The following is a 57671-nucleotide window of genomic DNA, read 5'->3' on the forward strand; positions in this document are numbered from 1 at the left end:
ATTATCGGTATTGGGGTGGAAGCACAGGGTTTCCTCGAGAATTAATTTCATTAAAGTTACAATTAGAAGACTGGCGTACTGTGGTCAGTTATGTCTCCAATCAAAAGAAAATCAATCATCGTCAGATTGTTTTATGGGGAACATCATTAAGTGGCGGCTATGTTCTCAATTTAGCCAATGAAATTAAGAACATTCACGCCATCATGGTTCAAGTCCCCTTTGTAGATGGGGCGGAAACTGCTAAATTATTTCCAATCCAACAATTACCAAAAGCACTCAAGCGCTCAAGTCAGGATTATATGGGGGCAAAAGTTGGTATGTTGCCAAAGAAATTGCCAGTGGTGCATCCCTTTGATTTATGTTTTATTCCGACGCAAGAGAGTTACAATGGCTATATGTCGATTGTAAACCCCGATTATTTTTGGAGTGGTGAAGTTCCTGCACGTGTATTCTTTAATTTAATGCGTTTTAGACCGATTCAAACAGTGCGAAGTATTAACATTCCTGTTTTATTCATTGCAGCTAAAAAAGACAGCTTCATTCCGATTGAATCTAGTCGTGAAACAGCGACCAATATTGCACCTTTTGTGCAATATTATGAATGGGATATGTCTCATTTCGATATTTATCATGGTCAATGGTTGGAAAAAGCGATTTCGACCCAATTAGAATTCTTACATCAACATATTGGAGTGAGCTAGATGATTATTGTATGTCCATCATGTGGCGCTAAAAACCGTGTTCCTGAAGATAAATTAACAGCTCAACCGAGTTGTGGGCAATGTCATCAAAATTTAATTCCACTTGCTCCGATTGAGTTAAATGAACAAAATTTCAGTAATTTTGTGAGCAATAGTGATTTACCGATCTTAATCGATTTGTGGGCAGAATGGTGCGGGCCTTGTAAAATGATGGCGCCACATTTTGCAGAAGTTGCAAAAACTAATCCAAATGTTGTTTTTGCTAAAATTGATACCGAAGCAAACCCTCGTTTAAGTAGTGCATTCAATATTCGTAGTATTCCAACCTTAGTTTTGATGAATAAAACCAATGAAGTTGCTAGAATAAGCGGTGCATTACGTGCTAACCAATTGCAAGAATGGTTAGATCAACAATTGAATGCCCTTAAATAAATTCACGGGCTCGGAGTTATTGTGTCAGATTCTCATGTAAAACCAGAAGGTACACTGTCTTTACAAACCATTGCTATGCCAGCAGATACCAACTGGAGTGGCGATGTTTTTGGTGGTTGGATCGTTTCACAAATGGATTTGGCAGGGGCGATTCATGCAGAGCGTTTTAGTAAAGGACGTTGTGCAACTATTTCAATTAATCAAATGACTTTCTTGGTTCCTGTGAAAGTTGGCGATGTGATTAGCTGTTATACCAAGATATTGAAAGTAGGCAATACTTCAATTCAAATGCAGATTGAAGTATGGGACAGCCACGATAGCTCACGTGCACCAAAGCGCGTAACGGAAGGTGTTTTTACCTTTGTTGCTGTTGATGTTGCTGGTAATAAGCGTCAAATCCCTGAAGATGTAAAGCAGAAGTATTTAGCTTCGCAAAGTGTTTAATTCTGAATTGATACTTGATAAAGAATCCCAACATTGTTTGGGATTTTTTATGTCTATTTTAGATATGGATTAAGTTTTTGTATTCTCAATAGATTTATAGAAATGCTATTCAACTGCTAAAATTTTATTCTATATTTTAAGAAATATAACAGCTTCAAATTGGTGAATGCTTTGAGTAAAACTTGTAGTCATCGATTATGGATAAAAGAATAAAAACCTGTAAGTGTTTTTGAAACAGAGACGACATAATCATGATCATATCGTCACTGAATTTCTATGTGAAGTCAGTTTTGTTTAAACTTACTTCTTTTTCAAATGTGATTTTGCAACCCATGCCCAAAGCATTTCACATTGGATCGGTTCTTGCCCTGATTCATCGGTTACTGTCACCGCAACAATCGTTTCACCTTTTTCTGCTTCCTGCATCATTTTACGTTGTTCATCGGTCAATGTCGCAACAGCAGTTAAGCCACCTTTTGATGGGCGTTTAAATTGAATATTCATGTTCTTAATGAGCACAATGCATGAATCTGGAATATTCATACCTGTGACGAAGCCTGTAGCAGTCTCGGCGACAAGCGCCATTGCACAAGCGTGAGCTTGGCCAATGTGGTTCTGCATATTTTTATTGTTTTCAAGTTTAACTTCTACACGGCTATGCGTAACTTCGACATAACGCAGTTTTGCAGTGCCTACCATAGGTACGACACGACCAAAAGCTTTGCTGAGCAAGGTACTTTGAATCCCTTTTGGAAACTTAGACGTTGCTTTAACGATTTTAGATAAACGATTGGTCTGAGTCATATTTCAACCTATAGCAATGAAGACCTTAGTCCTTGAAGTTATTAAATTGTAAAGGCACACCAAACTGCTGTTCTTTTAGAAAAGCCATAACTTGTTGCAAAGTATCGCGTTTTTTGTCAGTTACACGAATTTTGTCGCCTTGAATAGATGATTGCACTTTGACACCACTTTCTTTAATGGCTTTGTTAATTTTTTTTGCAGTATCAGAGTCAAGACCATCTTTAAGTTTAATGACTTGAATCACGTTTTTACCAGACGCGGTCATTTTTTGTGGATCAAGTGCTTGGATATCTACTTTACGTTTAAAGAAATGATTTTCAAGCATGCTATAAACTTGTTCGCACTGGAAATCACTTTCTGTAGAAATTTTAATTTCTTTATTTTTTTCATTAATTTCGATAGAAACATCCTGACCACGGAAGTCAAATCGAGTTGCAATTTCTTTTTGCGTGTTTTGAACAGCGTGATTTACTTCAAAAATCTCTAATTCTGAAACAATATCGAACGATGGCATAGTTTAGACCTTTACAAATGGAAAGAATATCTGAGATGCTAGGGATGTTTTCTTCATTTGCCAAGTGTTGTTTACATCAAAGGAGTGCACAATGATCCGTAAACAAGAAATTACAACATTTGAGTTCCCAGAAAATGCAATTATCTGGGATGTTCGTGATGCAAAAGCCTATGCCGAAGGCCATGTTAAAGGCGCTGTGAATCAGCCCATTGATAGCTTGGATGCAGTAAGCTTAACTCAAGTGAATTCGGATCAGCCTATTTACATCTTATGTGGTGGTGGCAGTAAAGCACCTCGTGCTGCTGAGAAACTTGAGGGTTTTGATAGCTCCCGTGATTATGTTGTTTTAATGGGTGGTACTCGTGCTGCACGTGATGCAGGAATGCCATTAGAGCAAGAATCATAAAAAAGCGCCGAAAGGCGCTTTTTTATTGAAGAAAATTTTTTCATTCATGATTCAATGAGTGAAAGTGAGCAGATTGCATCACTTGGTAGTTTATTGTTTGGACGGTTTATAATATGGTTTTTTCTGTTTCACTTTCTTTTGAAAGCGTTTTGGACTCAATTTGTTGAGTAAATCTTGTGGAATCGGACAAGCTTCATTTAAAACCAATCCTGTGAGAATTTCACTACACAATGGCGCAAATAAAAAACCTTTAGAGCCTAAACCTGAGAAAGTATAGATTTCTTGCGTATCATCAACTTTTCCAAGCAAAGGAAAGTAATCTAAAGTTTGAGCACGAACTGAAGCTCGTCCTTGCCATTCTTCGACTGGTGCTAAAGATTTTGCATAGTCTGGAAAGACACTGTGGATAAGATCGTAGTTATGCACATGGTCTTCAATCAATATTTCATGGTCATCACGGTTTGGATAAAAAGAAGCGCCTAGAATTAAGTTTTGCTCATCCAATTGCATACAATATCCACCATAACTATAAGCAGATTCAGTATTTAAAGCGTGATCTTGATTACTCACCCAACTGACTTGTCCACGAATGGGTTTTAATACAGGAAAGTTTTCAAAAAACTGTTTACTTTCTTTGGCACAACAAATAATCACATGATCAAAATGCCCAAGCTGGTTGTGTTGAGCATCGATCAGGTCTAAGCATTGATGAGCAAGTTGTTGAATATGTCCAATTCCGGCGTGTTTAAACGTGATTAGAGGATGTTCTAAAATTTGATCCTTCAATTGATTTGGATAAATCGAACCTGCTTGAGTCAGTTGTAAACTTTCAAAAGTTGTTTCTACGTCTAATTCATCAGCTGTTTGTGCTTTGAGTAAACCATGGGGATATTGCTGTGCAAGTATTAGCAACTCGTCTGGATTTTTAAGCGCCAATTGGTTAACGGCAATCGGTCGAAAGGCTTTAAAATTTTGATAATGATTGAGCGCATGTTGCCATGCCAAAGTCATTAAATGTTCAGCACTTTGTTCGATTGGACTCAATTTGGGATTCAATAAAGCCAAAGGATTTCCCGATGCCCCCGCCAATGGCGCTGATTGCTCATAAATCGTGACTTGGTGTCCTCGTTGAGCAAAGTTCCATGCACAGCTCAAACCTGCAATTCCTGCGCCTACAATCGCAATCTGACGTTGCTTAAAAGGGCTTGAACAACGGGTTAATTGGTTTGATTCAGTTTTTTTTTGAATTGAAGTTGTCGTGTGATCTAAATTTTGATTGCAATGATCATTTCCATGGTGTTCAGGAGCATTCCAAATGGCTTTTAACATTTCACGTTTATGTCCAAAACCACGAGGACGCGAAATAGAAATACCATGTTGTTTTAAGCCACGTTTTAAAACGCCCGCAACACTAAAAGAGGCAAAAGTTGTTGCATAATCAGAAAGGCGAACGATGTGATTTAAAACATGTTCTTCCCACATATCAGGATTGCAAGAAGGTGCAAAACCATCTAAAAACCATGCATTGACGGTATGGGTTTTGGGAATGACTGGAAAGATATCGTGTGCATCACCTAACCACAGGTCAATAGAAAACCGTTCATTTGGAAAGCTTAAACGATGACAACCTGCGATGGGTAAAGGATATTGCTCAATCAGTTGGTCTGCTAATGGTTTTAATTCAGTCCAAACATTTAAAGCTCGAATCAGGTCATTTTTACTTAAAGGGAATTTTTCAACACTTGTTGCATGTAAATGGCTGTGGTTATTCGGGCGAACTTGTTGCCAAAGTTGCCAGAGCGCCAAAATATTTAAACCTGTACCAAAACCTGTTTCACCCACACTGAAATATTCAAAATCTTGTAAATTGGCTAAGCGTGTAGATAAATCATTACCATTTAAAAAAACATGGCGTGTTTCAAGTAAGCCATTGTCTTTAGAAAAATAAACATCGCCAAATTGTTTGGAAATAGGAACTTCAATTCCATCAATACTTTGCCAATCTAAATCGGCTGTTTGAATGGCTTTTGACAATGCTATGAATCCTAAATAAAGAAATGAATAGAAAATAGAATATGAAACAAGGAGGAAAACGCCAGCGGATTACCACTGACGACGACGTTTAGTATAAATATAACTGGCGATTAAAAAGCCAAGCAGTACGCCGACAGCAATGGTTGCTGCGCCGTATAAAAACATTTGGGCACTTTGTTCACTTTGTAAAACTTGGACTTGAACGCCTAAATTATCATTTTTTAATTGTAACTCTTGGTTTTGTGATAATGCCTCAAGATTGGCTTTTTCAAGCTGTTGTAAACGAGTTGCTTGATCTTTGACTAAAGCTTTGACTTTGGCTTCTTGAGAGGCTTTTTCTTTGACAATTTGTTCAGCAGTCAACGGCTTATTTTCTTGTACTAAAGCTTGTGACTGAGTATTTGAATTTGCACCTGCAACTGCGGGGATGATACTTGGCTTAGGTGGTGCAACAGGTTGATTCGCCTGAGTGTTAGGCGTTGCAGTCGTTGTTTGTGCTGTGACGGCTGTCGTTTGAGTAGGTTCAGCAGATACGATTGGTGAAAGTACCAATGAACTGAGTAAAGTAAAGCCAAGTAAGCTTTGGACTACAACGCGCATCTTGTTATCCTTTAGGCAGTGCTTTATTGAATGGTTTAACATCAATATGACCATAGATCCCTTCTTTTAAGAAAGGTTCTTCTTGTAACCATTCGTCCAAGGCTTCACGGCTTTCAAAGTCAAGGATCAAAGTACTTCCATAAAAGCCAGCTTGTGGATTTTCACGATCTTTTGGCATTGCACCTGCAACAATGACACGTCCTTCAGCATCAAGTTTTTCTAAACGTGCTAAATGTTGTGGACGAACTGCAAGACGTTTTTCTACTGTACCTTCATTGTCGGTACAAGTAATTAAAAATAAAGGCATTTCACTTCTCTAATCAGCTAAACACATTATTCGTCGGTCGACTTAAAGTGTTTACGCAAAATAATAAACTGGATAATGATAAAGGAAAACATCACGATCATGTCACCAAATGCTGTAAATTCGCCCCAATATTTTCCACCAGCGAATAAAAAAGCAAAGAATACATGTAAGCAGGCCATGACAATAAACATAGCAGCCCAAGCGAAGTTGAGGTTTTTCCAACCTTGTTCTGTTAAATCAAGGACAGGGCCAAATAATCGTTGAATAAGGGGCTTTTTATCTTTCCCAAAATAAGGTGAAAGTAGGAAAGCACCAGCAAAGGCTAAGTTTAAAATCGCAGCTTTAAGTCGAATGTAGAAGTCATCACTCAACATCAAAGTGATTCCACCAAAAATCACGGTCATAAATAAAACAAACCATTGTTGTTTATCTAAACGAAACTTTTGGAAGACAAATAAAGCACCGTAAACAACTAACATTGAAATAATCAGTCCAGTTGTTGCGACTAAAATATTATTGTTGTTGACGCCACCTGCCGATCCGATCAATTGTAATAGTGGATGATCAGTATTTTTAGGATCGACCGTTTTATACAAATAAAAGAAAATTATGAGGGGCACAAAGTCTAAGAGTGCTTTCATGTTAAAATATCTAGTCTGTTCAAGTGAATGGGATAGTATAAAAGATGCAAGGCGTAGATTTACATACTCACAGTAATATTTCTGATGGAACTATGACTCCCGAGTTATTGGTGCAGGCTGCGCTTGAAAAAGGCATCCATACGCTTGCATTGACAGACCACGATAGCATGGATGGCTTAATACAAGCTGAACAAGTTGCAAAAAATCAACCAATTCAAATTATTTCTGGCGTAGAAATTTCCAGCCAATGGTCTAGACCTTCAGTCAAGAAGAGTTATGGCGTGCATGTTGTGGCGTTAAATATGCAAAATCATGAACCTTTACAAAAGCTGTTGGCTGAGCAAAAGAAAATCCGAGCTGAACGTGCGAAACAGATTTGTGACTTACTTATTCCCTTAATTCATCAGGATATTTATGCAGATGTTGTGGCAAAAGTAGAGGGAGAACCTGATCGCATTACCCGTACTCATATTGCTAAAACATTAGTAGAAAAAGGGATCGTACAACGCCCACAACAAGCTTTTGATAAATATATCAAAGAGGGTAAAAAAGCCTACGTGAAATTTGATGGTTTAGGCTTGGCAGAAACCATACAAGTGATTCATGACAGTCAAGGTTTTGCAGTATTGGCGCATCCAACACGTTATGACTTATCTGCAACTAATATTCGCTATCTGATTGAATTATTTGCACAACATGGTGGTGATGCGATTGAACTGCCAGCTGCGATTGAGCCTGCATCTACACGCCAGATGGTTGATCGGATGATTGAACAATATGGTTTAAAAGTGTCTGTGGGCAGTGATTTTCATGGGGACAATATGCCTTGGATTAAACTAGGTAATATTCCACGGGTAAAAGAAGGGCAAGTGGGCATTTGGGAGAGTTTTGTTATTTAGCCAATACATGCATTCAATCTTTCCTTTTATATTTCCCTAATCCTCTTTCGAATGGATAGAGGAGGGTAGAAAACTTACTTATTCTCATCAAAGTAGATTGTGATCCTGCGCCTGAATCGGCGGAGGCGTTGGTTTTCCTAAAGTACCCAATAGCTCAATTTCGATCATGCGGACCATTGAATCTAAAGGTAAATCATTGCTTTGTGTACCAAATGGTTCTTCAATCTCGGTACTTAAAGCATCAAGTCCAAGGAATGTATAAGCCAAAATACCCACCAATAATGGTGTAGCCAAACCGAGTAAAGAACCTAAGCTAAATGGCAGCATAAAACAAAAAAAGTACACAGTACGATTCAGCAAAACTGAATAAGCAAAGGGCAAAGGTGTTGTTGCGATTCGATCACAACCTGTTTGAACCAAACTTAACTCATTCACATGTTCATTCAGTTGAGTATAAATAATATCGGAAATTTCACCTTCTTTAAGCGCTTGCATCAGTTCCCATTGAATCAAACTCAGCGTGTACTGCGGTGCATTGGCTTGTTGGTACAATTGGGTGAGCGCTTGTTGGCTCATACCACTGGTTTCGATTAAAGCATCAGGGGTAACAGTCTGATGGCGAAGACGGTCTCTTAACACATTTGCAAAAACAATGACATGTTGAATAATTCTTTCACGGCGACCTTGTGGGAAGATACGACAATCACGGTCAAAATGGCGTGCATTGGCAATCAGCATTCCCCAAAGTTTACGTGCTTCCCACCAGCGGTCATAACAGGCCGTATTTTTAAAACCTAAAAAGATTGAAAGCACGACACCAATTAAAGTGAATCCCACCAAAGGAAGTTCAGGAAAGCGATAGATATCGGTATATTCAATTCCACCAACGATGGCAGAAATGAGCATCACAAAGCCGAGTGGTGGCAAAACTTTGGGTAAAATCGTGCCACGCCATGAGAATAATAGTTTAAAGGTGTCGTTTTGCTCGCGGACAATCATGCTTTTGAGTCTATAATTTTTTAGTGATCTTCACTGCTTCATTCAGACTTGTCAATAACAATTGCAGGGAAAGTCTTAGATTTGATCAAGCCGTGTTCTGCAAAGGAATAACTTTGTTCAGATGCAATAATAATATGATCCAATAATTCTATTTCAAGCAGTTGACAGGCGGTTACTATTTCTTGAGTGAGGTTGTAATCTTCACGTGAAGGTTTTGCCAAACCTTTAGGGTGATTATGGGCAATCACAATATTGGTTGCATGTTTTTGAATAGCATACCGCAACAATTGGTTGATTGAAATATTGCAATAGTTAACTGAACCAAAAAATAACTTTTTAAAACTTAATTTACGTAACTGACTATCCAAACATAGAACTGCAAAGACTTCTTGGGTTTCGCCGATTAATTCATATCTCAAATAATCTCGAATTAAGTCTGAACGGCTTAGGTCTAAACCTTGATGAAGATGATGTTTTAAATAGCGCCGCCCTAACTCTTTAACTGCCATGAGTTGGGAATATTTGGTATCCCCAATACCATGAAATTGTCTTAAATCTTCCAAAGAAGCATCGAAAACTGTATTTAAATTGCCAAAGTGTTGGATCAGCAGTCGTGCTAATTCTACTGCTGAATGTTGTCTAGAGCCTGATCTCAAAAAGATCGCAAGTAACTCCGCATCAGATAAACTTTCCGCACCTTGTAAAAGTAAGCGTTCTCGAGGACGTTCTTGTTCAGGCCATTGTTTAATTGAATGATGAGTGCTTAAGCTATAAGGCATTTTTGGCGTGGAATGATTCATTATTTTCTCAGTTATAATTTATTTTACTTTTCATTTTTCTCCCTCGAATTGCTTGGGAGATGTGCTATTTAATGATATTGTGAGCGCCACTGCAATAGAAAGGTGGCCTGATCGTGAGTTTCGATCTCAGTGTATTTTCTAATAAAAATATTATTCTTGCTGTCACAGGCGGTATTGCTGCTTATAAAAGTGCAATCCTCGTCCGTCGTCTAAAAGATTATGGTTTTAATGTCCGAGTGGTGATGACCAAAGGTGCGCAAGCCTTTATCACGCCTTTAACATTTCAGGCTTTGTCTGGAAATTCTGTGCATACCGAATTATTGGATACAGAAGCAGAAGCTGGCATGGGACATATTGAATTAGCACGCTGGGCAGATTTAATTCTTGTTGCGCCTGCAAGTTGTGACACGATTGCCAAGTTTGCAGCTGGTTTAGCCGATGATTTACTCAGTACGCTATATCTAGCAACAAAAGCTCCTGTATGGGTCGCACCTGCGATGAACCAACAAATGTGGGCGGCTAAAGCAACGCAACGTAATTTGAATACATTGGTTGAAGATGGTGTGCATGTGATCATGCCTGAAGCTGGTTCACAGGCGTGTGGCGATGTGGGTTTAGGGCGTATGCCTGAACCTGAAGATTTGGCAGAACAGGTCAAAAATTATTTTCATCAAGCACAGCGAGCAATTGCAGAAAAGTTTGGTTTACTGGCAGGTAAACGTGTGGTGATTACCGCAGGGCCGACACGTGAAGCGATTGATCCAGTACGTTATATTTCAAACCATAGTACAGGTAAAATGGGTTTTGCAATTGCTGCGGCCTGTTATAGTGCGGGTGCAAAAGTCACATTATTGGCTGGGCCTGTAAGCTTGGATACGCCGAATGGTGTACGCCGTATCAATGTATCATCGGCAATTAAAATGTTGGATGAAAGTATGCATCAGCTTGAAGAAGGTTGTGATATTTTCATTGCTACAGCAGCAGTGGCTGACTACCGTGTAGCAGAAGTTTCAGAGCATAAAATTAAAAAAGCTGGTGATGAGCTGAATGTTTCATTAGTTAAAAACCCAGATATCGTGGCGACTATTGCGCAACAAGATAAGCGTCCCTTCATGGTTGGATTCGCTGCTGAAACTCGCAATGTTGAAGAATATGCTGCTGGAAAATTAGTTGCGAAAAAGCTAGATATGATCGCATGTAATGATGTTTCTCGTGCAGATATTGGCTTTGCATCGGATCAAAATGCGATGACAGTCTTCTTTGCTGAGCAATACCAAATGGAAAAGCGTGACTTAGAAAAAGCCTCTAAGCAGGATATTGCACAACAATTGGTAGAAGCGATTCATGATGCTTTACACCATGAAATTGAAACTGATTGAAGCTCATCTTAAGTAATGAAAATGCAACGAATTCGTTGCATTTTTTATTTGCTATTGTTTAGTGTTTTAAACTATGTTTAACATTGAAAATGGATAATAAACCGTAATCTACAATAGCCACAGTTTTAAAGGATGATCACGATGATCAAAAAAACTTTAGCCACAATGATGTTCGTTTCTGCATTTACTATGAGTTCAATGAGTTTTGCAGCAGACTTAGAACAGAACATGAAAACACTTGCTAAAAACTATAAAGCATTTAACCAAACCACAAATGCGGCAGATGCCAATAAAGCTTTGGACAATATGCGTGCTGCTGCAACAGATGCCAAAAAAGTGAAGTTGAAAGGCCGTGGCGATGCAAGCGCGCCAACATCAACGCAATTATTTGATCAACTGATCGCGCAAATTGACAAAACTCAAGCTTTGGTGAAAGGCGGTCATTTAGATCATGCCAAAATGGAAGGCAAAAAACTGGCTGACATTCGTGATCAAGGACATAAGCTTTATCATTAATAAATTCATCAAGACTAGAAATGATTAAGACTAGAAATAATCAAAACCGTTAGTGTTTACCACTAGCGGTTTTTTTAGATTCACTTTTAATATTCAAGATATTTAAACTGAGCATGATTTGGATTTTCTCTATAACTGTCTATTGCTAAAGTGATATGAGTAGAAGGAGGGAAATGTGATGCAACAGCATAAACAATTTGAACGTATAGTTCAGGCAATTGAATACATTCAGAAAAATTTTAAAGATCAACCTAATTTAGATGAAGTGGCTGCACATGTTCATTTAAGCCCTGCACATTTCCAACGCTTATTTACTGAATGGGCAGGAACAAGTCCAAAGAAATTTTTGCAATATATTAGTTTGGAACATGCAAAAAGTATTCTCAAACAAGATCAAAGTGTGTTGGATGCAACCTTTGAAACAGGGTTGTCTAGCACCAGCCGTTTGCATGATTTATTTATTCAAATTGAGGGGATGACGCCTGCTGAATATAAAAATGGTGGAGAAAATTTAACGATCAATTATCAATATGTTGAAACGATGTTTGGTGAAGCGATTATTGCCTCAACAACAAAGGGTATCTGTTTTATGGCTTTTATTGAAAATAGAATAGATGCTTATGCAACACTGATCGAGCAATTCCCCAATGCTGAATTTATTTGGCAGTCAGATGACTTGCAACAAAATGCTTTAGCAATATTTTCATCAAAACCTTTGGATTTACCCCAAATTAAATTGCATTTAAAAGGTACTGATTTTCAGCTGAAAGTGTGGGAATGTTTACTCAAAATTCCTATGGGAAAACTTTCAAATTATGGCGAAATTGCAAAACATATAGAAACACCGAAAGCATCCAGAGCTGTAGGAACAGCCATTGGCAATAATCCAGTCGCATTCTTAATCCCATGCCATCGTGTGATTCAATCTACGGGTGTTTTTGGTGAATATCACTGGGGAAAAACTCGCAAAATGGCCATGATCGGTTGGGAAGCAGGGCATTGTTATGAATAAATCCGAACAAAAATCACCACAGATACGTTTAAATTTAGGAAATTCTCAAATTCACACAAATACAAATCTATTACCCCAAGATGGTACGGCGAATTATTACGGTAAAATTTTTGATGAGCACACCGCCAATTATTATCTAGAACGATTATTGATGACTATTGCTTGGCAACATGATCAAGCCATTATTTTCGGAAAAACCATTACAACGAAAAGAAAAGTAGCTTGGTATGGCGATCAAGCATTTGAGTATACCTATTCAAATACGCAAAAATATGCACTCGCTTGGACAGCGGAATTATTAGAGCTTAAAGCGATTGTTGAACAAAAAACAGGTGAAATTTTTAATTCATGTTTACTCAATCTTTATCATACGGGTGCGGAAGGGATGGCTTGGCATAGTGATGGGGAAACAGATTTAAAGAAGAATGGTGCAATTGCTTCATTGAGTTTTGGCGCAGTACGTAAGTTTTCTTTTAAACATAAGCAAACTCAGGAAAAAGTTGAAATTTTCTTAGAGAATGGCAGTCTATTGGTGATGAAAGATGTGACCCAAACACATTGGTTACATCGTTTAGCGCCAACGAAGAAAGTAGTTGCAGCACGTGTTAATCTGACCTTTAGAACGATTGTTGAGTAAAGTAATAAAAGATACATTCACGATTTCGCACTGAAATTTAGAACGCTTTCCATACGTAATAAAAAAGACCACATAAAGCGGTCTTTTCAAACTTAAAATTTGATTGAAAATCAGAATTAAGCTTGACCTTCAGCAGCAGCGGCTTGAGCACGCTCCATATTTGCTTCGAACTCAGCATCAAAATTGATTGGAGTAAGTAACAACTGAGGGAAACTACCTTTAGTCACAAGTTCATTCACCGCTTCACGTAAGAACGGGAATAAAATATTTGGGCAATATGCGCCTAAAATGTAAGGAAGGCGATCTTCTTCGATGCCATCAATCAAGAAAATACCTGCTTGAGTAACATCTACGATAAATGCTGTATCACCTGCATTATTCGCTTGAACAACAACTTTTAAAGAAACTTCGAAATGTGTGTCATCAATCTTTTCAGCAGCAGAAGACAAGTTGATATTCAACTCAGGTTGCCATTCTTTTGTAAAAACTTGAGCCCCAGGTACTTCAAAAGATAAATCTTTAGCGTAAATACGTTCTAAAGCTAATTGTGGTTGAGTTTGTTGTTCTTCACTCATTATTTATTCCTTCAATTTTTCGTGTGTTAACCAAGTAATTCGTCGAGTTTGCCATCTTTTTCTAAAGCATAAAGCTGGTCAAAACCGCCAATAAATTGATCATTGATAAAAATTTGTGGCACAGTGCGGTGACGGGTTTTTTGCATCAGCTCAACCTTCACTTCAGGTGCTTCTTCATCTAGATTGATTTCGGTAAAAGCAACACCTTTACGCTCAAGTAGAGATTTAGCACGTACGCAATATGGGCAGAAAGTTGTTGAATAAACTTTTACTTCAGCGGTCATGTTGAACTCCTTTCGCTTATTTCTTAGCTTTAACTAATGGCAAGCCTTGAGCTTTCCAGTTACTAATACCGCCATCAAGACGATAACTATCTGCATGACCGACCTGTTGTAATGCTGAACCTGCAACTTGACCTAAGTTACAGATAAACACGATTGGACGATCCGCAGCTTTTAACTCTTCAATATGACTTGAAATTTGGCTATATGGAATATTGCGACTGCCACTGATATGACCTTCACGGAAATCTTTAGCATCACGCAAATCAACCAACATTGCATTTTTAGCTTTCACTAAAATACCAAGTGATTGTGGTGAAATTTTACGACCATTACGTTGCCCTTCAAAAATAAAGAACAAAACAACAAGAACCCCTAAAATACCAAACAAAAAGGGGTGATTCCCCATAAACTCTAACCAACGTTCCACAAGTCACCTAATTACAATCAAAAATTGTGTCGAGTATAGCCTATATATATGGTGATCAAAATCACCGCTTCAAGGTTAGTTTTAAAGAAATTTAACTTTTTTGTTGCGCTTCAGTGATTTCTTCAATTAAACGCAAATAACTTTCCAGTCGTCTGGCTAAAACATCACCGTTTTCAACAGCGGTTTTAAGTGCACATTGCTTTTCATGGGTATGGGTGCAATTTCGATATTGGCAATGTCCTAGGAAATTGCCAATATCAGGAAATCCTGCATCGATTTTCTCTAAATCTAAATGCCAAAGTCCAAATTCACGAATTCCGGGAGAATCAATCAACGCACCATTTTCCCCAAAACGAATTAAACGTGTAGAAGTGGTGGTGTGTTGTCCTAATGCGGAGTTTTCCGAAATGATATTGGTTTTCTGTGCTGCATCTGGAACAATGATATTGATCAATGAACTTTTCCCCACACCTGATTGACCGACAAAAGCAACCGTTTCATTGTCTAAACGTTGTGCCAATTCGCTCAGATCACCTTCAGCTTGGGTGATTAAAACCTCATAACCTAAATCTTGATATTCTTTCAGCAAATCTAAGATAGGATCATTTTCTTTGAGTAAATCCGATTTATTTAATACCAATAAAACAGGAATATCGGCATCTGCACACGCCACCAAATAACGATCAATTAAGGTCGGCGCAGGTTCAGGTAAAGCAGCAAAAACAATAACAATGAGGCTAATATTTGCAGCCACAGGTTTGACTTTATGATAACGATCAGGCCGAGTTAAAAGAGAGGTACGTGGGTGAATGGCTGTGATAATGCCTAAACCTGTGTTTGGGTCAGCTTGCCATTTAACTTTATCTCCAGTGACCAATAACTCTAAATTGGTTCGCGTATGGCAACGCCATACACTGCCCACGTCAATCGGTTTCCAAAAAGGTTCGGGTTCGCCAGTTTTGACTTGTGGTTTTTCAGGATGTGGGTTTGGTGCAGAAAGCGCTTGTACTTCGAGTTGTCGTCCATAATGTTGAACAACAAGACCTTCAAGATCGTTAGATGTGTCGATTTCTTCTTGACGTGTTTTGTGTTGTTTCTGAATGCGACGTTGCTGCTGTTCAGTTAAACGACGTTTACGAATTAAAGCCATTCATATCCTAAAAAACCATGCATATTGAAAGGCAAAAATAACATGATGGGCGAATGAATTACAGCGAAGATGCTAGAAATTTGCTACTATTCTTGTTTTATAGCCGAATAAGATTGCATTATATGAGCAGCACCGCTGATACTCGCCTGATTTGGATCGACCTTGAAATGACAGGTCTGGATACAGATAACGATAAGATTATTGAGATTGCAACAATTGTAACTGACGATCATTTGAATATCTTAGCGGAAGGCCCTGTGCTCGCAGTGCATCAGTCTGATTTAATTTTAAATGCAATGGATGAGTGGAACACCAAACAACATGGTCAATCTGGTTTGATTGAACGTGTACGCCGTAGCAAACTCACAGCACAAGATGCTGAACAGCAAACTTTAGAGTTCTTGAAAAAATGGGTAAATCCTAAAACTTCACCGATGTGTGGTAACTCAATCTGTCAAGACCGCCGTTTTATGCATCGCTTAATGCCTGAGCTTGAGCAATTTTTCCATTATCGTAATCTAGACGTTTCATCTGTAAAAGAGTTAGCAAAACGCTGGCGTCCAGAAATTATGAATGATTTAAAGAAAAATGCATCGCATTTGGCGATGGATGATATTCGTGATTCGATTGCCGAGCTTAAGTATTATCGTCAGTACTTCTTTATTACCAATCAAGATTAATTTTAGATTCCTTGCGTAGCTGTGCTGCTCATTCCTCCTTTAGAAAGGGTGAGGGGCATGGCTATTAAGGATAAGGATTTAAATGGCTTAACTGATTGGCATTAGGCTGAAAAGCTTATTTTTTTAACCACTTTTCATTTTGAGTTTTTAAGTTATACTCAGACAAATAATTTTTAACGATGCGTTACAAAAAATAGCAAGCAACTCCAATCGTTTGCAGATAAAACGTTTTAATATCCTCATATATCCTCATATATCCTCATATATCCTCATATATCCTCATATATCCTCATATATCCTCATATATCCTCATATATCCTCATATATCCTCATATATCCTCATATATTTGAATTATTACAAAGAGATTGACTATGCAAAGTAATAACCCAATTTTAACGCGTGCGGAAACGCATGCAGATTATGCTGAGCCAATGACTGTGCAAGGCGCAATCCAAAAATCAGTTTTATTAACTGTGATTGCAGCTGTACTGGGTTTAGGCATTTTTTTATATAGTTTTAGTACCTTGAATATTGGTATTGCTTATGCCGCTGCAATGGTCGGGGCAATTGGTGGTCTGATTCTCGCGTTAATTACCACATTTAAACCGAATACTGCACCTGTATTGGCAATTCCTTATGCATTCTTTGAGGGTGCATTTTTAGGCGGTGTATCGGTTATTTTTCAAATGAAATTTCCGGGTGTGCCATTACAAGCGCTTTTGGCAACATTTGTAACGACTTTGGTGATGTTCGCTTTATATCGTTTTCAGATTATCCGTGCGACTGAGAAATTTAAGTCTGTTGTGATGTCTGCAACGATTGCGATTGCACTGGTGTTTGTTGTGCAATTTGTGATGCGTTTAGCCTTTGGCTCAAGTATTCCATTCATTTTTGAAAGTAACTGGTTAGGGCTTGGCTTTGCAGCATTTGTTGCTGTTATTGCTTCGCTGAATTTGATTCTTGATTTTGATTTGATTGAATCTGCTGCTGCACAACGTGCGCCAAAAGCCTTTGAATGGTTATGTGGTATTGCGTTATTGGCAACTTTAGTTTGGATGTATTATTCATTCATGCGTTTATTTAGCTTACTTCAAGGCGATGATTAATTTGATTTAATTCATCCCTATGTAGGTTGTACCAAAAAATCACGCTCATGGGCGTGATTTTTTATTATTTCGTAAACTTTCAAAAAAAGATGCATTATGCAATTTTGTTCTGTGCAAAGTCTTGGCATTATGCATGCAAACATTATCAAGTGAGAATTTCATGGCACAAGGACTATTGGCAGGTAAGCGCTTTTTAATTGCAGGCGTTGCGAGTAAATTATCCATTGCATTTGGTATTGCTCAAGCATTACACCGTGAAGGTGCAGAACTTGCATTTACTTATCCAAATGAAAAATTAAAAAAACGTGTTGATGAGTTTGCTGAGCAGTTTGGCTCACAATTGGTATTCCCTTGTGATGTTGCAAATGATGCTGACATTGACAATGCTTTTGCTGAATTGGCAAAACATTGGGACGGTTTAGATGGTGTAGTGCACTCGATTGGTTTTGCACCGGCACATACCCTAGATGGTGACTTTACTGATGTGACTGACCGTGAAGGTTTTAAAGTTGCACATGACATTAGCGCATATAGTTTTGTGGCAATGGCACGTGCTGCAAAACCGTTATTGATTGCACGTCAAGGTTGTTTACTGACGTTGACTTATCAAGGGTCTGAAACTGTAATGCCAAACTATAATGTTATGGGCATGGCAAAAGCATCATTAGAAGCAGGTGTACGTTACTTGGCTTCAAGCCTTGGTGCTGAAGGGATCCGTGTCAATGCAATTTCAGCAGGACCAATCCGTACTTTGGCTGCTTCAGGAATCAAGTCATTCCGTAAAATGTTGGATGCTAATGAGAAAATTGCACCATTAAAACGTAATGTGACCATTGAAGATGTAGGAAATGCAGCATTATTCCTATGCTCACCATGGGCAAATGGTATTACGGGTGAAATTCTTTATGTCGATGCTGGTTTTAATACTGTGGGTATGAGCCAATCGATGATGGATAGTGAATAACATTTAATTCTAGTTATTCTAAATTCCGTATAAAAAAGCCCTTAATAGGGTAATGCTGATCAGTTAAGTGTAATTTTATTATTACTGATTGATAAATCTCCCCTAACCCCTCTTTACAAAAGAGGGGAACACTCGTGAGTTCAATGCGGTATTGAATCCAAGATACTCCCTCCTTTTTCAAGGGTGAGGAGCAGACTCCACAAGGGGAGGATTAAGATACTTAACTGACTGGCATTACTTTACAGGGCTTTTTTAAGTTTTAAGGCAATTGCTTAATTGGACTGCCGCCCAAAGCTTGCATCAAAGTAACATAAGCATTGTATTGGCTTTGCTTGGTTTGAACCAAAGACACTCGAGCATTTCGAGTTGTTTCTTGTGCATCCAATAAGTTTTTCAATGCGATTGCACCATTGCGATAACGTACTTCAGTTAAACGCTCCGTTTTTTCAGCAAGCTCTAAATTCTTTTGCTGAAAAGTCACTTGCTTGTCTAATTCACTACGGTTTGACAGCGCATTTTCTGTATCGGCAAAGGCTTGATATAAGGTATTGCGATACTGAACAATTGCTTTTTCATAGTCCAATTCACTGATCTTGATATCTTTCTTCATATCATTATATTGAAGAAACGGTAAGCTCAAGCTCGCACCTAAAGTCAGAGCAGGGTTTTTCAATAAATTGGTCAATGATGTACTGGTCGAGCCTAAATTCCCCGTTAAACTGATTGAAGGGTAGTAACTGGCTTTGGTTGCATCTTTGGTTGCTAATGATTCACGTAACCGTAACTCAGCAGCACGTAAGTCAGGACGACGAGACAAAATATCTGCAGGTAAACCAGAAGCAATATTCGGCAAATTGATACGAGGTAAACGTTGAGGTTCTTGAATATTCAGTTGCTGCACAGGAATTTGCAACAATACCGCTAATGCAGTCCGTGCTTCAACCAACTGCTGCTCAATTTGACTTAAACTGGCTTTTTGACTTTGCACAGATTGTTCAGCCTGTGTCAAATCGAGACCTGAGACTGCCCCTGCTCGATACTGTGTTCGAACCAATTCATAGGTTTTTTGTGTTGCAGCTAAACTTTGTTGTGCTGCGCTATAGCGTTCATTTAAATAGCCCAATTGCCAATACAAATTTGCAGTTGTTCCCACTAAAGTTTGCCCAGTGGCTTGCAAATCTTGTTCAGTGGCTAAAGACTCCCATTTGGCTGCCTCAGTTTGACGAGCCAATTTTCCAAACAAGTCCACTTCATAGCTCACACCTGCATTTAAAGATAGACCTTTGGCAGTATCATCACCCGAATTTAAATCAAAACTATGTCCTGTCGATACGCCTGAGTTGACACGAGGTCCTTGTTGGTCACGTGCCAAACTTGCTTTTAAACGTGCAGTTTGTAAATTGATGCCAGCAACAGCTAAATCAGCATTGCGTTGAATGACTTGATCCACCAATTGGTTGAGCTGAGTGTCTCCAAATAAAGTCCACCACTGATCTGCGTACAAATCTGCTTGAATCTGTTGAGACTTCGCCTTGTCATAAGCAAAGCTATTGGGGATCTGGGCAGCAGGTACTTCATAAGGGGTTTTGACAACAGCAGCACATCCGACCAATGAACTTCCAAGAATCAAGGCTGTTGCAAGTTTCGTTAAATGGATTTGCATGATTTTATTTTCCTTATTCTTTGACTATTCACGAGACAATGCATCAACAGGATTGAGCTGTGCTGCATTACGTGCAGGAATGAATCCAAACACCACACCAATCAAAGTTGAACAGACGAAAGCGGCAATAATTGAAGTGGTTGAATAGGCCATCTGGAAGGAGCCTTTGGCCACTTGGCTAAAGAGTTGCCCGATTCCTAAAGAGAGTAGAACACCCAAGATGCCACCTAAAATGCAGACTAAAATTGCTTCTATAAGGAATTGTTGCAAAATATCGCTTTGACGTGCACCCACAGCCATGCGCACCCCAATTTCTTGAGTACGTTCAGTTACAGAAACCAGCATGATATTCATGACACCAATACCACCAACCACCAGTGAAATCACAGCAATCGCTGAAACCAGTAAAGTCATGGTCTGTGTAGTCTGTTCAATGGTTTCACGAATACTGTCTGAGTTTTGAGTAAAAACGTCTTGAGCACCATGTCGCTGTTCAAGTAAGGACAGAATGGCATTCTCTGCAACAGCGGTTGGATATTCATCTTTTACTCGGACAATAATGCTTCGGACATTGGCTTGACCTAACATACGGCTCATCACAGTTGAATAGGGTAAATAGACATTTAGACTGTCAGAATTTCCCATCATGCCTTGTTGTGCATCCACAACGCCAATGATTCGGCTCGGGACACTGCCGAGTAAAATGACTTGTCCTAAAGGATCTGTACCATCACTAAAGAAGGTTTTTTTAGTATTTGAATCAATCACCACATCTTGAGCACGTTGCGTCACGCTTTGCTTATCAAACGCTTGCCCTGAAGTAAATTTCAAACCTTTTACATTGAAGAAGTCATTACTGACACCATTGACTGTCGCCGAAGCTTCAACTTCTTTAAATCGAACCGTGACACTGCTGTTCACCGTTGGGCTTACAGCTTCGACATAAGGCTGCTCGGACAGGGCATCAGCATCGGAAGGAACAAGGGTTTTAAATTGTGCTGTTTTGGAATTATCACCAAAGCCACGACCTTGAAATACAGTGATGGTATTGGTTCCTAAACTGCTAATATTTTCAAGGATTTGCTTTTGTGAGCCATTCCCTAAAGCGACGACTGAAACAACAGAGGCAATCCCAATAATAATCCCGAGCATGGTCAAGAATGTACGCATGCGATGCGCATTCATTGCCAATAACGCCATACGGAATGCTTCAGCAAAACGATCTAATGCAGAGCGCCATTTTGAGGATTTTTTACGGCTAGCTTTTGACTCGCTGTCTACGACGACATCAATCTCTTGGTCATATTCAGGTGTATTCGGTCGGTCAGAAATAATATTTCCGTCACTAATCTCAATAATACGTGTCGCATTCTTCGCAACATTCATATCATGGGTGACTAAAATAATGGTGTGACCTTTGGCATTCAGCTCACGTAAAATACGCATCACTTCAATACCGCTGTTCTTATCCAATGCACCAGTGGGTTCATCGGCAAGGATAACGTCACCACCATTCATCAAGGCACGAGCAATCGACACACGTTGTTGCTGACCACCTGAGAGCTGATTTGGACGGTTTTGAGTTTTTTCCCCAAGCCCTAAATCAGTCAATATTTCATGTGCACGCTTTTGGCGTACTGTTGGATCCATGCCTGCATAAATCGCTGGAACTTCAACATTACCCGCAGCATTTAAATCGCCAAGTAAATGATAACGTTGGAAAATAAAGCCAAAGTATTCGCGGCGAAGCTGTGCCAATTCATCAGCTTCAAGTTCACGGGTTTCTCGCCCATTGACTTGATAGCTTCCTGAAGTTGCTTGGTCTAAGCAACCCAAAATATTCATTAATGTTGATTTACCAGAGCCTGATTGTCCAACAATGGCAACCAATTCACCTGCATAGATCTTTAAATGAATGCTTTTTAAAATCTGAATCGTAGATTCACCCGCAGGGAATTCGCGAACCAGATTATTCACCTCTAACAGAGGTTGACCGACCTGATTATTGTTTTGTTCCATGCTTAGAATCTCATTGGTCCATTGCGGTTACTGCGCTTTGCAGCGTCATTCGAGGTATCTGAACCATCAGCCAAGATGACTTGTTCACCTTCAGTTAAACCTCGAATGATCTGTGCAGTTACACGGTTGTTTAGCCCAACTAAAACTTGTTTGCGTTTTGTCGTATTATCATCCAGTAGTACACGAACGACAGCGACAGAAGCCTTTCCTTGGTCTACAAGTGCTTTTTCATCGGCAGTGAGTTCTAGACGTTCGGGACGATCACTATTGCCAGTGCCACCATTTTTATTATTTTGGTTTTTTTGCGTTCCATTCGATGGAGTTGTACCTGCTGATCCATTCGAATTTTTATTACCTGAGCGTTGTGAACGATTTGAGCTTTGTAATGCTGCTGCGGGGATTGCCAGTACATTTTTTGCTTCAGCGAGGATGATGTAAACCTGAGCAGTCATATCGATACGTAATTTGCCATCATCATTGGGTACATCAAATAAGGCATTGTAGTAAATAGCCGTACTAGATGATGAAGAACTGGTCGTGGTTTCTGTATTTATAGATTCGGGTGCTGGTTCTACTTGGCGTAAAGTTGCATAACGTTTTTTCTCACTATCACCTAAAGTAGTGAAATAAACTTTTTGACCTTCTTCAACCTTCATCACATCCGCTTCAGAAATCTGTGCTTTGATGGTCATGGTGTCCAATTTAGCCAATTTCACAATGGTTGGCGCACTTTGGTTGGCATTTACGGTTTGACCTTCTTCAGTCACAATCGCCACCACAGTTCCATCCATTGGTGCAACAATTTGGGTATAACCTAAATTCTCTTTTGCCGTTGCTTGAGTTAAACGAGATTGTTCAATTTGAGCATTCATCGAAGCAATATCTGCTTGCGCTGTTTTAAATGCAGCCAAAGCACTTTCATATTCTGCTTTAGACGTTGCATCTTGAGCGAACATGTTTTTTTGACGGTTATATTCTGCTTCTGCTTTGGCTAAAGTGGCTTGTTTGGTTGCCAATTGCGCTTGTTGATTTTTGATATCAGCTTCAGTGGTTTTTAACTCATTTTGCTGACGAACTGAATCAATTTGTGCAATCAGTTGACCTTGTTTGACTTGATCACCTAACTTCACATACATCTTTTTCACTTGGCCTGAAACCTGAGCACCGACACTTACCATCTTGGTTGCTTCTAAATCCCCTGTGGCGAGGACTGAGTTCTCAATATCAGCACGTGTCACTTCTGATGTAATGTATTGAGTCTGCTCATCTTTAGGCTTGAGCATAAACCAAGAGATCGTTGCAATAATGATAAGGCAGACCGCTATTAGAATGGCTTTTGCAGGTTTTATTTTTGGCATAGCGAATGAATGGCTGATTTGAAAATTGATCAAATTATAATGATCAATTAAGGATAAAGCGTGAATTTTTTTAATAAATCGAAATGAGAATTATTTTATATATTAAGCCTAAGTGTCTATCACACTTAAGCTTAGGCACTTATAAATAATGATTTTCCACACAGTTCAGCAATACATTGTTGAATTAAATGTTCAGGATTTTCCTTACTTAAACCTTTAATCGCAGCATCGATACGTAAAAGCAGTTGTGGCCAATTTAAAAAAGTACGTGGGTTTAAACGCCTAAGCGCTTGTTGATAATGAGAAACTTTAGTTTTCCAAATACCTATTTGAAGCGCATTTTGCGGTTGTTCATACAATTGCATCAAAAGACGCATTTCTTTACTGATCGTCCACAGCATTAAACTATTCGGTTCACCAGATTCGATGAGGTACTGAAAAATTTTAATGGATAATGCTAAGTTTCCAGCAAGCAATGCATCACTCAAATCAAAAGTGCTATAGCGAGACTGATCTTGTAGACATTCTTGCAAATGTTCAATTTCAATTTGCTTCTGATCTGGAAATGTATCGGCAACTCGCATTAAGCTGTTTTTTGCCGCCAATAGATTATGTTCATGGTGTTGTTCTAACCATGTCCATGCATCTTGATTGAGTTGCACACCCAATTGATCCGCTTCTATAGACAAAATACGTTGACGGTCTTGTGGGTAATTTGCTGTGAGTGCAACCACGACACCATTGGCTTCTACTGTTTGGAAAAAGCTGGATTTTAAACTCGCAGCATCTTGCTTTGGCATCACGACCAAAAGCAAATTGTGTTCATTGTGCTGAATATACTGTTTGAGCTGTTTCAGCCCATTGGCATCAGGTTTGATATTGCCATGTACTTCAATGGCTAAATTCTGTGAAAATAATGACAGACTATTCAATGCATTAAATACATTTTTCCAGTCTGCGACACTATTTAAATCATAACGCTGTCTTTCAATCTCATGTGATGCCCAACTTTTACGGAAGGCATCTAAAAGATTTTGCTCTAACAATGGCTCTTGACCATATAAAATCCAAGCTCCACGAGCCTCATCTACTCTTTTTAAGGCTTGTAAATAGTCAAGTTTCATATTGAACTTATTGTACCGCAGCAGCAGGTTGGATATTGACAGATTTTGCTTTTGGTAAGCGATTGGCAGCAATTTGGCGTGTCATTTGTTGCGCAATATCATCAATTAAAATTTGGCTTAAATAATTATATTGTTGATCATCCGTGTTCACGGTCGCAACATCATATTGATAACTACGTGAAGCAGTTAAGGTACGAGGTTCAGTAATTGGATTGCCTTGTCTATCTTCAATTTGGAAAGTCACGCTCAGACGCAATAAAGTTTCAACCAATTTACCATTTAATTCGTGGCGAACAGGTTTGTAATCGAGAACACGCAATACATAAGCATCATTGGCATTACTGAGTTGTACACCTGTTGCAGCTAAATAAACACTGAGTTTTTTCTCAAGATCTTCTGTGTTTTTAGGCAGCTGTAAATTTAATTTGGTATACACCAAAGGTGTAGCTTGTGGGTTAGTACCTTTTAAATGAAAACCACAACCAACTAAGCCCGCACTTAGACCCAAAGTTAATACAACAGCGGCAACACGTTGAACTAAATGCATGCTTTGTCCTCTTTGATATTCCAAAATCTATGGAATATTTAATTTTTTAAAATTCACGACATTTTAGAATTAAAGCCCGTTGAATGACAACGGGCTTTGTTTGGGTTTTGTTTATCGCTTTCAGTTCCTTCTCCCTCAGGGAGAAGGTTAGGATGAGGGGAATTTACCTCTCCCTAGCCCTCTTCTAGAAGGAGAGGGCACTTAAGAAGGAGCTTTAAAGCGTTTTAAACCACCAAATTCACTAATTTATTCGGTACAACAATCTCTTTCTTGGTTGGACCAGTCAAGAATTGTTGAACTTCAGGTAATGCTTTTGCTAATGCCAATAATTCATCTTTCGATGCATCGACTGACACTTCCAACTTGCCACGAAGTTTACCATTCACCTGCACCACAATGGTTTGCGTATTACGCGTCAATGCAGATTCATCCACAGTAGGGAGCAACACCGTAGTTAAATCAATACCAAACTCAGCTAATAAAGTTTGACTTAAATGAGGTGCAAACGGTGCAAGCAAAGTAAGCAAAGTCATAATCGCTTCACGTGCTACAGCAACATCATTGTCATCTTTTGCATCAAACTTATTACTCGCATTCAATAATTCCATCAATGCAGCAATCGCTGTGTTGAATGCATGACGACGTTCGATGTCATCACCGACTTTTTGAATGGTTTCATGGGTTTTACGACGTAAGTCTTGCGCTTCAGTAGACAATTTTGCAGTGTCAATTGCAGCGGCAGAGTTACCTTTTTCAAGGAAACTTGTCGTTAAACGCCAAACACGTTTTAAGAAACGGTTTGAACCTTCAACACCTGTATCAGACCACTCAAGAGACTGATCTGGTGGTGCAGCAAACATCATAAACACACGAGCGGTATCTGCGCCGTATTGATCAATAATGGCTTGAGGGTCAATACCATTATTTTTTGACTTCGACATTTTTTCTTGACCGCCAACCACAACCTCTTGGCCATCACCTGTGTATTTTGCCGAAATAATCCGACCTTTCTCGTCTTTTTCTAATTCGATATCTGCTGGGTTAAACCAAGTCTTCTTACCAGAATCAGCTTCACGATAGAATGTATCCGCAAGCACCATACCTTGCGTTAAAAGGTTAGTGAATGGTTCATTGCCTTGTACCACACCTTCGTCACGCATTAACTTGTGGAAGAAGCGTGCATAAAGTAAATGTAGAATCGCATGCTCTACACCACCGATATACTGATTTACAGGTAACCATGTTTGAGCTGCTTCAGGTTTTACTAAACCACCCGTAAAATCAGGAGATGCATAACGTGCATAATACCAAGAGGATTCTACAAATGTATCCAAGGTATCGGTTTCACGACGTGCATCGCTACCACAGCTTGGGCATTTTGTTTCATAAAATTCGGGCATTTTATTCAATGGATTACCTGAGCCATCTGGCACGACATCTGTTGGAAGCACAACAGGAAGCTGTTCTTCTGGCACTGTGACTTGACCGCATTTGTCACAGTTGATCATTGGAATTGGGCAACCCCAATAACGTTGACGAGAAACACCCCAATCACGTAAGCGGAATTGAACTTTAGGATTTGCCAATTCTTGCGGTTGTAATTTAGCCAATAATGCATCATAAGCTTGCTCAATAGTAAGACCATTAAACTCACCTGAATTTATTAGAGTACCTTCTTTAACGCCGTACCATTCCTGCCAATTTTGTGCGTCGTACTCGCCATCATCTTGTTTAGCATTGTCGATGACTTGGGTAATTGGAAGTCCAAACTTATTGGCAAATTCAAAGTCACGCTCATCGTGTGCAGGAACGCCCATCACAGCACCTGAGCCATATGACATCAACACGTAGTTGGCGATCCAAACAGGAACTTGTTCATTGGTTACAGGGTGTTGAACAAACAAACCTGTTGCCATGCCTTTTTTCTCAGCAGTGGCAAGATCAGCTTCTGCAACAGAACCCATACGGCATTCTTCAATAAATGCTTTTAAAGCATCATTGTTTTCAGCAGCTTTTAGTGCAATTGGATGCTCAGCAGCAACAGCAACATAACTCACACCCATCAAAGTGTCTGGACGAGTGGTATAAACGGTTAATGCATCTGCGTAAATGTCTGGATTCACTGAAGGGAAGGTGACGTCCATACCTTGTGAACGACCAATCCAGTTACGTTGCATGGTCAAGACTTGTTGAGGCCAGCCGTCTTTTAATGTATCTAAATCGTCTAATAATTCTTGTGCATAATCTGTGATACGGAAGTAATACATTGGAATATCACGCTTTTCTACCAATGCACCCGAACGCCAACCACGACCATTTTCAACTTGCTCATTGGCAAGAACCGTTTGATCGACTGGATCCCAGTTCACTGTTGAAAGTTTGCGGTAAATCAGACCTTTTTTATACAGTTGAACGAATAACCATTGTTCCCAGTGATAATACTCAGGCGTACACGTTGCAAATTCACGATCCCAATCGACAGAAAGACCAAGTTTCTTTAATTGATCACGCATATAAGCGATGTTTTCAAAAGTCCATTTTGCAGGAGCAACTTGATGGGCAATCGCTGCATTTTCAGCAGGCAGACCAAAGGCATCCCAACCCATCGGTTGAAGCACTGTTTCACCTTTGAGACGATGGAAACGACTAATCACATCGCCAATCGTGTAGTTACGCACATGACCCATATGCAGTTTGCCGCTTGGGTATGGGAACATCGAGAGGATATAACGATGTGGACCTTCTACAGTGTCGGCAACTTTAAAAGATTTGCGATCTTCCCAGTCTTTTTGGACTTGAGGCTCAATCGCGCTCGCTTGATATTCAGGGTCAATATGAGTAGTCATAAACGTATTTTGAGAGTAATGGTTAAAAAACTGTGTTGCACAGCATAGCGCAAAATGCACTAAAAAGTGAATTTTGCGTGTGATTTAAAACTGAAAAAATTAAAGTGTTTTCTTATTTTGACACTTTAATTCAATTATCGAGCGACTTCTGTATTTGAAGATGCCCCTTGAGCATTTTGTAATGCTGCATTCGCTTCTTTTTGTTGATCGACTATTGGAGCTGAATTTTGCCCATTCGCAACAGGTTGTGTTGCTGTCGCTGGTGCAGTTTGTGCTGCGGTCGGCTGAGTCGCTACAGGCTGTGTAGGAGCGGGTGCAGTTTTTACGGGTGTTGAATTACCATTCCAACCATATGTATCGACTTTGGCTTTACTGCGCGCACTTTTAGGCGGTGGTGTGGTGGTGTAATGCGTAGAACCTTTACTGTCTACCCATTTGTAATATTGTTTTGCATAGGTTGAGGTCATTGTCATGCTTAAAGCTGCTGTAACCAATGTTGCGAGAACCGTATGCGTCAAACCATTTTTTTGTTTCATTGTTAAAGACCTTTACGTCAACTTTATCTAGACAGAAAGTTAAAATTTTCCAGATAACTAATATACATGGGATCGCTTTAGACTCATCTGTGAATTTTATAAGATTTGTCTATATTTTATACTATTTTGTATTTTTTAAAATAATTCTCTCTAAATTTTATTGATTTATAAGTGATTGAAATTTTATTTATAAATGACTCAAAAAAAAGGAATAGTTTTAAAAATAAGCGGATGGTAAATAATCAATAAAAACCCAACGAGAAACCTTGACTTTGTTCGCTAAAACTACAAAAATGCTTGCTTTAGTTTCGGATGTTTTATTCGATCACCCTTCGAATAAAAATATCAAAGCAGGCAATAACGTTTTCTCTAAGCCGAGAAAACGAACCTAACCGAAAAATGTTTATCCCAACATATTTCAGTGATTCATACAACTCAAACGGTTGCGTGAAGATTTTATTATTTATTGCTGCAAAAACTTTTAAATATGTGTGCTATAACAGAGCACACAATCAATGAATGAAAACACGGACTATGTCTCCCATAGTGCTGTGGAAAAAAGATTAGGGTGAATACGTTGGAACTTTTATCTGGTGGTGAAATGCTTGTTCGTGCATTGGCGGACGAAGGCGTTGAACATGTTTTTGGATATCCAGGCGGCGCAGTATTACATATTTATGATGCGCTATTTAAACAAGATAAAATCAATCATTATCTCGTACGTCATGAGCAAGCTGCTGGTCATATGGCAGATGCATACTCACGCGTAACGGGTAAAACTGGGGTGGTGCTGGTCACTTCTGGCCCAGGCGCAACAAATACCGTAACACCAATTGCGACAGCTTATATGGACTCAATCCCAATGGTGATTTTGTCTGGTCAAGTTGCATCACATCTTATTGGTGAAGACGCGTTCCAAGAAACGGATATGGTCGGTATTTCTCGTCCGATCGTAAAACACAGTTTCCAAGTGCGTCATGCGAGTGAAATTCCTTCAATTATTAAAAAAGCATTCTATATTGCTTCTTCTGGTCGTCCGGGACCAGTTGTTGTTGATATTCCAAAAGATGCTACAAATCCTGCTGAAAAATTTGCTTACGAATATCCTGATAAAGTGAAAATGCGCTCTTATCAGCCACCTCAAAGAGGTCATTCAGGGCAAATTCGTAAAGCGATTGAAGAACTGATCAATGCTAAGCGTCCTGTTATTTATACAGGTGGTGGTGTTGTTCAAGGTAATGCTTCTGGATTATTGACTGAATTAGCTCATTTATTAAATTACCCAGTCACCAATACGCTCATGGGCTTAGGTGGTTTCCCGGGTAATGATGAGCAATTCATTGGCATGTTGGGTATGCATGGTACTTATGAAGCCAATATGACCATGCATAATGCAGATGTTATTTTGGCAATCGGTGCACGTTTTGATGACCGTGTAACCAATAACCCTGCTAAATTCTGTACCAATGCTAAAGTCATCCACATTGATATCGATCCTGCGACGATTTCAAAAACAATCATGGCGCATATTCCAATCGTAGGTGCGGTAGAGCCTGTTCTTCAAGAGATGTTGGTTCAATTGAAACAAATGAATGTTTCAAAACCAAACCCAGAAGAGATTGCTGCATGGTGGGCACAGATCAATGAATGGCGCAAAGTTCATGGTTTACGTTATGAGCCGGGTGTTGATGGTGTAATGAAACCACAGCAAGTGGTTGAAGCACTGGATCGTATTACCAATGGTGAAGCGATCATTACTTCAGACGTTGGTCAGCATCAAATGTTTGGTGCAATGTATTACAAATACAAACATCCTCGTCAATGGATCAATTCTGGTGGCTTAGGCACTATGGGCGTAGGTTTGCCTTATGCGATGGCTGCTAAATTGGCATTCCCTGAAAAACAAGTCGTGTGTATTACAGGTGAAGCATCGATTCAGATGTGTATTCAAGAGCTATCAACCTGTAAGCAATATGGCATGAATGTTAAAATTTTATGCTTAAATAACCGTGCTTTAGGTATGGTTAAGCAATGGCAAGATATGAACTATGAAGGACGTCATTCAAGTTCTTATATTGAATCATTGCCTGATTTCTCAAAATTAATGGAAGCTTACGGTCATGTCGGTATTCAAATTGACCATGCGGATGAGCTTGAGTCTAAGCTTCAAGAAGCAATGGCAATTAATGATAAATGTGTATTCATCAATGTGATGGTTGATCGTACAGAGCATGTTTATCCGATGCTTATTGCAGGTCAATCTATGCAAGATATGTGGTTGTCTAAAGGGGAGCGTACTGAATGAGACATATTATTTCTGTACTCGTTGAAAACGAAGCTGGTGCGCTTTCTCGTCTAGTTGGTCTGTTTAGTCAGCGTAACTACAATATTGAAACACTGAATGTTGCGCCAACTGAAGATCCAACATTGTCGCGTTTGACTTTAACGACTTATGGTAATGAGCACAAAATTGAGCAAATTACCAAACAACTCAATAAATTGGTTGAAGTTGTAAAGGTGGTTGATTTGTCAGAAGGTGCACACATTGAGCGTGAACTGATGCTGATTAAAGTGAAGGCATTGGGTTCAGCACGTGCTGAAATTAAGCGTACAGCTGATATTTTCCGTGCTCAAATCGTCGATGTAACTCCAACGACTTACACCATTCAAATTGCGGGTACAACAGAGAAGATCGACGGTTTTATCGATGCGCTGGCTGAAAATACAATTTTAGAAGTTGTACGTTCAGGTGTGTCCGGTATTGCCCGTGGTGAAAAAGTACTTTCACTCTAGTTTGATCTGAACCAACTATTAATTATTTGATTTTTTATTGCCTCATGTATAACCTCTCCTGACGAATGGAGAGGGACTTAGACTAGAAGATTCCAAACAAAAATCTTCAGGATAAGAAGAGGAAACACAGCATTTTAGCGGAGACAGCAATGCAAATTTTTTACGATAAAGACACAGACTTATCTATCATCCAATCTAAAAAAGTAGCGATCATTGGCTACGGCTCACAAGGTCATGCACATGCGCTTAACCTTAAAGACTCAGGCGTTGACGTAACTGTAGGTTTACGTGCTGGTTCTGCATCTTGGAAGAAAGCTGAGAATTCTGGTCTTAAAGTTGCTGAAGTTCCTGCTGCAGTAGCGCAAGCTGACGTAGTTATGATCTTAACTCCAGACGAATTCCAATCTTCACTTTACCGTGACGTGATTGAACCAAACATCAAGCAAGGTGCAACTTTAGCATTTGCTCACGGTTTCTCTATTCTTTATAACCAAGTTGTTCCACGCGCTGACTTAGATGTCATCATGGTTGCACCTAAAGCACCTGGTCATACAGTACGTTCTGAATACCAACGTGGTTCTGGTGTTCCAGATCTTATCGCTATTCATCAAGATGCTTCTGGTAATGCACGTAACGTCGCACTTTCTTATGCTTCTGGTGTAGGTGGTGGTCGTACAGGTATCATCGAAACTTCTTTCCGTGAAGAAACTGAAACTGACTTATTTGGTGAGCAAGCAGTTCTTTGTGGAGGTGCAGTAGAATTGGTGAAAATGGGCTTCGAAACTTTAGTTGAAGCTGGTTATGCACCTGAAATGGCTTACTTTGAATGTCTACACGAACTTAAATTGATCGTGGACTTGATGTTCGAAGGCGGTATTGCGGACATGAATTACTCTGTATCTAATAATGCTGAATATGGCGAATATGTAACGGGTACGGAAGTGATTAACGAACAATCTCGTGAAGCGATGCGTAATGCGCTTAAACGTATTCAATCTGGTGAATACGCGAAGATGTTCATTCAAGAAGGTGCGTTGAACTACCCATCTATGACTGCTCGTCGTCGTCAAAATGCTGCTCATGGTATCGAAGTAACAGGTAACAAGTTGCGTGCGATGATGCCTTGGATTCAAGCAAACAAGATTGTAGACAAAGAAAAGAATTAAGATTTAGTTTGATCTTGAAAAAAGCCCTTGAATAAACAAGGGCTTTTTTGTTGGGAAGTTCTGATGTCGTGTGCGTTAGCGAAGCATGGCTTCACTCTTCATGGAGGCAAAGCCTTGCTTTCCTATTTTCCCGCTCCTCGCTTAGGAGACCCTACTCAGGATTCAAGCAAACAAGATTGTAGGTAAAGAAAAGAACTCATTTTTAGTTTTCTTGTAAAAGCCCACTCTTTTGAGTGGGCTTTTTTGTGATAAATTACACATTCTTGATCGTTTGAATGTTGTACTTAATCATGAAAGCTCAATTTGTCGTTGCAATGACTGCATTATTTACTACATGTTTCACTTTTGCTGAAACCATTGAGAGTTCAAACAGTGCACTGAAGCCATTGAATGGTGTACGTGTTTCAATGCAACGTATGCTCAAATCGAGTGAAGGTCGTTATTTTATGAGTTTGTATGCTGGAGTAGATAAACCACGTGCGACACTCACAGATTTAATGACAGGTTCATCTATCGCATTTAAAGGTTCGCAAAAAGGTGATCAATTGTCTTTGAAATCCGTTGATGTAAATGCAAGCGCTGAAATAAATAGCAAAGCTAACAATAGCGAGCAGCTTTCGGGGCTATTGAATGCAAATACAGGAATATTCAAAGCAACATTCTCCAATAAATCCAATCTAATCGGGCAAGCAATACAATTTGAACCTGCTTTTAAGGTTGCGAATAAGCCTGTGTTTATTTTTAAGTTTTATGGTCAGGATGACGCGAATAGCACTTATGGAAAAACATTGAAGCGTGTGGATGTGTTGAATAAAAATAATAATCAGGTTGTGCAAAGTTTAACAGGATTTAGCGCTTATCCGAACAGTATGGGCTATATGGATATTAACTTTGACGGTTATTACGATGTAATCGTCTCTGATCTATCCCAAGGTCGTACTGTGGAAGATAAGCGTTATATTTATTGGATGTATAACCCGAAAACCCAACAATTTCAGCGCTCAGCACAATTGGAAAAAATTGTTGGTTTCCCAAATTTACAAGGTGAAAAACAACAGATTAACTTTGGAAATGGACAGATTTATCAAGTAGAGAACGGGTTGTTACATCGTATTGCAACTGATCATTGATGTTGAAAACCAAGCTGAATTTAATGTCTAAATTCAGCTTTATCTTTTATGAAAGATCGCGATTTAAAATAATCGGCAATACTTAATTTTAAGTAGTTTTGACTTTATTGTTAAAAATAAACACTAAAATAAATCGGTAAAGGGGGCTGAAAGCAGGTGACTTTTTAATGCTGTTGCTGTTTCAGTGGTTCTAGCTGTTCAGCATATTGCTTAGATTTTTATTTGTGATTTGATTGGTATTTTTTATTATATTTGTGATTTTTGTTGTTTTTATTTTGTCGATTGAGATTTGCTTTTGTATTTAATGCTAAATGTATTTGTTGGTTGAGTTTTTTATTTATTATTTTGACCTTGGCTTATTTTAAATTTTAAAACTATTATTTTAATTATTAGACAATACTTAATTTTAAGTAGTTTAAAATTTATTATTAAAAATAAATTATCGATTTATTTTTTTAATACGGTTGTTAAAGTATTTTGTGTAAATAATTGAAATTTATTTATTTTTAAGTGATTTAAAAATTGGTTAATTTTTAATTGAAATTTATTTTTGATTAATTTTAAATTCTACTTATTTTTAGTGATTTTCATTATTGCCTCTTCGTTTTATAAATTAATCATCCTTTAATTGGAAAGGATTAATTCAACAAGTTGGGGATAACATTATGAACGTGTTTACAAAATCTTTGCTTGCTACATTGGTGTTGGGTGCTGCTTCAACTGCGATCTATGCTGAAGGTGATGATGGTAGTGCAGATCGAGGAGTTCGACCACCTGCGGGTTGTGGTGAACTTTGTACAGGAAGTATTCCAATTGAATTAACAGTCCAAAAACATTGTGACTTGGATGTCTTAACTAACAAAATTACATTAACAGATGGCGGTTCCGGTAACGGACAGTTCAAAGTGGGTGCCAATGCTCCTTATAACTTATTGGTGACTACAACCAATGGTTCTAAAGTGAAAATGGGTACAAATGAAATCCCAATTAACGTGACCACAAAATTAGCAGGCAGTGCAACAAATATTCCTTTAGGTACTGCTCAGACTAATATCGCCGTTGCACTAGGCGGTTGGAATACTTATAACGTGAATGTGACTAGTGCTGCTGTTGGAATTACCAAACCAGCGGGTGTGTATACAGACCAATACAACATCAAAGTCTATTTCTAACTCACGCTGTAAAAATAAATCTATGTGAAAAGTGGGCTCTATCTTTACGGTGGAGTCTACTCATTTGAAAAATAAAAAAAATTAGGGGTTAGGTTATGAATAAATTATTCAATGTGCTAGTGCTTGGAACAGTCTTGTTAAGCCCAAATCTCTATGCGGGTTTAAAAATTAGTCCGATCCAACTCTATATCTCGGAAAAGACCAGACAACGCAGTGCGACAATCACACTGGAATCTAGTGGTCTTAAGGAAGCAAAAATATTTGAAATGTCTGCAGTAAAATGGACACAGAATGACAAAAGTGAAGATGTGTTTGAACCCGATCCAACGATTTTAATTAATCCTAAAAACTTTGTTATTCAGCCAGAGAGCAAGCAGATTGTACGTGTCGGTTTTAGTCAACCCTTGGCTGCAATCGTAGCCCCGCAAGAAAAAACTTGGCGTATTATTTTTAGTGAGGTACCTGCTGTCGCCAAAGAAACCTCGGTGAGTTTTTTATTTAATATTTCAGTCCCTTTATTTCTAGGTAATCAAGATAAAGAGAAACTCGATATTAAAACAGCGTATAACCAAGATAATTTGGTGATGAATGTTAAGAATGATTCCAGCTCTCATCTGCAAATTTTCAAAATTAGGATTATTGATGCGAATCAAAAAGAAGTTGCTGTTAGTAATGAGATGAAATATTTACTCCATGGACAGCAATACACTTTTAAATTTGGTAATGTAAAACTCAATAATTCAACACAATACACTTTAAAAATTGACACAGATAAAGATGAAAAACCTTTAGAAATGAAGCTGTAGGGGGATGCCATGTATGCACGAACTCTGCTTTTTATCCAATGTGTGTTGTGTGGGTTAGCAACGCAGGCAAACACAGATGTGCCTCAAAATATCTCGATCAGTAATATTTGGTTAAATGGGATTGATCGAAATGCTGAAACCTTACTCCTTGAAGAAAATCAATCAAAATATGTGGAATGTGCTGTTTTAGAAAGATTACAGATTTTGATTACAAAGCTTCAAACCCATCCGAAACAAGTGCAATATTGTTTGGTGACTGATGGAAAAGTCAATGCTGAAGTTGATTTGGCATTGCAATCAATCAAAATTGACCTGCCTGCGGATTATTTTGTGGGTAGTGATTTTGGACAAGATAAGTCGATGCCAGATCCAGCACATTTCGGTGCTTTTCTGAACTATGATCTGTTTTATGGTAAAGATAATGATCAGCATAGTTTTAGTACTTTGGCTGAGTTAGGCGTGTTTAAAGATTATTGGTTATTTAAAAATGCCATGATCTATCGTGATTCAGCTGAAGATCAAAAAGTTGTTCGTTTAAATACCGTGATTGATATTGATTTTCCAGAACGTTATACCCGTTTAACCGTGGGAGATACCACCAGTGTATTGAATCCGTTGATGAATTCTTTTCGTTTTGGTGGGGTGACTTACGGTACTAACTTTACTGAGCATCCTGATTTTATTTATTGGAATATGCCGACACTAAAAGGCAGTGCTTTATTACCTTCAACTGTTGATCTCTATATTAACGGAGTTAATATTTATCAACAAAATGTGACCCCTGGACATTATGCACTACAGTCTGGTGCCAATATTCAACAAGCGGGTGAGGCGCAGATTGTTGTAGAAGATGTATTGGGGAATCGAACCGTTCAAAAATTCCCTGTTTATATCAATAGTCGCTTATTAAAACCTGATTTAAATGAGTATAGTTTTTCACTGGGGAAAATTCGTTACGACTATGAATATTCTGACGATGATTATCGTGAGTTTTTTTCAAGTGCATACTTTAGACGTGGGATTAGTGATCAAACGACTTTAGGTTTTAATGCATCTTATAGTAAAGACTTACAAAATTTTGGGTTGCTTTGGACACAAGGGATTAGCCGCTTTGCTTTACTGGATCTGAGTGTCAGCGGAAGTCGTACATCATTCGATGAAGGATATTCCATTGGTGCTGCACTTACACGAAGTGTAGGTAATCTTTCCATGGGTATAAGTAGTAAATATTCAAACCCAGAATATAAATCACTGGGTTATAGCGATTTTATCGAAACCACCAAATTCGATAATTTAGCTTATCTCAGTCTCTATAATGTGCCGTATTTGAATAATGTGAACTTTAACTATGTGGAAAGACGTTACCATGAAAATCCGCAATTTAGTTTTCCAGATACCAAAATATTTAATCTTGGTTTCACGAGAATGATTGGAAAGAAAATATCATTTTCAGCCAGTTATTTTAAAGAATTTCAAGATGATGGTAATGAAGGTGCCTTTTTTTCTTTTAGCTATTATTTTGATAATAACCGAAGTGTGTACGCGGATCATTCTACGGACAATGAAAGTCGATTGCGTTGGGTAAGAAATTCCCCTGTTCAAAATGGTATTGATTATTCATTGGGTGTGAATCAAAGAGATGGGGATGTTTCTTATAACAGTTATGCGATGTTTAAATCTACTTATGGGGATTTAGGTGTCAGTTATGATCGTAATGCAGAAAATTTCTATAATGCTCAAGTCACTTATCGTGGTGCACTCACATTGTTGGGTGGTCATACTGCAATGACCAAATATGTGGATAATGCTTTTGCTTTAGTCAAAGTTGGTGATTACGCTGATGTAGACGTATTCCGCTCATTATCGCCGATTGGGGCAACGCGAAAAGATGGTTCTTTATTTGTCCATAATATCGTGCCTTATATTACCTATGACCTTTCTTTTGACCAAGACCAAATACCAATAGAGGATAAAATTGAATATGCAGATAAAAAACTTGTTGCGTTAAATCAACGTGGTTATGTGGTGAATTTCCCAATTTATAAAACCAAACTCATGGTTGTAAAATTATTGACCCCTGATCACAAAACATTATCAAGAGCTTCAGAAGTCTATATTGATGACAATCGGCAAGAATTCTCTCCAGTCGATGCGGATGGTAAGGTGTATTTATATGGGTTACGACCAAATAAATACCGCTTATTTGTAAAAACCTCTGGTGAGCGTACTTGCAATGCACAACTCGATATTCCTCAAGAACGTTTGGATGAAATGGCATCCAAAGTAATTGAGCTGATTTGTGAATGATTTATTCGTCATCGCTTTTGAACAAGCATGGAGATGAAAATGAAAATATTTTTGTTGATGCTAATCACGATCTTTATGGCAACATCAGGTTATGCACACCAGTGTAGTATGGGGGAAATGAGCGAAACCAATATGCGTTTGGGAAGTTACTACAAAAGCCAAACAGCAACTAGTTTTTCAGTGCGTTGCGATCAGTCTTATTCAATTCGATTTAGTAGTTTGAATTTGAATAGTGCGGATGGCAATAGTTTTGTCAGTAATGGTAAATATCGCTTACGTACACGGATGAGCATCACGGGTGCAAATGCAAATCTTTGGAATGTACCTTTATCGGCGCAAGCATCTAATCAAGGGCACAAATATGTAGTTGCAGTGCAGCTAGAAGATCAACCTTCTATTCGAGTGCCTGCAGGTAAATATAGAGATGTTATTTTTGTGAACTTAATGTTTTGACGTGAGCAATTGAGTGTGATTTTTAAGACTAAATAATGCCTTAATTTTTGAAAATTAAGGCATTATTGTATCTGATGTAGTATTTTTTATTCCGATTGTCAAAAAAACGTCACGAAAAAATCATTAAAATGTAAGAAATACGACCTAATCTGTTTAAAAATGAAGAGATTAGGTCGTATGAACAAAACGTACGCAGAAACCTTGCAGTTTAGACAACAAGAAGTACCCGATCATTTTAAATTCTATTTTAAACAAAAAAAGCAAACCACCACGACGCACAGTGAAAACTTGATTCGTGATTTAACCAAGCCTCGTTTAAAAATCGCCATTGTGACGGAAACATGGCCACCTGAAATCAATGGTGTGGCATTATCATTATTACAGCTGTGTAAAGGGTTGCAAAATCAAGGTCATAAAATTTTATTGATTCGTCCTGTACAAAAACAAAAGTGCCATGACTTTTCTCCAAATCGAGAGTGTTTGGTGAATGGACAATCCATTCCTAAATATCCAGAGATGAAGTTTGGATGGCCTCAATATTTAAAAGTATCCCAAGCGATTTCTTCTTTTTCTCCTGATGTGGTGCATATTGTAACAGAAGGGCCACTTGGGTTTACGGCTCTACATGCAGCAAAATCTAGACAGATTCCTGTATCGAGTGGCTTTCATTCTCAATTCCAAGAGTTTAGTCGCTTTTTCGATTTAGCATTCTTGGTTCGACCCATTCAGAGTTATTTACGATGGTTTCACAACGCAACGCAACTGACTTGTGTGCCCAGTCGTGATACTGAATTGGCGTTGCGTGAGTTTGGTGTGACCTGCCCTTTGGTTGTGGTCGGACGTGGTATTGATACTGAACGCTTTTCAGCGCAACGTTATTCGGGAAAACTGAGACAGCAATGGGGTGTTGATCAAGAGACAACGGTATTGTTGTATGTTGGTCGGCTATCTTCTGAAAAAGAAATTAATGTCTTGATTGATGCTTATGCTGCATCAAAAAAGCACAATCAAAATAAAGTAAAACTGGTACTGGTTGGTGATGGGCCAGATCGTACACGACTAGAAAAAATGCAAGGTGCAGATCAAGTTGTCTTTATGGGGAGCTTGAGTGGCATACAACTTGCTGAAGCTTATGCAAGTGCCAATGTTTTTGTATTTGCGAGTCAAGTCGAAACCTTTGGTAATGTGGTACTTGAAGCTATGGCAAGTGGTTTACCGATTATTGCCTATGATTATGCATGCGCACAATTGCATGTAAAACACCAACAAACGGGTTGGTTAAGCCCGTTGGGACAAAAGCACCAATTGACTCAGCACATTTTTGATTTGCCAGATAATTCAACGCTAAAACGTATGGGAAATATGGCGATGCAAGATGTGCAACATGCGGGATGGCAGCATCCTGTGCAGCAGTTTGAGCAAGCACTGTATCAAGTCACACAGGATGCGCTGTTGCTGACTTAGTTGATCTCTAATTTAAAGAGGAGAGTGACAATGAATTTTAAAAATACCAAAATAAAAATGCTCGATCTCGACCTGAAAGGTTGTTTATATCTGAATAATTTATCGCATACTCAAAGTATCGCTGTTTTCTTTAAGGTGATTAGCCGTTTAGGTGATGGTGGCTTTTGGTATGTCATGCTGGCTTTAATCTGGATGCAAATGGGTTTGGCGTATGCCATACAGATTATTTACGTGGTTATTGCAGGTTCTTTAGGGACAGCGATTTACAAGTTTTTAAAACACAAAACAGTCAGACCAAGACCGTATCAAGTACACCAAGTGATTATTATGGGTGAACGTCCATTGGATCATTTTAGCTTTCCCTCTGGGCATACCTTGCATGCAGTGATGGCAACGATTGTATTTGGCTATATTCAACCTTTGTTGCTGTTCATTATGTTGCCATTTATGGTTTTAGTTGCATTGTCACGTATGGTTTTAGGTTTGCATTATCCAAGCGATGTGATTGTCGGTGCGTTGATTGGCGCAAGTGTTGCAAGTCTAATCATTTTAAGCGCACCTTTGCTCGGTGTGATTTTATAATGATTTATTTTGAAAGCGTCGAGTTTCTGAAAGCGTCGATTTTTGCTACAGTAACGGTATCAAATTCAACTCTTGAACGAAGGACGGCCTAAATGGGTTTACGTTGGACGGATACAATTGATATCGCTATTGAGCTAACTGAAGCGCATCCAGATGTGGATCCACAATGGGTGCGTTTTACTGATTTACATGCGTGGATTTGTGCTTTGCCTGATTTTAAAGATGATCCGACCAAATCGACAGAAGGTCTGCTCGAAGCAATTCAAATGGCTTGGATTGATGAAGCAAATTGATGTTGAATCGCAGTGTAAAAGCACTGTACATCGAAAAATCTATTTTTTTACAGATTAAAAGCAGCAAACTGTCGATTATTCGGTATAATGCGCCAAAAATTTCGTGTCAATTTGACTTAAGGAGCCGATCATGGCTATTGAACGTACTTTATCTATCGTAAAACCAGATGCAGTTGCTAAAAATCACATTGGTGATATCTTCGCTCGTTTCGAAAAAGCTGGTCTTAAAATCGTTGCGACTAAAATGAAGCACCTTTCTAAAGCAGAAGCTGAAGGTTTCTATGCTGAACATAAAGAACGTGGTTTCTTTGGTGATTTAGTTGCATTCATGACTTCTGGTCCAGTTGTTGTATCTGTTCTTGAAGGTGAAAACGCAGTTCTTGCTCACCGTGAAATTTTGGGTGCTACAAACCCTAAAGAAGCTGCTCCTGGTACTATCCGTGCAGATTTCGCTGTAAGCATCGACGAAAATGCTGCTCACGGTTCTGACTCAGTTGCATCTGCTGATCGTGAAGTAAACTACTTCTTCGCTCAAACTGAAGTTTGCCCACGTACTCGTTAATTCGATGTATTTAGGGTCACTTTTACTCAAGCATTAAATCTCCGATTTATGAATTGATAACAGACCCGGAACCAGATAGGTGATATACTGCTTGTCTGGTTTTTTTATTTTTGTTGTATTTATTGTTCAAATGTTGATCAATATGTTTCATCCCATGACATGTTTTAGGTAGTAATCACATGAATTCTGAAGTTGTCGCTTCATCGTTAAATTTAGATGAACAGCAGCCTGTATCATCAAAATTTGTTCAACTTGAGCAAGTGGAGAAGGTGAATTTACTTGGCATGTCGCGTCCGCAATTGGAAAAATTCTTCGAAGAAATGGGGGAGAAAAAATTCCGTGCAGGACAGGTAATGAAATGGATTCATCAATTTTTTGTCACAGATTTTGCTGAAATGACCAATATTTCAGGAAAATTACGTGAGAAATTAGAACGAGTTTGTGAAATTAAAGCGCCTGAAGTAGTGCACCGTAATTATTCTAAAGATGGAACACGTAAGTGGGTGTTCCGTGTTGGCGATGGTGATGGGTCTTTGGTTGAAACAGTCCTTATCCCAGCAGAAGATAAAACAGGTTCACGTAAAACGTTGTGTATTTCTTCACAAGTGGGTTGTGCATTGGATTGTTCATTCTGTTCAACAGGTAAACAAGGTTTCCAGCGTGATTTAACCCCAGATGAAATCATTGGTCAGTTGTGGGTCGCAAACTATTCCTATATGGAAGAAGTTGCTGTTGCAGAGCGTGAGCGTTCAGTGACCAATGTCGTGATGATGGGAATGGGTGAGCCTTTACTCAACTACGATGCTGTGTTGAGCTCAATGAATATCATGTTAGATGACTTTGCTTATGGTATGTCTAAGCGCCGTGTCACTTTGTCGACTTCGGGTGTAGTACCAAAGATTGATCAATTAGCAAAAGATATTGATGTTGCTTTAGCTATTTCTTTGCATGCACCAAATGATGAATTACGAAACGAATTAGTTCCAATCAATAAGAAATATCCATTAGAACAACTGATTGCTGCTTGTCAGCGTTATATTGCGAAAGATGGTAATGAAAGCTCACGCAAACATGTCACTATTGAATATGTGATGTTGGAAGGTGTGAATGATCAACCTGAACATGCGCAACAAATGATTAAGTTATTGAAAAATTTACCAAGTAAAATTAATTTAATTCCGTTTAACCCTTTTCCGCATGCACCGTATGGTCGTTCAAGTCGAAATCGTATTATTTCTTTCCAAAAAACTTTGTCTGATGCAGGATTTGTGTGTACGATTCGTCAGACACGTGGAGATGATATTGATGCAGCTTGTGGACAGTTGGTTGGGCAAGTCGCAGATCGAACACGCCGTGCAGAACAATGGAAGAAGAAAGTTGCAGAACGCAATGAAATTATACGTTCGCAAGGTTAATTTATTTGTAGGATAACACTACACAATTGAATATCGGGGGCAGGCTTTGAGAAAATCGATGTATTCACAAGCAATTGCTATTTTAGCGATCGGCTTCTCTGCATTGGTGCTACAGGGCTGTCAGACGACAAGTTCCGATACCATTACTAAAAAAGATCCTGAAAAAGCGGTTAAAGTTCGAACTCAACTTGCCGCTGAATATATTCGCACTGGCGATTTGGATGCTGCAAAACGCTCATTAGATCAGGCATTGGAAGCTGAACCACGTGATTCAACTGCCAATATGATGATGGGTGTTTTATTACAACAAGAAGGCAGTAAAATCAGTATGGAAAAAGCGGATGGCTATTTTAAGCGCGCTATTTCCAGTGACTCAACAAATGCACAAGCCCGTAATAATTATGGAACATATTTATTTGTTATTGAGCGCTATAATGACGCCATCGAACAGCTCAAGATTGCTGGAGCGACGCTTGGTTATGATCAGCGTTATAAAGCACTAGAGAATTTAGGGCGTGTTTATCTTAAAGTTGGTGATGTGGCAAATGCTGAAAAGGCATTCAAGCAAGCTTTGCAAGTCAACCGTGAGTCGATTATTGCTTTAGTGGAATTGTCTGAACTTTTTTATTTACAGCAAAAAAATGCACAAGCAAGTCAACTTTATGAGCAATATGTTCGTTTAGTCGGTCAGAATAACCAAGGTGCGCGAGCACTTTGGATTGGTTTACGTATCGCACGTGCCAATAATGACCAAATGGGAATGCAGGTGTTGGTCAATCAACTACGTGCTTTATTCCCTGAAAGTCAAGAATATCAACGTTATCTGCAATTACAGTACAGTACTGAGGCCGTATGGAAGTAAATCCTAATTCACAGCAACCTACAGGTTCAAACGTAGCATCGAATGGTTTAGGAAATGTTCAACGTCCAGGTGAGTACTTGCGTCAAGTTCGAGTATCTAAGAACCTAGACATTAACGATGTTGCAGCAGAATTGAAAATGCCTGTAAAAACTTTACAAGCATTGGAGCATGATGAATATAAGTCATTGCCTGAAGCAACATTTATTAAGGGTTATTATCGTTCTTATGCAAAGTATTTGAATGTCGATGCAACAGCAATCATTCAACGCTTCGATGAAATTTACCAAAATGATACGGGGCTTTTACCGAATCACGCTTTGAACAATTCCCCAATTAAAATTATGGGGAAACTCCCAGGTTCAAACCGAGATCGTAATAGAAAATGGTTGAAGCGTATTTTTATTGCGCTGATTGCGATTGCAGTGATTTGGGCATTGATTGCGGGTATTCAAAAGTGGACATCGAACAAAAACGCAGATGCTGATGTTAAACCACAAGAATCTGATGTAGAAGTATTGAATTTAAATAATTCAGCTTCAACTTCTGGTGATCAAATGGTATTGAATTTTAGCCATCCAACATCTGTGCATATTGTTGATAGTACAGGTAAAGTTTTGGCGACTGGACGTCAATCGTCTACTTTAAATATCAGCGGAACTTCACCATTCGAAATTCGACTCGATGATGCAACTGCTGTGTCATTAAGTCTTAATAATGAACAGATTTCATTGTCACCATATACAGTGAACGGAAAAGCTGAATTCCGTTTGTCACGTTAATGGGCAAAGAGTGGAAAGATCATGATTGAGAACCCAATCAAACGCCGTCCTACACGTAAAATACGTGTGGGTTCAGTGTATGTCGGTGGTGATGCCCCGATTAGTATTCAAAGTATGACCAATACTGAAACGTGTGATGTTGATGCAACTGTTGCTCAAATTCAACGTTGTGCAGATGTAGGCGCAGACATCATGCGTGTTTCTGTGCCTTCAATGGAGGCCGCAGAAGCGTTTGGTGAAATTCGTAAACGTGTTACTGTGCCATTGGTTGCAGACATTCATTTCGATTATAAAATTGCATTGAAAGTTGCAGACATGGGGGCAGATTGTTTACGGATTAATCCAGGGAATATTGGCTCAGAAGCAAAAATACGTGAAGTGGTTGCTGCTGCTCGCCATCACGATATTTCGATGCGTATTGGTGTAAATGCGGGTTCTTTGGAAAAAGACATTCAAAAGAAATATGGTGAACCTACAGGTCAAGCTTTGCTTGAGTCTGCGATGCGCCATATCGATATTCTAGATCGTTTAGATTTCCATGAGTTTAAAGTGTCAGTTAAAGCATCCAATGTGTTTTTAACTATGGATGCTTATCGTTTATTATCACAACAGATTGATAATCCATTGCATTTGGGTGTAACAGAAGCGGGTGTTTATCGCACGGGTTCTGTAAAATCTGCAATTGCTTTGGGTGGTTTGTTAATGGAAGGCATTGGTGACACGATGCGCATTTCATTGGCAGCTGAACCAGAAGAAGAAATTAAAATTGGTTTTGATATTTTAAAATCATTAAGTCTTCGTTCAAATGGTATCAATTTCATTGCTTGCCCAAGTTGTTCACGTCAAGAATTTAACGTGATTAAAGTGATGCAAGCTTTGGAAGAACGTCTAGAAGATATTCGTACACCAATGGATGTATCTGTCATTGGTTGTAAGGTAAATGGTCCAGGTGAAGCCAAAGAAGCCGATATTGGTGTGGTAGGTGCAAGTCCTCGCTCACTCGTGTATCGTAATGGTGAAAAGAGTCATTTAATAGATACGAATCAGTTGGTTGATGAAATCGAAACGATGGTTCGTCAACGTGTGCAAGAGCTTGAAGAAGCTAAAGCTAAAGAGATTATACGTACAAGTTTTTGAGTAAGTCATGAGTTCAATTGTCGCGATCAAAGGTTTTAATGATGTTCTTCCAACGCAAACTTCAGCGTGGAGACGTCTAGAGCAACATTTAGCATCTTTAATGGATGCTTATGGTTATCAACAAATTCGTCTACCGATCGTTGAGCAAACTCATTTGTTTAAACGCTCAATTGGTGATGCAACGGATATTGTAGAAAAGGAAATGTATACCTTTTTTGATAAAGGTAATCCACCTGAATCTTTAACGTTGCGTCCTGAAGGAACTGCGGGTTGTGTACGTGCAATGTTGGAACATAACTTACTCCGTGGTGCAAACCCACGTGTATGGTATGTTGGCCCAATGTTCCGTTATGAAAAACCACAAAAAGGTCGCTACCGTCAATTTCACCAATTTGGTGTGGAAACTTTTGGTGTTGCAACACCTGATCAAGATGCTGAATTGATTCTCATGACCGCTCGTCTGTGGAAACGCATGGGTGTATCCGATAAAGTTCAACTGGAGTTGAATACTCTGGGTGAGTCAGATGAGCGTGCGGAATACCGTACAGCATTGGTTGAATTTTTAACTTCTCATAAAGATGAGTTGGATGAAGATTCACAGCGTCGCTTAACGACTAATCCTTTACGTATTCTAGATTCTAAAGATACTCGAACTCAGCAAATTCTTGAAAATGCACCAAAATTGCATGATTTTTTAGGTGAAGAAACGCTTGCGCATTTTAATCAGTTAAAACAATACTTAACTGATGCAGGTGTTGCTTTTGTTATTAATCCAAAACTGGTTCGTGGCTTGGATTACTACAACAAAACTGTTTTTGAATGGACAACTACACATTTAGGTTCTCAAGGAACGGTATGTGCTGGTGGTCGTTATGACGGTTTAGTTGGACAACTGAAAGGTAAACCAGATCAATCTGTTCCTGCAGTCGGTTTTGCGATGGGAATGGAGCGTTTATTGCTTCTTCTAGAACAAGTTGAAGATAATACGCCTGTTCGTGAGTGTGAGCTATTTTTGGTTTCTGATCCTGCTACTCAAGGTAAGGCATTGATGCTGGCTGAGCAACTTCGTGATCAACTTGAAGCTGTGAATAGCTCCGTTCGTTTAAAAACAGGTTCTCAGGGTTCAATGAAGAGCCAAATGAAAAAAGCAGACCAATCAGGTGCAATTTATGCATTGATCTTTGGTGAGCGTGAAGCTGAGGCGCAGCAAGTTTTAGTCAAAGAACTTGCGACAGCTGAACAATATGAAGTTGTGGTATCTGAAATCGTACCATTCTTTACCGAAAAATTTTCTTCGAAATAAGCCAATAATCATAAGGAAAGGGGAGTGAAATGAGCGCAATAAGTGATGAAGAACAACTAGATAGTTTAAAGTCATTTTTTAAGAAATATGGCTCAGCTATGGTGACAGGCGTCCTCATTGCATTGATTGCCTTTTTCGGATGGGAATATTGGCAGAAGAAAACTTTGGCTGAAAATCAAAATGAAACAGCAAAAGTTCAGCAATTAATGGATGATGTAAAAGCAGTTGCAGGCGATCCAAAAGCTTCGACTGCTTTAGTTGCATCGGCAGATAAAATTGTCAAAGATAATCCTGATTCAGTACAAGCCATCCAAGCACAAATTGTCATGGCGAAATTAGCATTTGATAAAAATGACTATGCAACTGCTGAACGTGAGTTGAAAAAAGTTGAAAATTCTAAGCTAAAAGATGCTGGTCTGTTACAAGTTGTAAAGATTAAACTTGCAGATACGCAATTGGCGCAAAAGAAATTTGATGAAGCCTTGAAAACCTTGTCAGCCGTGGATGAACCCGCTTTTAAAGCAACTGCTGAAGAGTTAAAAGGTGATATTTACGTTGCAAAAAATGATATCGATAATGCCAAAAAGTCATATCAAGCAGCATGGAATGCTGTGATTGAGCGTAAACAGGAACGTCAAATTTTACAAATTAAACTCGAAAGTGTTGGCGTATTAGTAGATGATCCTGAACTTGAACGCCCAATTTTAGAAACGCAAGTGGATGAGTCTTAATGGATAGAAAATTTAAAATACCTTTTGCTTTAGCAATCTTATCTACAGCTTTAGTGGGCTGTTCAAGTAATAAAGTTAAAGAAGTAAAAATTAAACCCAATCCATTACCTAAAGTTGCTCAAGCTACGAGTTTAGTACGAGTGTTTTCAGCAGATGTTTCTTCAACCAGTGAAGAAGATCCGTTGCGCCTTCGTTTAGATACAGAAAATGGTGTTGTTTTTGCTTTAGATCCGAAAGGTGAAGTTGCTGCCTATAAAGGTAAACAACGTTTATGGGAAACCAAAGTCACTAAAGCTGGCCTAAGCTCTGGTATTGAAGCTGCGGATGGTTTGGTTATTGTGGGTAGCCCAAAGGGTAAGCTCTATGCTTTAGATCAAGCAACGGGTGCAAAAAAGTGGACAGCTCAACTGTCTGGTGCTGTGATCAGTTCGGCTCTAGTTCAATCAGGCCGCGTTATTGTGATTACAAATGACGCTACTGTATATGCTTTAGACGAAGAAACGGGGCAACAAGCTTGGACTTACAAGTTGCCGAATGCTTCATTCAGCCTGCGTGGTCAAGCATCGCCTGTAAGTTTAGATCCTCGTACAATTCTTGTGACCACATCTACAGGATATCTTTATGCAATTGATAGTGTAGCGGGTGTTCCTCGTTTACAACGTCGAGTTGCTGTTTCTGAAGGTCGTTCAGATATTCAACGTTTAATTGATGTGGATGGTGAACCTGTTGTTGCTGGACAATATGTCGTGACAACCAGTTTCCAAGGTCAGGTGACGGTACTTGATTTAGCTTCACAACGTGTTTTGTGGAGTGAAAACTCAAGCAGTATCAATCGCCCAGAAGTTTCTGATGGCAAAGTATTTGTGTCGCAAACGGATGGTCAGTTGGTTGCTTATGATTTGATTACAGGTCAGCAGATTTGGAAAAACGAACAACTGCTCAATCGTAATTTAAGCAATGCTGTATTGTTAGGACAAAACTTAGTTGTGGGTGATTTAGATGGTTATTTACATCTGATTGATCCAAACTCAGGCACAATCTTAGGACGTTCTAAAACCAGTGGTGAAGTACGTACTTTAAGAATTATCGATAATCAGCTTTATGTTGCGACTCGCAAAGGTGATTTAAGCATTTGGCAGAATCGATAGACTGATCGTCAAATTTATTGAGTCTTGTGTTAAACTAGTCCTCATCTATTTTTCTAAACTCGGGGTGATTGAATATTCAATACCCCGTGTTTTTATTTGAATTGTCGAAAGACAAGGGCTTTGACCCTATTTCCTCCTATTTATCTGATGTTCAGACCAGTCCAACTGGCTGATCTTGAATTAAGGTTAATTTATGAAACCCGTAATTGCGCTCATTGGGCGCCCAAACGTTGGTAAGTCAACGTTATTTAACCAGATTACTAAGAGTCGTGATGCACTTGTTGCAGATTTTGCAGGTCTGACCCGTGATCGTAAGTACGGTGATGCAGTATATGAGAATAAATCTTTCATTGTTGTTGATACTGGGGGTATCGGCGAAAGTGAAGGTGGCATAGACTCTTACATGGCAGAACAATCAAAAACTGCGATTAATGAAGCGGATATTATTATTTTCGTGGTCGACGCTCGTGCAGGTTTATTGGCATCTGATGAACAGATTGCACGTGAGCTTCGTACTTTAGGTAAGAAAATTTACCTTGTTGCCAATAAAGTAGATGGTGTGCATGCTGAAGCAGCATTGGTTGAATTCTATAAACTTGGTATGGGTGAGCCCTTACAAGTTGCTGCAAGTCATGGTCGTGGCGTACAGCAAATGCTTGAGGAGGTCTTAACGGATGTTCCTGAAGATGAAAATGAAGAAGAACACGATAAAGCAACCGGTTTACGTTTAGCTATTATTGGTCGTCCAAATGTCGGTAAATCGACCTTGGTCAACCGTTTATTGGGTGAAGAACGTGTGGTGGCATTTGACCAACCAGGAACAACACGTGACTCAATTTATATCCCTTATGAGCGTGATGGTCGTCAATACACATTAATTGATACTGCGGGTGTACGTCGTAAAGGTAAAGTTGATGAAATGATTGAGAAATTCTCAATTGTAAAAACCTTACAGGCGATTAAAGATGCGCATGTGATCGTAGTGGTTTTAGATGCACGTGAAGGTGTAGTTGAGCAAGATTTACACTTAATCGGTTATGCACTTGAAGCAGGGCGTGCCATGGTTATTGCCATTAACAAATGGGATAACATGACTGAGTATGATCGTAAGCAATGTAAATTAGATGTAGATCGCCGTTTTGATTTTATTCCTTGGGCGAAAGTACATTTAATCTCTGCACTGCATGGCACAGGTGTAGGCGATATGTACCCTACGATTCATCGTGCTTATGATTCATCACATTTAAAAGTTTCACCTGCAAAATTAACGCAAATTTTGAATGATGCAACTGATGCGCATCAACCACCAATGATTAGTGGTAAACGAATTAAAATGCGTTATGCGCATATGGGTGGGCAAAATCCACCGACGATCGTTATTCACGGTAATAAGGTTGATAAAACGCCTGCAGATTATCGTCGTTATTTGGAAAACGTATTCCGTAAAGTGTATAAACTTGAAGGTACACCAGTTCGAATTGACTTTAAAACTTCTGAAAACCCATTTGAGGGACGTAAATCTCAAGTGGATGAACGTACGGCAGCACGTCGCCGTCGTTATATTCAGAAATTCAAAAAAGCTGAGAAAAAGTTTAGTCGTTAATTTTCAAAGCCTTTGCGAGATCGAAAACCCAAAGGAATCTTTGGGTTTTTTGCTTTGATTGAATGTGTTGCCTGAAATTGAACCTAGGTGATGTTCTATACGCTTTTTATGCTCAATGTTATAATTTCGATGCAATGCGAATATGGCAAAAAACGAATATAATAGATTTATAGGAAATATGATTGAGTATGATTCAGTTAAATGTTTCACAACTTAAATTCAGTTGTGTAGGAGAACTTTATCCTGCGCTTGAGCATATTCCTACAATGCAGCGTAGACGTTTATCTACAATTGCTAAATTAGCTTTGAATAGTGCCGTTGAATGCTTGAATCAACAAAAAGTAGACTATATCGTTTGGGCATCACAGTATGGTGATGAGCATAAAACCTATAAAATTTTAGAAGATGTATTACAGGATTTGACACCATCGCCTACACAATTTTCTACTTCTGTCCATAATGCGATTGCAGGCTTGTATTCAATCTTATATAAAGACGCAACGCCAGCCACGAGTTTGTGTGCAGATTGGTCTGAAGCGATGATTGAGGCTTATGCATATCTAAAAACCATGCATCCGCAGGGGCGAGCTTTGGTGGTTTATTATGATGAAGCACTGCCTGAAGTGTATGCGGAACATCAAGATTTTCAAGGTTTTTCGATGGCGGCTTTGGTCGATTTGGAAACACCAAATTTACAGCTCGATGAAACAAAGTTAAAGCAAGTCGAACCCAAGTATTTAGATGCAATGCATTTTAATGGATTTTGGAAACAAACTTTGCAACAAAGTGATGGTGCATGGTCAAAATGTTAATAATGAAAAAGTTACGCAATAAAGTTAATTATGCATGGCGTGTTGGAGCAACAGGGTTTAGTTTCGCAAGTTTTGGTTTAGGTGGTGTAGCCATTGGTGGGGTTATTGCGCCATTGGTGAATTTATCCAGTAAAGAACCAAAATGTAGACAGCAAAGAACACAACAAGTCATTCGGTATAGTTTTAAAGGCTTTACTGAAATGATGGTTAAGCTGGGCATTATGACTTATGAGATTGAGGGCTTAGAAAAATTAACACAAAGCCGCCAAGAATTAGTGATTGCCAACCATCCGACCTTGATTGATGTTGTGGTTTTGATCGGGTTGATGGAAAAAGCCAATTGCGTGGTGAAAGAGGCATTGTGGTCAAATCCATTTACCAAAGGCCCTGTGCGCTCAGCAGGTTATATTTTAAATGCGGGATCAGAACAATTTATTTATGATTGTGTTGAGCGCTTGCAGGAAGATCAAGCTGCATCTTTATTGATTTTTCCAGAGGGTACGCGCACAGAAAAAGGTAAATTTTTAAATGAATTTCAACGTGGTGCAGCGAATATTGCATTGCGTGCCCAAGTTCCAATCCGCCCAGTTTTAATTCGATGTACTCCATCGACATTAACCAAGAATGAAAAATGGTATCACATTCCATCTGAACCATTTCATATTCAAATTAAGGTTTTGGATGCGATTTATATTGATGAGGTGTTAGGTGATACTCAGGTTTCTCCAAAGCAGGTTCGTCAATTAAATCAAAAACTTCAACAATTTTTTAATCAAGAGTTATTAAACAATGAGCAATCTTGCTGATGAATTAAAACAAATGATCATTGATGTACTTGCCCTCGAGGACATCAGCATAGATGATATCGACACTGAAGCACCTTTATTTGGAGATGGCTTAGGTTTGGATTCTATTGACGCATTAGAATTAGGTTTGGCGTTGAAGAAACGTTATAACATTCATTTGAATGCTGAATCTGCTGATACTAAGCAGCATTTTAAATCGATTCAAAGTTTAGTTGCTTTGGTTGAAGCACAACAAAAAGCATAAGAGGTTAAGATGTTAACGCAACAACAAATTCTAGAAAAATTACGTGAATGGATGGAAGAGTTATTTGAAATTGAGCCTGAAGAAATTCAGCTTGATTCAAATCTTTATTCAGATCTTGATGTAGACAGTATTGATGCGATTGATTTGGTCGTAAAAATTAAAGAATTAACAGGCAAACAAGTACAACCTGAAGATTTTAAAAATGTACGTACTGTGCAAGATGTCGTGACAGTTATTCATAATATGTTTGCTGGATGAAGCACGTATTTAAAGGGATAGTGATCATTCTTATGGTTATCTATCCCTTTTTAGTGGGATGGAGTTTGTCACACGGGCATTTTCTGTGGGTGAGTGTAATTCTGATCGCACTAGGCGTTGTTCGTTTGTTTAGCCAAGGCAATCAGCTCATGATGCCGCTGACTTGGTTTGCAATCTTATGTGGTGGCTTGAGCCTACTCTTGAAAGATCATGCTTGGTTGAAAATGTACCCTGTGTTTATGAGTGTTGGCGCAGGGATGATTTTCGCATCAACCTTGATTAAACCACCTTCGATGATAGAGCGTTTTGCACGTCTTGCTGAGCCAGATTTACCAGAATCAGGTGTGATTTGGACACGGAAAGTCACCATTGTTTGGTGTATCTTTTTTGTGATGAATGCTTTGATTGCCCTGTATAGCGTATTGTTTGCACCCATGAAAATTTGGGTGATTTATAATGGCTTTGTTTCCTATGTATTGATGGGAATTTTATTATTAGGCGAGTTTATTTTACGAAAGCGCCAACAACGTCTAAATCTGCATATTGCTTTAGATCAGACGGATTCAAGAAAGAGTGATTTAAAAGAATGATAGCGTGTCATTTTCAAACGCATGTTTCTGCACAGAACATATTGTGTATTCAAGATGATTTGAATCAAATTCGTTTCATCGACTTTTGGCAAGATGTCTGCACACAAGCATGTTTTATTTCCATATTAGAGGCGGAACAGTATGCGCTTTGGGAAAATGACAGTTATGAATTTTTAGTTTTATTTTTTGCAACATTATTAGCAGGAAAGCAATTATTGCTTGCACCGAATCGAGTGAAGGCACTTGAAACTGAATTGGCTGAACAAGGGATTTATTTTCTGACACGCCAACAACGCGCAACGAAAAATATTTCAACAGTGTTTGAGCATTCAACATTAAATTTGGATGAAAATTTTCTAACGCAGGCGCAAGTTTATTTTTATACCTCGGGTTCGACAGGGCAACCGAAGAAAATTCCAAGGACGTTACGTCAATTGCTGAATGAAGTGCAAGGTCTAAATCAAAGTTTTGATTTAGACGACTCAGCTATTGCGATTGCCACAGTCAGCCATCAACATATTTATGGTTTGTTGTTTAAATTACTTTTACCTTTGGCCAGTGGACGTAGTTTTTATAATTCACAATTGGCTTTTCCTGAACATGTTGTAGAAGCACAAGCTAAACTTGCTGTATTGCAAAGAAAAAATTATGTAGTTTCGAGTCCTGCTTTACTGAAACGCTGGACAGCTGAGGTTATTCTACAAGATTGCCAATATGTCTATTCTTCAGGCGGGAAATTAGATGCGGGTGTGCGACCTTGGTTAAATCGTCCGATTGTAGAGGTTTTGGGTAGTTCTGAAACAGGCGGGATTGCTTATCGGAAACAGGACGATGCGTTATGGCAACCTTTTGCCAATGTTGATATTCAAGTTGTTGAAAATGATGAGCTTGCAGTAAAAAGTAATCATGCATTTAGTGATGATTGGATTTTAACAGGCGATCGTGTACAACTAGTGGATGCATTAAATCCCAAAAGTGCCCTTAAACTTTTAGGACGTTTAGATCGAATTATAAAATTAGAAGAAAAACGGTTAAGTTTGGATGCGATTGAGCATCAGATTCAGAGTTTAAATGAAGTGCTAGATTGTCATGTATTGCTCATAGAGCATGAGCATCGTCAAATTTTGACCTGTGTGGCAGTTTTAAATGAAGATGCACAAGCAAGCTTAGTGCAGGCGGCTAAAGCAAATTTCGTTGCACAAATCAAAGCACAATTAAAAGATAAATTAGAAAGTATTGCGATTCCAAGACAATGGCGTTTTTTGTCGCAATTGCCTAGAAATACTCAATCCAAGTTAAATAAAAAAATGATGCAAGATTTGTTTAAGCCTTTATTGTTACCTGTTGTTTTAGAACAGCAAAACCACAAAGAGCAAACAGTCTATCAATTGGAGTTTCCACCTGAACTCGCATGTTTTAAAGGGCATTTCCCCAATTTCCCGATTTATCCTGGGGTTGGACAAATTGGATTTATTCAGCAATTCGCGCAACAAGTTTGGGCAGATTTGGCTTGGTGTAATGGTTATGAGCAACTGAAATTTCAAGATTTGATTAAGCCTTATGCTGTTGTGCAACTGACCTTACAGAGAAAGTCACATAAGATTTATTTTGAAATGTGTTCAGGGGAGCAAAAACTTGCTTCAGGGCGTTTATTATTTGAATTAAAACAACAGGATCAGGTCGATCAAAATACTACGACTGGGGTGACACATGTCTAATTACGGATTCATTGTCCCCGTTTATAATCATCCACATTATATTCAGGCTTTAATTGAGCATTTAATACAATTTGAATTGCCGATCATCTTAGTCAATGATGGTAGTGATACTGAATGTACACAGCTTTTACGTGATATTGCTGTCCAGTTTGAGCCAGTCATTCTCGTTGAACATGCACAAAATCAAGGTAAAGGTCAGGCTGTCATTACTGGATTGAAGAAAGCTGTTGAACTTGGTTTGAGTCATGCATTACAGATTGATTCAGATGGACAGCATGATTGGAATGATATTGCAAAATTTATCGATATTTCAAAACAACATCCACATGCCATGATTATTGGTCAGCCAGTTTTTGATGAAACTGTACCTAAAGGTCGTTTGTATGGACGTTATGCAACACATATTTGGGTGTGGATTAACAGTTTATCCTTTGAAATAAAAGACAGTATGTGTGGTTTTCGAGTTTATCCTTTGGCTGAAACATTGCCCGTTATTCAAACGGCTAAATTTCAATTGCGTATGGGCTTTGATAGTGAAATCTTAGTACGTTTAAAATGGGATAATGTTTGCTTTGTGAATGTACCTACAAAAGTGATTTATCCCGAGCAAGGCATTTCACATTTCCATGCGTGGCGTGACAATTTAGGAATGACTAAGGCGCATTCACGACTTTTTGCTGGAATGTTGTTACGGTTACCCACTTTACTGAAAAACAAATATAAAGGTTCAGCGCATGACTGAATCGCAATCACCACAATGGAATCACTTAAAAGAAAAAGGGGGAATGTTCCCTTTAATGCTGATGTTGTGGTTCTACCGTTTGGGTGGGCGAGTGTTATGTCGTGTCGTTTTGTATTTTGTGATCATGTGGTATTGGTTATTTTCAATAACAGCTAAACAAGCTTCTTTACAATATCTAAATAGATTACATAACTTTTCAGCTAAACAATCGCCGTTTCCACAAGCGCCGACAATTGCAAATAGCTATACACATTTCATGCAATTTGGTGAATGTATTTTAGATAAAATAGAAGGCTGGCTGGGAAATATTCCAGAGCAAAAGTTGAATTTGCATGGGCATGAGCATTTTCAAGCGCATTATCAAAAGGGTGCAATTATTCTTGTGTCGCATTTTGGAAATATTGAATTATTACGTGCGATTAAGTCGGAAAACCCACAAAAGATTAATGTGTTGGTCTATCAAAAACATGCAACCAAGTTTAATGATTTTTTGAAAAAAATTAACAGTAATGCGGATGTTCACCTGATTTCTGTTGATGAATTGGGGATTGAAACAGCAGTACTTTTGCAAGAAAAACTGGATCAAGGTGAATGGGTAATTTTGGCTGCGGATCGTGTTCCTGTGCAATCGCAACGTGTACAACGTGTGAGTTTTTTAGGTGAGGATGCAGACTGGCCACAAGGTGCTTGGATTTTAGCAAGTCTATTAAAAGTACCGTTATTGGCTGTATTTTGTTATCGACACAATCAACAGTTTGATGTGCATATTCATTTACTTGCAGAAAAGATTGAATTATCACGTACAAATCGGTTGGTCGCGATGCAGAATATTACGCGAAAGTATGTGGAAGTCCTAGAGCAGCACTGCATACGTGCACCATACCAATGGTTTAATTTTTATCATTTTTGGAATAAGTAGTTGAAAAATAAAGATATGAAAGTTTTAGTTGTTGGCGAACAACCTTTAACGATAGAACAAGTTGTTGCAGTGGCTCAGAATCAATGCCAAGTGGCTTTGCCAACATCGCAACAATGGCAAAGTTTGATTCAGCGTGGCGCTGATTTTCTAGATCAATTGTTAGAAGAAGAAGGCGTTATTTATGGTGTGACGACTGGATATGGTGACTCATGTTTAGTCGAAATCCCACCACATCAAGTCCATGAATTACCATTACATTTATCTCGCTTCCATGGTTGTGGACTAGGACAAAATCTTGATTTGATGACCGCACGTGCTGTGGTGGTGACACGTTTGTGTTCACTGGCACGTGGTTATTCAGGTGTATCCTTGGCTTTGCTTGAGCGCTTAGTTTGGATGCTCAATGAAAATATTATTCCTGTGATTCCATCAGAAGGTTCTGTCGGAGCAAGTGGTGATTTAACGCCATTGTCTTATATTGCAGGTGCATTGGTCGGTGAACGTGATGTTTATCAAAAAGAACAAAATAAAATCGTACCGATTGCACAAGTTTATGCGGAATATCAACTAGATGCTCTAGTGCTTCGTCCTAAAGAAGGGTTGGCACTGATGAATGGCACAGCTGTGATGACGGCTATTGCATGTTTAAATTATAAAAAAGCTGAACAAATTTCTCTTGTAAGTACTTTAGTCACTGCAATGAATGTTTTAGCTTTAGAAGGGAATCCTAGTCATTTTGATGAAGTTCTCTTTGCACAAAAGCCACATCTAGGTCAGCAAAATATTGCTGCACAACTGCGTGATTGGTTGAATAGTGAAGTACAAACAGAGCACCAAAGCCCGCGTTTACAAGACCGTTATTCATTACGTTGCGCACCGCATGTGATCGGTGTTTTTGAGGATTCGAAAACGTGGTTACGTCAATTTATTGAAAATGAATTGAACTCAAGTAATGACAATCCACTGATTGATCCTGTGAATTTACGGGTTTTGCATGGTGGGCATTTCTATGGTGGGCATATTGCTCAGGCCATGGACAGTTTAAAAATCATGATCGCTAATATTGCAGATTTGATGGATCGTCAATTGGCACAATTGGTAGATCATAAAATGAATCATGGTTTACCGCGTAATTTAACGGGTTCAAGTCTTGAGCGTTTACCGTTAAATCATGGTTTTAAAGCGGTTCAAATCGGAGTATCAGCATGGACAGCAGAGGCTCTAAAACAAACGATTGCCGCTTCAATCTTCTCTCGCTCTACAGAATGTCACAATCAAGACAAAGTCAGTATGGGAACGATTGCGGCACGTGATGCTAGTCGGGTGATCTTATTAACTGAACAAGTTATGGCAGCACTTAGCTGTGCGGCAGTGCAAGCGATTCAATTGAGAGGATTGAGTGAGCAATTGGGAGAAGTGTTAACGCAGTTCCAACATTGGGTGCTTGAAAGCTTCACTTTTGTAGAAGAAG

The 57671-nt window shown here is 38.8% G+C and carries 60 protein-coding genes (2 of these 60 cut by a window edge); 41 read left to right on the forward strand and 19 right to left on the reverse strand.

Translation table 11 applies throughout. The annotated features are described in order from the left end of the window. The 3 genes from ACY45D_RS02680 to ACY45D_RS02690 all read left to right on the forward strand — a co-directional run. On the forward strand, positions 1-701 hold the 3' portion of the coding sequence (locus tag ACY45D_RS02680) for an alpha/beta hydrolase (RefSeq protein ID WP_463108325.1). 196 nt of this gene lie to the left of the window's left edge; the window shows 701 of its 897 coding nt (coding positions 197-897); its start codon lies off the left edge, out of view; it ends in the stop codon at positions 699-701. Continuing rightward, positions 702-1133: a thioredoxin TrxC gene (trxC, locus tag ACY45D_RS02685; protein ID WP_463108326.1), complete on the forward strand. Its 432-nt coding sequence runs from the start codon at positions 702-704 to the stop codon at positions 1131-1133. A 75-nt stretch (positions 1134-1208) separates the two neighbouring features. Then, a complete protein-coding gene (locus ACY45D_RS02690) occupies positions 1209-1577 on the forward strand; it encodes an acyl-CoA thioesterase (protein ID WP_463109407.1) in 369 nt (122 codons plus the stop codon). Between the two features lie 300 nt (positions 1578-1877). Here ACY45D_RS02690 and ACY45D_RS02695 read toward each other — a convergent pair whose 3' ends face one another. After that, positions 1878-2381: a DUF4442 domain-containing protein gene (locus ACY45D_RS02695; RefSeq protein WP_463108327.1), complete on the reverse strand. Its 504-nt coding sequence runs from the start codon at positions 2379-2381 to the stop codon at positions 1878-1880. 25 nt (positions 2382-2406) lie between these two features. Next, on the reverse strand, positions 2407-2895 hold the full coding sequence (locus ACY45D_RS02700) for a YajQ family cyclic di-GMP-binding protein (protein ID WP_463108328.1): 489 nt from the start codon (positions 2893-2895) through the stop codon (positions 2407-2409). Between the two features lie 91 nt (positions 2896-2986). Between ACY45D_RS02700 and ACY45D_RS02705 the strand changes: the two genes are divergently transcribed. Further along, entirely contained in the window at positions 2987-3301 is a 315-nt protein-coding gene (locus ACY45D_RS02705) for a rhodanese-like domain-containing protein (RefSeq protein WP_463108329.1), read from the forward strand. Between the two features lie 90 nt (positions 3302-3391). Here ACY45D_RS02705 and mnmC read toward each other — a convergent pair whose 3' ends face one another. The 4 genes from mnmC to ACY45D_RS02725 form a co-directional block, all read right to left on the reverse strand. Then, a complete protein-coding gene (gene mnmC, locus ACY45D_RS02710; RefSeq protein WP_463108330.1) occupies positions 3392-5335 on the reverse strand; it encodes a bifunctional tRNA (5-methylaminomethyl-2-thiouridine)(34)-methyltransferase MnmC2/FAD-dependent 5-carboxymethylaminomethyl-2-thiouridine(34) oxidoreductase MnmC1 in 1944 nt (647 codons plus the stop codon). A 69-nt stretch (positions 5336-5404) separates the two neighbouring features. Continuing rightward, positions 5405-5935 carry a hypothetical protein gene (locus ACY45D_RS02715; RefSeq protein WP_463108331.1) on the reverse strand — a complete coding sequence of 177 codons (531 nt, stop codon included), beginning with the start codon at positions 5933-5935 and terminating at the stop codon, positions 5405-5407. A gap of 4 nt (positions 5936-5939) precedes the next feature. Continuing rightward, positions 5940-6242 (reverse strand): YciI family protein, encoded by a 303-nt coding sequence (locus ACY45D_RS02720; protein WP_120384967.1) that lies wholly within the window; start codon positions 6240-6242, stop codon positions 5940-5942. Between the two features lie 26 nt (positions 6243-6268). Next, positions 6269-6883 carry a septation protein IspZ gene (locus tag ACY45D_RS02725; RefSeq protein WP_463108332.1) on the reverse strand — a complete coding sequence of 205 codons (615 nt, stop codon included), beginning with the start codon at positions 6881-6883 and terminating at the stop codon, positions 6269-6271. 44 nt (positions 6884-6927) lie between these two features. Between ACY45D_RS02725 and ACY45D_RS02730 the strand changes: the two genes are divergently transcribed. Next, complete coding sequence (locus ACY45D_RS02730) at positions 6928-7782, forward strand: PHP domain-containing protein (RefSeq protein WP_463108333.1); 855 nt, start codon at positions 6928-6930, stop codon at positions 7780-7782. An 87-nt stretch (positions 7783-7869) separates the two neighbouring features. On the opposite strand, the gene ACY45D_RS02735 is transcribed toward ACY45D_RS02730, so the two are convergent. Both ACY45D_RS02735 and radC read right to left on the reverse strand, forming a co-directional pair. Then, positions 7870-8781, reverse strand: a complete 912-nt coding sequence (locus ACY45D_RS02735) for a bestrophin family protein (protein ID WP_463108334.1) — start codon at positions 8779-8781, stop codon at positions 7870-7872. A gap of 38 nt (positions 8782-8819) precedes the next feature. Continuing rightward, positions 8820-9581 (reverse strand): RadC family protein, encoded by a 762-nt coding sequence (gene radC, locus ACY45D_RS02740; protein ID WP_463108335.1) that lies wholly within the window; start codon positions 9579-9581, stop codon positions 8820-8822. Positions 9582-9694: 113 nt separating this feature from the next. Between radC and coaBC the strand changes: the two genes are divergently transcribed. The 4 genes from coaBC to ACY45D_RS02760 all read left to right on the forward strand — a co-directional run bounded on the left by coaBC (position 9695) and on the right by ACY45D_RS02760 (position 13125). Then, positions 9695-10960 carry a bifunctional phosphopantothenoylcysteine decarboxylase/phosphopantothenate--cysteine ligase CoaBC gene (gene coaBC / locus ACY45D_RS02745; RefSeq protein WP_463108336.1) on the forward strand — a complete coding sequence of 422 codons (1266 nt, stop codon included), beginning with the start codon at positions 9695-9697 and terminating at the stop codon, positions 10958-10960. 141 nt (positions 10961-11101) lie between these two features. Continuing rightward, positions 11102-11476: a cytochrome b562 gene (locus ACY45D_RS02750; RefSeq protein ID WP_463108337.1), complete on the forward strand. Its 375-nt coding sequence runs from the start codon at positions 11102-11104 to the stop codon at positions 11474-11476. A gap of 178 nt (positions 11477-11654) precedes the next feature. Continuing rightward, positions 11655-12488: a bifunctional transcriptional activator/DNA repair enzyme AdaA gene (locus ACY45D_RS02755; protein ID WP_463109408.1), complete on the forward strand. Its 834-nt coding sequence runs from the start codon at positions 11655-11657 to the stop codon at positions 12486-12488. Next, complete coding sequence (locus ACY45D_RS02760) at positions 12481-13125, forward strand: alpha-ketoglutarate-dependent dioxygenase AlkB family protein (RefSeq protein WP_463108338.1); 645 nt, start codon at positions 12481-12483, stop codon at positions 13123-13125. The genes ACY45D_RS02755 and ACY45D_RS02760 overlap by 8 nt, the downstream gene beginning before the upstream one ends. Before the next feature lie 116 nt (positions 13126-13241). Here ACY45D_RS02760 and secB read toward each other — a convergent pair whose 3' ends face one another. From secB to rsgA, 4 genes are all read right to left on the reverse strand, one after another. Beyond that, a complete protein-coding gene (gene secB, locus ACY45D_RS02765; RefSeq protein WP_463108339.1) occupies positions 13242-13700 on the reverse strand; it encodes a protein-export chaperone SecB in 459 nt (152 codons plus the stop codon). Positions 13701-13726: 26 nt separating this feature from the next. Next, entirely contained in the window at positions 13727-13984 is a 258-nt protein-coding gene (gene grxC / locus ACY45D_RS02770; RefSeq protein WP_463108340.1) for a glutaredoxin 3, read from the reverse strand. Positions 13985-14000: 16 nt separating this feature from the next. After that, positions 14001-14411 carry a rhodanese-like domain-containing protein gene (locus ACY45D_RS02775; RefSeq protein ID WP_120384957.1) on the reverse strand — a complete coding sequence of 137 codons (411 nt, stop codon included), beginning with the start codon at positions 14409-14411 and terminating at the stop codon, positions 14001-14003. Positions 14412-14502: 91 nt separating this feature from the next. After that, positions 14503-15561, reverse strand: coding sequence for a ribosome small subunit-dependent GTPase A (gene rsgA, locus ACY45D_RS02780; protein WP_463108341.1), 1059 nt, complete (start codon positions 15559-15561; stop codon positions 14503-14505). A 122-nt stretch (positions 15562-15683) separates the two neighbouring features. Between rsgA and orn the strand changes: the two genes are divergently transcribed. From orn to ACY45D_RS02795, 3 genes are all read left to right on the forward strand, one after another. Further along, complete coding sequence (gene orn, locus ACY45D_RS02785; protein ID WP_463108342.1) at positions 15684-16241, forward strand: oligoribonuclease; 558 nt, start codon at positions 15684-15686, stop codon at positions 16239-16241. 372 nt (positions 16242-16613) lie between these two features. After that, positions 16614-17348, forward strand: a complete 735-nt coding sequence (locus ACY45D_RS02790) for a Bax inhibitor-1/YccA family protein (protein ID WP_463108343.1) — start codon at positions 16614-16616, stop codon at positions 17346-17348. A gap of 160 nt (positions 17349-17508) precedes the next feature. Continuing rightward, on the forward strand, positions 17509-18312 hold the full coding sequence (locus tag ACY45D_RS02795) for an enoyl-ACP reductase FabI (protein WP_463109409.1): 804 nt from the start codon (positions 17509-17511) through the stop codon (positions 18310-18312). A 259-nt stretch (positions 18313-18571) separates the two neighbouring features. Here the strand turns inward: ACY45D_RS02795 and ACY45D_RS02800 are convergent, their stop codons facing one another. The 7 genes from ACY45D_RS02800 to ACY45D_RS02830 all read right to left on the reverse strand — a co-directional run bounded on the left by ACY45D_RS02800 (position 18572) and on the right by ACY45D_RS02830 (position 28342). Then, complete coding sequence (locus ACY45D_RS02800) at positions 18572-19975, reverse strand: efflux transporter outer membrane subunit (protein ID WP_463108344.1); 1404 nt, start codon at positions 19973-19975, stop codon at positions 18572-18574. Positions 19976-19999: 24 nt separating this feature from the next. Further along, on the reverse strand, positions 20000-21994 hold the full coding sequence (locus ACY45D_RS02805) for a MacB family efflux pump subunit (protein ID WP_463108345.1): 1995 nt from the start codon (positions 21992-21994) through the stop codon (positions 20000-20002). A gap of 2 nt (positions 21995-21996) precedes the next feature. Continuing rightward, on the reverse strand, positions 21997-23352 hold the full coding sequence (locus tag ACY45D_RS02810) for an efflux RND transporter periplasmic adaptor subunit (RefSeq protein WP_463108346.1): 1356 nt from the start codon (positions 23350-23352) through the stop codon (positions 21997-21999). A gap of 131 nt (positions 23353-23483) precedes the next feature. Then, positions 23484-24476, reverse strand: a complete 993-nt coding sequence (holA, locus tag ACY45D_RS02815; RefSeq protein ID WP_463108347.1) for a DNA polymerase III subunit delta — start codon at positions 24474-24476, stop codon at positions 23484-23486. 7 nt (positions 24477-24483) lie between these two features. Then, entirely contained in the window at positions 24484-25023 is a 540-nt protein-coding gene (locus ACY45D_RS02820; RefSeq protein ID WP_463108348.1) for an LPS-assembly lipoprotein LptE, read from the reverse strand. A gap of 224 nt (positions 25024-25247) precedes the next feature. Then, positions 25248-27869, reverse strand: a complete 2622-nt coding sequence (gene leuS / locus ACY45D_RS02825) for a leucine--tRNA ligase (RefSeq protein WP_463108349.1) — start codon at positions 27867-27869, stop codon at positions 25248-25250. A gap of 134 nt (positions 27870-28003) precedes the next feature. Next, a complete protein-coding gene (locus tag ACY45D_RS02830) occupies positions 28004-28342 on the reverse strand; it encodes a DUF4124 domain-containing protein (protein WP_463109410.1) in 339 nt (112 codons plus the stop codon). A gap of 640 nt (positions 28343-28982) precedes the next feature. Here ACY45D_RS02830 and ACY45D_RS02835 point away from each other — a divergent pair. From ACY45D_RS02835 to ACY45D_RS02975, 29 genes are all read left to right on the forward strand, one after another. After that, complete coding sequence (locus ACY45D_RS02835) at positions 28983-30710, forward strand: acetolactate synthase 3 large subunit (RefSeq protein ID WP_463108350.1); 1728 nt, start codon at positions 28983-28985, stop codon at positions 30708-30710. After that, the gene (gene ilvN, locus ACY45D_RS02840) at positions 30707-31198 is read left to right on the forward strand and encodes an acetolactate synthase small subunit (RefSeq protein ID WP_010112732.1); all 492 of its coding nucleotides are present in this window, start codon (positions 30707-30709) and stop codon (positions 31196-31198) included. The genes ACY45D_RS02835 and ilvN overlap by 4 nt, the downstream gene beginning before the upstream one ends. 149 nt (positions 31199-31347) lie before the next feature. After that, on the forward strand, positions 31348-32364 hold the full coding sequence (gene ilvC, locus ACY45D_RS02845; RefSeq protein ID WP_010112731.1) for a ketol-acid reductoisomerase: 1017 nt from the start codon (positions 31348-31350) through the stop codon (positions 32362-32364). A gap of 290 nt (positions 32365-32654) precedes the next feature. After that, positions 32655-33494: an XAC2610-related protein gene (locus ACY45D_RS02850; protein ID WP_463108351.1), complete on the forward strand. Its 840-nt coding sequence runs from the start codon at positions 32655-32657 to the stop codon at positions 33492-33494. A 665-nt stretch (positions 33495-34159) separates the two neighbouring features. Next, on the forward strand, positions 34160-34666 hold the full coding sequence (locus ACY45D_RS02855; RefSeq protein ID WP_463108352.1) for a hypothetical protein: 507 nt from the start codon (positions 34160-34162) through the stop codon (positions 34664-34666). A gap of 95 nt (positions 34667-34761) precedes the next feature. Further along, positions 34762-35472, forward strand: a complete 711-nt coding sequence (locus ACY45D_RS02860; protein WP_463108353.1) for a fimbrial biogenesis chaperone — start codon at positions 34762-34764, stop codon at positions 35470-35472. 9 nt (positions 35473-35481) lie between these two features. Next, the gene (locus ACY45D_RS02865) at positions 35482-37779 is read left to right on the forward strand and encodes a fimbria/pilus outer membrane usher protein (protein WP_463108354.1); all 2298 of its coding nucleotides are present in this window, start codon (positions 35482-35484) and stop codon (positions 37777-37779) included. Between the two features lie 39 nt (positions 37780-37818). Beyond that, a complete protein-coding gene (locus ACY45D_RS02870) occupies positions 37819-38232 on the forward strand; it encodes a hypothetical protein (RefSeq protein WP_463108355.1) in 414 nt (137 codons plus the stop codon). 177 nt (positions 38233-38409) lie between these two features. Next, positions 38410-39696: a glycosyltransferase family 4 protein gene (locus ACY45D_RS02875; RefSeq protein ID WP_463108356.1), complete on the forward strand. Its 1287-nt coding sequence runs from the start codon at positions 38410-38412 to the stop codon at positions 39694-39696. Positions 39697-39726: 30 nt separating this feature from the next. Beyond that, on the forward strand, positions 39727-40278 hold the full coding sequence (locus tag ACY45D_RS02880) for a phosphatase PAP2 family protein (protein WP_463108357.1): 552 nt from the start codon (positions 39727-39729) through the stop codon (positions 40276-40278). Positions 40279-40370: 92 nt separating this feature from the next. Then, complete coding sequence (gene iscX, locus ACY45D_RS02885; RefSeq protein ID WP_463108358.1) at positions 40371-40571, forward strand: Fe-S cluster assembly protein IscX; 201 nt, start codon at positions 40371-40373, stop codon at positions 40569-40571. Positions 40572-40701: 130 nt separating this feature from the next. Next, positions 40702-41133, forward strand: coding sequence for a nucleoside-diphosphate kinase (gene ndk / locus ACY45D_RS02890; protein ID WP_004725878.1), 432 nt, complete (start codon positions 40702-40704; stop codon positions 41131-41133). A 179-nt stretch (positions 41134-41312) separates the two neighbouring features. Next, positions 41313-42548 (forward strand): dual-specificity RNA methyltransferase RlmN, encoded by a 1236-nt coding sequence (gene rlmN / locus ACY45D_RS02895; RefSeq protein ID WP_463108359.1) that lies wholly within the window; start codon positions 41313-41315, stop codon positions 42546-42548. A 58-nt stretch (positions 42549-42606) separates the two neighbouring features. Then, the gene (pilW, locus tag ACY45D_RS02900; RefSeq protein WP_463108360.1) at positions 42607-43410 is read left to right on the forward strand and encodes a type IV pilus biogenesis/stability protein PilW; all 804 of its coding nucleotides are present in this window, start codon (positions 42607-42609) and stop codon (positions 43408-43410) included. Further along, positions 43401-44189: a helix-turn-helix domain-containing protein gene (locus tag ACY45D_RS02905; RefSeq protein WP_463108361.1), complete on the forward strand. Its 789-nt coding sequence runs from the start codon at positions 43401-43403 to the stop codon at positions 44187-44189. The genes pilW and ACY45D_RS02905 overlap by 10 nt, the downstream gene beginning before the upstream one ends. 21 nt (positions 44190-44210) lie before the next feature. Beyond that, positions 44211-45326 carry a flavodoxin-dependent (E)-4-hydroxy-3-methylbut-2-enyl-diphosphate synthase gene (gene ispG / locus ACY45D_RS02910; protein ID WP_010112711.1) on the forward strand — a complete coding sequence of 372 codons (1116 nt, stop codon included), beginning with the start codon at positions 44211-44213 and terminating at the stop codon, positions 45324-45326. Between the two features lie 7 nt (positions 45327-45333). Continuing rightward, entirely contained in the window at positions 45334-46629 is a 1296-nt protein-coding gene (hisS, locus tag ACY45D_RS02915; RefSeq protein WP_463108362.1) for a histidine--tRNA ligase, read from the forward strand. 29 nt (positions 46630-46658) lie between these two features. Next, complete coding sequence (locus ACY45D_RS02920; RefSeq protein WP_463108363.1) at positions 46659-47360, forward strand: YfgM family protein; 702 nt, start codon at positions 46659-46661, stop codon at positions 47358-47360. Further along, on the forward strand, positions 47360-48508 hold the full coding sequence (gene bamB / locus ACY45D_RS02925; protein ID WP_463108364.1) for an outer membrane protein assembly factor BamB: 1149 nt from the start codon (positions 47360-47362) through the stop codon (positions 48506-48508). Before ACY45D_RS02920 ends, bamB begins: the two co-directional genes overlap by 1 nt. 193 nt (positions 48509-48701) lie before the next feature. Beyond that, entirely contained in the window at positions 48702-50111 is a 1410-nt protein-coding gene (der, locus tag ACY45D_RS02930; protein ID WP_463108365.1) for a ribosome biogenesis GTPase Der, read from the forward strand. Positions 50112-50299: 188 nt separating this feature from the next. Next, positions 50300-50923, forward strand: coding sequence for a beta-ketoacyl synthase chain length factor (locus tag ACY45D_RS02935; protein ID WP_463108366.1), 624 nt, complete (start codon positions 50300-50302; stop codon positions 50921-50923). Next, positions 50917-51729 carry a lysophospholipid acyltransferase family protein gene (locus ACY45D_RS02940; protein WP_463108367.1) on the forward strand — a complete coding sequence of 271 codons (813 nt, stop codon included), beginning with the start codon at positions 50917-50919 and terminating at the stop codon, positions 51727-51729. The genes ACY45D_RS02935 and ACY45D_RS02940 overlap by 7 nt, the downstream gene beginning before the upstream one ends. Continuing rightward, complete coding sequence (locus tag ACY45D_RS02945; protein ID WP_010112696.1) at positions 51713-51973, forward strand: phosphopantetheine-binding protein; 261 nt, start codon at positions 51713-51715, stop codon at positions 51971-51973. The genes ACY45D_RS02940 and ACY45D_RS02945 overlap by 17 nt, the downstream gene beginning before the upstream one ends. 9 nt (positions 51974-51982) lie before the next feature. Continuing rightward, positions 51983-52231 carry an acyl carrier protein gene (locus ACY45D_RS02950; protein ID WP_120383187.1) on the forward strand — a complete coding sequence of 83 codons (249 nt, stop codon included), beginning with the start codon at positions 51983-51985 and terminating at the stop codon, positions 52229-52231. Then, positions 52228-52821: a COG4648 family protein gene (locus ACY45D_RS02955; protein WP_463108368.1), complete on the forward strand. Its 594-nt coding sequence runs from the start codon at positions 52228-52230 to the stop codon at positions 52819-52821. Before ACY45D_RS02950 ends, ACY45D_RS02955 begins: the two co-directional genes overlap by 4 nt. Then, positions 52818-54539: an AMP-binding protein gene (locus ACY45D_RS02960; protein WP_463108369.1), complete on the forward strand. Its 1722-nt coding sequence runs from the start codon at positions 52818-52820 to the stop codon at positions 54537-54539. Before ACY45D_RS02955 ends, ACY45D_RS02960 begins: the two co-directional genes overlap by 4 nt. Next, on the forward strand, positions 54532-55281 hold the full coding sequence (locus tag ACY45D_RS02965) for a glycosyltransferase family 2 protein (RefSeq protein WP_463108370.1): 750 nt from the start codon (positions 54532-54534) through the stop codon (positions 55279-55281). Before ACY45D_RS02960 ends, ACY45D_RS02965 begins: the two co-directional genes overlap by 8 nt. Further along, on the forward strand, positions 55274-56200 hold the full coding sequence (locus ACY45D_RS02970; protein ID WP_463108371.1) for an LpxL/LpxP family acyltransferase: 927 nt from the start codon (positions 55274-55276) through the stop codon (positions 56198-56200). The genes ACY45D_RS02965 and ACY45D_RS02970 overlap by 8 nt, the downstream gene beginning before the upstream one ends. 15 nt (positions 56201-56215) lie before the next feature. Next, a protein-coding gene (locus tag ACY45D_RS02975) for an HAL/PAL/TAL family ammonia-lyase (RefSeq protein WP_463109411.1) crosses the window boundary here: on the forward strand, positions 56216-57671 show its 5' portion. It continues 98 nt past the right edge of the window; only the first 1456 of its 1554 coding nucleotides appear in the window; the start codon lies at positions 56216-56218; the stop codon falls past the right edge of the window.

Source organism: Acinetobacter sp. BZX-2, assembly GCF_055179795.1.

Coding starts and splice junctions, on each gene's coding strand:
- trxC (WP_463108326.1), top strand. CDS start 702: ATGATTATTGTATGTCCATCATGTGGCGCTAAAAACCGTGTTCCTGAA.
- ACY45D_RS02690 (WP_463109407.1), top strand. CDS start 1,209: ATGCCAGCAGATACCAACTGGAGTGGCGATGTTTTTGGTGGTTGGATC.
- ACY45D_RS02695 (WP_463108327.1), bottom strand. CDS start 2,381: ATGACTCAGACCAATCGTTTATCTAAAATCGTTAAAGCAACGTCTAAG.
- ACY45D_RS02700 (WP_463108328.1), bottom strand. CDS start 2,895: ATGCCATCGTTCGATATTGTTTCAGAATTAGAGATTTTTGAAGTAAAT.
- ACY45D_RS02705 (WP_463108329.1), top strand. CDS start 2,987: ATGATCCGTAAACAAGAAATTACAACATTTGAGTTCCCAGAAAATGCA.
- ACY45D_RS02715 (WP_463108331.1), bottom strand. CDS start 5,935: ATGCGCGTTGTAGTCCAAAGCTTACTTGGCTTTACTTTACTCAGTTCA.
- ACY45D_RS02720 (WP_120384967.1), bottom strand. CDS start 6,242: ATGCCTTTATTTTTAATTACTTGTACCGACAATGAAGGTACAGTAGAA.
- ACY45D_RS02725 (WP_463108332.1), bottom strand. CDS start 6,883: ATGAAAGCACTCTTAGACTTTGTGCCCCTCATAATTTTCTTTTATTTG.
- ACY45D_RS02730 (WP_463108333.1), top strand. CDS start 6,928: ATGCAAGGCGTAGATTTACATACTCACAGTAATATTTCTGATGGAACT.
- ACY45D_RS02735 (WP_463108334.1), bottom strand. CDS start 8,781: ATGATTGTCCGCGAGCAAAACGACACCTTTAAACTATTATTCTCATGG.
- radC (WP_463108335.1), bottom strand. CDS start 9,581: ATGAATCATTCCACGCCAAAAATGCCTTATAGCTTAAGCACTCATCAT.
- ACY45D_RS02750 (WP_463108337.1), top strand. CDS start 11,102: ATGATCAAAAAAACTTTAGCCACAATGATGTTCGTTTCTGCATTTACT.
- ACY45D_RS02755 (WP_463109408.1), top strand. CDS start 11,655: ATGCAACAGCATAAACAATTTGAACGTATAGTTCAGGCAATTGAATAC.
- ACY45D_RS02760 (WP_463108338.1), top strand. CDS start 12,481: ATGAATAAATCCGAACAAAAATCACCACAGATACGTTTAAATTTAGGA.
- secB (WP_463108339.1), bottom strand. CDS start 13,700: ATGAGTGAAGAACAACAAACTCAACCACAATTAGCTTTAGAACGTATT.
- grxC (WP_463108340.1), bottom strand. CDS start 13,984: ATGACCGCTGAAGTAAAAGTTTATTCAACAACTTTCTGCCCATATTGC.
- rsgA (WP_463108341.1), bottom strand. CDS start 15,561: ATGGCTTTAATTCGTAAACGTCGTTTAACTGAACAGCAGCAACGTCGC.
- orn (WP_463108342.1), top strand. CDS start 15,684: ATGAGCAGCACCGCTGATACTCGCCTGATTTGGATCGACCTTGAAATG.
- ACY45D_RS02790 (WP_463108343.1), top strand. CDS start 16,614: ATGCAAAGTAATAACCCAATTTTAACGCGTGCGGAAACGCATGCAGAT.
- ACY45D_RS02795 (WP_463109409.1), top strand. CDS start 17,509: ATGGCACAAGGACTATTGGCAGGTAAGCGCTTTTTAATTGCAGGCGTT.
- ACY45D_RS02800 (WP_463108344.1), bottom strand. CDS start 19,975: ATGCAAATCCATTTAACGAAACTTGCAACAGCCTTGATTCTTGGAAGT.
- ACY45D_RS02805 (WP_463108345.1), bottom strand. CDS start 21,994: ATGGAACAAAACAATAATCAGGTCGGTCAACCTCTGTTAGAGGTGAAT.
- ACY45D_RS02810 (WP_463108346.1), bottom strand. CDS start 23,352: ATGCCAAAAATAAAACCTGCAAAAGCCATTCTAATAGCGGTCTGCCTT.
- holA (WP_463108347.1), bottom strand. CDS start 24,476: ATGAAACTTGACTATTTACAAGCCTTAAAAAGAGTAGATGAGGCTCGT.
- ACY45D_RS02820 (WP_463108348.1), bottom strand. CDS start 25,023: ATGCATTTAGTTCAACGTGTTGCCGCTGTTGTATTAACTTTGGGTCTA.
- leuS (WP_463108349.1), bottom strand. CDS start 27,869: ATGACTACTCATATTGACCCTGAATATCAAGCGAGCGCGATTGAGCCT.
- ACY45D_RS02830 (WP_463109410.1), bottom strand. CDS start 28,342: ATGACAATGACCTCAACCTATGCAAAACAATATTACAAATGGGTAGAC.
- ilvN (WP_010112732.1), top strand. CDS start 30,707: ATGAGACATATTATTTCTGTACTCGTTGAAAACGAAGCTGGTGCGCTT.
- ilvC (WP_010112731.1), top strand. CDS start 31,348: ATGCAAATTTTTTACGATAAAGACACAGACTTATCTATCATCCAATCT.
- ACY45D_RS02850 (WP_463108351.1), top strand. CDS start 32,655: ATGAAAGCTCAATTTGTCGTTGCAATGACTGCATTATTTACTACATGT.
- ACY45D_RS02855 (WP_463108352.1), top strand. CDS start 34,160: ATGAACGTGTTTACAAAATCTTTGCTTGCTACATTGGTGTTGGGTGCT.
- ACY45D_RS02860 (WP_463108353.1), top strand. CDS start 34,762: ATGAATAAATTATTCAATGTGCTAGTGCTTGGAACAGTCTTGTTAAGC.
- ACY45D_RS02865 (WP_463108354.1), top strand. CDS start 35,482: ATGTATGCACGAACTCTGCTTTTTATCCAATGTGTGTTGTGTGGGTTA.
- ACY45D_RS02870 (WP_463108355.1), top strand. CDS start 37,819: ATGAAAATATTTTTGTTGATGCTAATCACGATCTTTATGGCAACATCA.
- ACY45D_RS02875 (WP_463108356.1), top strand. CDS start 38,410: ATGAACAAAACGTACGCAGAAACCTTGCAGTTTAGACAACAAGAAGTA.
- ACY45D_RS02880 (WP_463108357.1), top strand. CDS start 39,727: ATGAATTTTAAAAATACCAAAATAAAAATGCTCGATCTCGACCTGAAA.
- iscX (WP_463108358.1), top strand. CDS start 40,371: ATGGGTTTACGTTGGACGGATACAATTGATATCGCTATTGAGCTAACT.
- ndk (WP_004725878.1), top strand. CDS start 40,702: ATGGCTATTGAACGTACTTTATCTATCGTAAAACCAGATGCAGTTGCT.
- rlmN (WP_463108359.1), top strand. CDS start 41,313: ATGAATTCTGAAGTTGTCGCTTCATCGTTAAATTTAGATGAACAGCAG.
- pilW (WP_463108360.1), top strand. CDS start 42,607: ATGTATTCACAAGCAATTGCTATTTTAGCGATCGGCTTCTCTGCATTG.
- ACY45D_RS02905 (WP_463108361.1), top strand. CDS start 43,401: ATGGAAGTAAATCCTAATTCACAGCAACCTACAGGTTCAAACGTAGCA.
- ispG (WP_010112711.1), top strand. CDS start 44,211: ATGATTGAGAACCCAATCAAACGCCGTCCTACACGTAAAATACGTGTG.
- hisS (WP_463108362.1), top strand. CDS start 45,334: ATGAGTTCAATTGTCGCGATCAAAGGTTTTAATGATGTTCTTCCAACG.
- ACY45D_RS02920 (WP_463108363.1), top strand. CDS start 46,659: ATGAGCGCAATAAGTGATGAAGAACAACTAGATAGTTTAAAGTCATTT.
- bamB (WP_463108364.1), top strand. CDS start 47,360: ATGGATAGAAAATTTAAAATACCTTTTGCTTTAGCAATCTTATCTACA.
- der (WP_463108365.1), top strand. CDS start 48,702: ATGAAACCCGTAATTGCGCTCATTGGGCGCCCAAACGTTGGTAAGTCA.
- ACY45D_RS02935 (WP_463108366.1), top strand. CDS start 50,300: ATGATTCAGTTAAATGTTTCACAACTTAAATTCAGTTGTGTAGGAGAA.
- ACY45D_RS02940 (WP_463108367.1), top strand. CDS start 50,917: ATGTTAATAATGAAAAAGTTACGCAATAAAGTTAATTATGCATGGCGT.
- ACY45D_RS02945 (WP_010112696.1), top strand. CDS start 51,713: ATGAGCAATCTTGCTGATGAATTAAAACAAATGATCATTGATGTACTT.
- ACY45D_RS02950 (WP_120383187.1), top strand. CDS start 51,983: ATGTTAACGCAACAACAAATTCTAGAAAAATTACGTGAATGGATGGAA.
- ACY45D_RS02955 (WP_463108368.1), top strand. CDS start 52,228: ATGAAGCACGTATTTAAAGGGATAGTGATCATTCTTATGGTTATCTAT.
- ACY45D_RS02960 (WP_463108369.1), top strand. CDS start 52,818: ATGATAGCGTGTCATTTTCAAACGCATGTTTCTGCACAGAACATATTG.
- ACY45D_RS02965 (WP_463108370.1), top strand. CDS start 54,532: ATGTCTAATTACGGATTCATTGTCCCCGTTTATAATCATCCACATTAT.
- ACY45D_RS02970 (WP_463108371.1), top strand. CDS start 55,274: ATGACTGAATCGCAATCACCACAATGGAATCACTTAAAAGAAAAAGGG.